This window comes from Butyrivibrio sp. XBB1001 (assembly GCF_000424505.1).
Taxonomy (GTDB): Bacteria; Bacillota; Clostridia; order Lachnospirales; family Lachnospiraceae; genus Butyrivibrio.
The window spans coordinates 105534-163204 of record NZ_KE384201.1; the positions used below are offsets into that span (position 1 = coordinate 105534).

The 57671-nt window shown below is 40.1% G+C and carries 44 protein-coding genes, 1 pseudogene and 1 riboswitch (2 of these 46 cut by a window edge); of the genes and pseudogenes, 4 read left to right on the plus strand and 41 right to left on the minus strand.

The window, feature by feature from the left end:
• The 3 genes from G631_RS19610 to G631_RS0116460 all read right to left on the minus strand — a co-directional run.
• Positions 1 to 96 carry the beginning of an adenylyltransferase/cytidyltransferase family protein gene (locus G631_RS19610; RefSeq protein ID WP_026490368.1) on the minus strand. Its footprint begins 417 nt before the window's first position, so the window shows 96 of its 513 coding nt (coding positions 1–96); the start codon lies at positions 94 to 96; the stop codon falls past the left edge of the window.
• Positions 97 to 160: 64 nt separating this feature from the next.
• Positions 161 to 685, minus strand: coding sequence for a cysteine hydrolase family protein (locus G631_RS0116455; RefSeq protein ID WP_026490369.1), 525 nt, complete (start codon positions 683 to 685; stop codon positions 161 to 163).
• A complete protein-coding gene (locus G631_RS0116460) occupies positions 670 to 1497 on the minus strand; it encodes an NUDIX hydrolase (RefSeq protein ID WP_026490370.1) in 828 nt (275 codons plus the stop codon). Before G631_RS0116460 ends, G631_RS0116455 begins: the two co-directional genes overlap by 16 nt.
• Positions 1498 to 1877: 380 nt before the next feature.
• Here G631_RS0116460 and G631_RS0116465 point away from each other — a divergent pair, with 380 nt between their 5' ends.
• Positions 1878 to 3002: a cation diffusion facilitator family transporter gene (locus G631_RS0116465; protein WP_026490371.1), complete on the plus strand. Its 1125-nt coding sequence runs from the start codon at positions 1878 to 1880 to the stop codon at positions 3000 to 3002.
• Positions 3003 to 3103: 101 nt separating this feature from the next.
• On the opposite strand, the gene G631_RS0116470 is transcribed toward G631_RS0116465, so the two are convergent.
• From G631_RS0116470 to G631_RS0116485, 4 genes are all read right to left on the minus strand, one after another.
• Entirely contained in the window at positions 3104 to 3580 is a 477-nt protein-coding gene (locus G631_RS0116470; protein ID WP_026490372.1) for a methylglyoxal synthase, read from the minus strand.
• Positions 3581 to 4005: 425 nt separating this feature from the next.
• A complete protein-coding gene (gene leuS, locus G631_RS0116475) occupies positions 4006 to 6435 on the minus strand; it encodes a leucine--tRNA ligase (protein WP_026490373.1) in 2430 nt (809 codons plus the stop codon).
• A gap of 169 nt (positions 6436 to 6604) precedes the next feature.
• A complete protein-coding gene (locus G631_RS0116480) occupies positions 6605 to 8728 on the minus strand; it encodes a DUF2264 domain-containing protein (protein WP_026490374.1) in 2124 nt (707 codons plus the stop codon).
• Positions 8729 to 8786: 58 nt separating this feature from the next.
• The gene (locus G631_RS0116485) at positions 8787 to 9968 is read right to left on the minus strand and encodes a glycoside hydrolase family 88 protein (protein ID WP_026490375.1); all 1182 of its coding nucleotides are present in this window, start codon (positions 9966 to 9968) and stop codon (positions 8787 to 8789) included.
• A gap of 215 nt (positions 9969 to 10183) precedes the next feature.
• On the opposite strand from G631_RS0116485, the gene G631_RS20465 reads away from it, so the two are divergent.
• On the plus strand, positions 10184 to 12748 hold the full coding sequence (locus tag G631_RS20465; protein ID WP_051197337.1) for a bifunctional diguanylate cyclase/phosphodiesterase: 2565 nt from the start codon (positions 10184 to 10186) through the stop codon (positions 12746 to 12748).
• 10 nt (positions 12749 to 12758) lie between these two features.
• Here G631_RS20465 and G631_RS0116495 read toward each other — a convergent pair whose 3' ends face one another.
• The 14 genes from G631_RS0116495 to G631_RS0116560 all read right to left on the minus strand — a co-directional run bounded on the left by G631_RS0116495 (position 12759) and on the right by G631_RS0116560 (position 32474).
• Positions 12759 to 14918, minus strand: coding sequence for a heparinase II/III domain-containing protein (locus G631_RS0116495; protein WP_051197338.1), 2160 nt, complete (start codon positions 14916 to 14918; stop codon positions 12759 to 12761).
• A gap of 183 nt (positions 14919 to 15101) precedes the next feature.
• Entirely contained in the window at positions 15102 to 15893 is a 792-nt protein-coding gene (locus G631_RS0116500) for a carbohydrate-binding protein (RefSeq protein WP_026490377.1), read from the minus strand.
• 34 nt (positions 15894 to 15927) lie between these two features.
• Entirely contained in the window at positions 15928 to 16977 is a 1050-nt protein-coding gene (locus tag G631_RS0116505; protein ID WP_026490378.1) for a tetratricopeptide repeat protein, read from the minus strand.
• A 13-nt stretch (positions 16978 to 16990) separates the two neighbouring features.
• On the minus strand, positions 16991 to 17368 hold the full coding sequence (locus G631_RS0116510; protein WP_026490379.1) for a RidA family protein: 378 nt from the start codon (positions 17366 to 17368) through the stop codon (positions 16991 to 16993).
• 80 nt (positions 17369 to 17448) lie between these two features.
• Entirely contained in the window at positions 17449 to 17688 is a 240-nt protein-coding gene (locus G631_RS0116515; RefSeq protein WP_026490380.1) for a hypothetical protein, read from the minus strand.
• Positions 17689 to 17793: 105 nt separating this feature from the next.
• On the minus strand, positions 17794 to 18831 hold the full coding sequence (locus tag G631_RS0116520) for a GDSL-type esterase/lipase family protein (protein ID WP_026490381.1): 1038 nt from the start codon (positions 18829 to 18831) through the stop codon (positions 17794 to 17796).
• A gap of 60 nt (positions 18832 to 18891) precedes the next feature.
• Complete coding sequence (locus G631_RS0116525; protein ID WP_196803895.1) at positions 18892 to 20292, minus strand: MBOAT family O-acyltransferase; 1401 nt, start codon at positions 20290 to 20292, stop codon at positions 18892 to 18894.
• Positions 20293 to 20438: 146 nt separating this feature from the next.
• Complete coding sequence (locus tag G631_RS0116530; protein WP_026490383.1) at positions 20439 to 21857, minus strand: tetratricopeptide repeat protein; 1419 nt, start codon at positions 21855 to 21857, stop codon at positions 20439 to 20441.
• A 2-nt stretch (positions 21858 to 21859) separates the two neighbouring features.
• On the minus strand, positions 21860 to 22024 hold the full coding sequence (locus G631_RS21250) for a hypothetical protein (protein WP_013281541.1): 165 nt from the start codon (positions 22022 to 22024) through the stop codon (positions 21860 to 21862).
• Between the two features lie 80 nt (positions 22025 to 22104).
• Positions 22105 to 23535, minus strand: a complete 1431-nt coding sequence (locus tag G631_RS19625; protein ID WP_081671393.1) for a bifunctional folylpolyglutamate synthase/dihydrofolate synthase — start codon at positions 23533 to 23535, stop codon at positions 22105 to 22107.
• A 289-nt stretch (positions 23536 to 23824) separates the two neighbouring features.
• On the minus strand, positions 23825 to 26497 hold the full coding sequence (locus G631_RS0116545; RefSeq protein WP_026490384.1) for a valine--tRNA ligase: 2673 nt from the start codon (positions 26495 to 26497) through the stop codon (positions 23825 to 23827).
• A gap of 676 nt (positions 26498 to 27173) precedes the next feature.
• Positions 27174 to 28817 carry a GGDEF domain-containing protein gene (locus tag G631_RS0116550; RefSeq protein ID WP_026490385.1) on the minus strand — a complete coding sequence of 548 codons (1644 nt, stop codon included), beginning with the start codon at positions 28815 to 28817 and terminating at the stop codon, positions 27174 to 27176.
• 520 nt (positions 28818 to 29337) lie between these two features.
• A complete protein-coding gene (locus tag G631_RS0116555) occupies positions 29338 to 31857 on the minus strand; it encodes an ATP-dependent DNA helicase (RefSeq protein ID WP_026490386.1) in 2520 nt (839 codons plus the stop codon).
• 377 nt (positions 31858 to 32234) lie between these two features.
• Positions 32235 to 32474: an HPr family phosphocarrier protein gene (locus tag G631_RS0116560; protein ID WP_035789970.1), complete on the minus strand. Its 240-nt coding sequence runs from the start codon at positions 32472 to 32474 to the stop codon at positions 32235 to 32237.
• A gap of 282 nt (positions 32475 to 32756) precedes the next feature.
• Between G631_RS0116560 and asnA the strand changes: the two genes are divergently transcribed.
• Positions 32757 to 33767 carry an aspartate--ammonia ligase gene (gene asnA, locus G631_RS0116565; protein ID WP_026490388.1) on the plus strand — a complete coding sequence of 337 codons (1011 nt, stop codon included), beginning with the start codon at positions 32757 to 32759 and terminating at the stop codon, positions 33765 to 33767.
• A gap of 415 nt (positions 33768 to 34182) precedes the next feature.
• On the plus strand, positions 34183 to 35511 hold the full coding sequence (gene hflX / locus G631_RS0116570) for a GTPase HflX (RefSeq protein WP_155833954.1): 1329 nt from the start codon (positions 34183 to 34185) through the stop codon (positions 35509 to 35511).
• 88 nt (positions 35512 to 35599) lie between these two features.
• On the opposite strand, the gene thiT is transcribed toward hflX, so the two are convergent.
• From thiT to wecB, 20 genes and pseudogenes are all read right to left on the minus strand, one after another.
• Positions 35600 to 36307 carry an energy-coupled thiamine transporter ThiT gene (gene thiT / locus G631_RS0116575; RefSeq protein WP_026490390.1) on the minus strand — a complete coding sequence of 236 codons (708 nt, stop codon included), beginning with the start codon at positions 36305 to 36307 and terminating at the stop codon, positions 35600 to 35602.
• Between the two features lie 174 nt (positions 36308 to 36481).
• Positions 36482 to 36584, minus strand: a riboswitch (TPP riboswitch).
• A 102-nt stretch (positions 36585 to 36686) separates the two neighbouring features.
• Complete coding sequence (locus G631_RS0116580) at positions 36687 to 36977, minus strand: helix-turn-helix domain-containing protein (RefSeq protein ID WP_026490391.1); 291 nt, start codon at positions 36975 to 36977, stop codon at positions 36687 to 36689.
• A 45-nt stretch (positions 36978 to 37022) separates the two neighbouring features.
• Positions 37023 to 37421, minus strand: a complete 399-nt coding sequence (locus tag G631_RS0116585; protein WP_026490392.1) for a type II toxin-antitoxin system HicB family antitoxin — start codon at positions 37419 to 37421, stop codon at positions 37023 to 37025.
• A 755-nt stretch (positions 37422 to 38176) separates the two neighbouring features.
• The gene (locus G631_RS0116590; RefSeq protein WP_026490393.1) at positions 38177 to 38815 is read right to left on the minus strand and encodes a helix-turn-helix domain-containing protein; all 639 of its coding nucleotides are present in this window, start codon (positions 38813 to 38815) and stop codon (positions 38177 to 38179) included.
• Positions 38796 to 39461: a DUF3990 domain-containing protein gene (locus tag G631_RS0116595; protein ID WP_026490394.1), complete on the minus strand. Its 666-nt coding sequence runs from the start codon at positions 39459 to 39461 to the stop codon at positions 38796 to 38798. The genes G631_RS0116590 and G631_RS0116595 overlap by 20 nt, the downstream gene beginning before the upstream one ends.
• A 145-nt stretch (positions 39462 to 39606) precedes the next feature.
• Positions 39607 to 41694, minus strand: coding sequence for an HAD hydrolase-like protein (locus G631_RS0116600; protein WP_026490395.1), 2088 nt, complete (start codon positions 41692 to 41694; stop codon positions 39607 to 39609).
• 104 nt (positions 41695 to 41798) lie between these two features.
• Positions 41799 to 42746 carry a hypothetical protein gene (locus G631_RS0116605; RefSeq protein WP_026490396.1) on the minus strand — a complete coding sequence of 316 codons (948 nt, stop codon included), beginning with the start codon at positions 42744 to 42746 and terminating at the stop codon, positions 41799 to 41801.
• Positions 42747 to 43002: 256 nt separating this feature from the next.
• Positions 43003 to 44430 (minus strand): glycosyltransferase family 4 protein, encoded by a 1428-nt coding sequence (locus G631_RS0116610; RefSeq protein ID WP_026490397.1) that lies wholly within the window; start codon positions 44428 to 44430, stop codon positions 43003 to 43005.
• 846 nt (positions 44431 to 45276) lie between these two features.
• A complete protein-coding gene (locus G631_RS0116620; RefSeq protein ID WP_026490398.1) occupies positions 45277 to 46188 on the minus strand; it encodes a hypothetical protein in 912 nt (303 codons plus the stop codon).
• Positions 46161 to 47489 carry a glycosyltransferase family 2 protein gene (locus G631_RS20470; protein ID WP_051197341.1) on the minus strand — a complete coding sequence of 443 codons (1329 nt, stop codon included), beginning with the start codon at positions 47487 to 47489 and terminating at the stop codon, positions 46161 to 46163. The genes G631_RS0116620 and G631_RS20470 overlap by 28 nt, the downstream gene beginning before the upstream one ends.
• The gene (locus G631_RS20795; RefSeq protein WP_196803896.1) at positions 47490 to 48596 is read right to left on the minus strand and encodes a glycosyltransferase family 32 protein; all 1107 of its coding nucleotides are present in this window, start codon (positions 48594 to 48596) and stop codon (positions 47490 to 47492) included. It lies immediately after the preceding gene.
• 17 nt (positions 48597 to 48613) lie between these two features.
• The gene (locus G631_RS20475; protein ID WP_051197342.1) at positions 48614 to 49630 is read right to left on the minus strand and encodes a TylF/MycF/NovP-related O-methyltransferase; all 1017 of its coding nucleotides are present in this window, start codon (positions 49628 to 49630) and stop codon (positions 48614 to 48616) included.
• Positions 49631 to 49642: 12 nt separating this feature from the next.
• Positions 49643 to 50803, minus strand: a complete 1161-nt coding sequence (locus G631_RS20480) for a glycosyltransferase family 2 protein (RefSeq protein WP_051197343.1) — start codon at positions 50801 to 50803, stop codon at positions 49643 to 49645.
• Between the two features lie 45 nt (positions 50804 to 50848).
• Positions 50849 to 51931 carry a radical SAM protein gene (locus G631_RS0116645; protein WP_026490400.1) on the minus strand — a complete coding sequence of 361 codons (1083 nt, stop codon included), beginning with the start codon at positions 51929 to 51931 and terminating at the stop codon, positions 50849 to 50851.
• Positions 51932 to 51970: 39 nt separating this feature from the next.
• Positions 51971 to 53506: a glycoside hydrolase family 99-like domain-containing protein gene (locus G631_RS19645; protein WP_051197344.1), complete on the minus strand. Its 1536-nt coding sequence runs from the start codon at positions 53504 to 53506 to the stop codon at positions 51971 to 51973.
• 103 nt (positions 53507 to 53609) lie between these two features.
• Positions 53610 to 53786, minus strand: coding sequence for a hypothetical protein (locus G631_RS21045; RefSeq protein ID WP_155833955.1), 177 nt, complete (start codon positions 53784 to 53786; stop codon positions 53610 to 53612).
• The gene (locus G631_RS0116660) at positions 53779 to 54363 is read right to left on the minus strand and encodes a hypothetical protein (protein WP_026490401.1); all 585 of its coding nucleotides are present in this window, start codon (positions 54361 to 54363) and stop codon (positions 53779 to 53781) included. The genes G631_RS21045 and G631_RS0116660 overlap by 8 nt, the downstream gene beginning before the upstream one ends.
• A gap of 362 nt (positions 54364 to 54725) precedes the next feature.
• Positions 54726 to 55529: pseudogene (locus tag G631_RS21445) on the minus strand (glycosyltransferase WbsX family protein).
• A 68-nt stretch (positions 55530 to 55597) separates the two neighbouring features.
• The gene (locus tag G631_RS0116670; protein WP_026490402.1) at positions 55598 to 56767 is read right to left on the minus strand and encodes a glycosyltransferase family 2 protein; all 1170 of its coding nucleotides are present in this window, start codon (positions 56765 to 56767) and stop codon (positions 55598 to 55600) included.
• A gap of 61 nt (positions 56768 to 56828) precedes the next feature.
• Positions 56829 to 57671, minus strand: partial view of a non-hydrolyzing UDP-N-acetylglucosamine 2-epimerase gene (wecB, locus tag G631_RS0116675; protein WP_026490403.1) — the 3' portion only. Its footprint extends 264 nt past the window's final position; the window shows 843 of its 1107 coding nt (coding positions 265–1107); its start codon lies off the right edge, out of view; its stop codon occupies positions 56829 to 56831.

Sequence of the window (57671 nt, forward strand, 5' to 3'; positions counted from 1 at the left end):
AATTACCTTGTCCATCTCTTTCTTGGCTATATTTATGACATCCATGTGTCCCAAATGCATTGGAGCAAAGGTTCCAAAAACCAGGCCAATCTTCATAGCATTTTATCCTTCCCTCTATATCAGCACCTAATCACTGATAATCATTTATCTGGTACAACTATCAGGCTACCTGAACCTGGCAGCTCTTCATTGTAACAAGAGCGGCATCATGAGCTGCAGGTGTAACTCCTGCGCAGCACTTAGAATCTACAGATACTGGAATTTCTCTGCTAAGAGCCTTGATAAGAAGCGCATTACTTACTACGCAGATATCAGTGCAAACGCCGATAAGTTCAACTTCAAGTTCCCCATTTCTCTTCTCTGCCTCAGCCTTGATATACTCAGCAAGCTCTGTGCTGCCAAATGTAGGCTTATCGAATATCTTCTTGCCCTCTGCGAACTCTGCAAGTTCAGGAATGATCTGCCATCCGTCTGTTCCCTCATAGCAGTGAGGAACTGGAAGATTTCTGCCTTCCTGTGTCTCCATGTAGTTCTCATGGTGTGTATCTCTAGTGAAAACCACAGTCCCCTCGAAATTTTTAACCTTCTCAACTACTGCAGGAACAATTGCCTGTGCCTCTGCACTTCCCAAAGATCCTGTAACGAAATCCTTCTGCATATCTACTACAACTAGTATTTTATCCATAACCCTTCTCCTCCTATATATGAATATGTATCTGCAGGTCTTCCTCTACCTACTGAAGTGGAACCTGTCTTCTTTATAAGGCCGTGCTCCATGTAAGTATTCATCTGATACTTGGTAAAATTACCTCTGTTGATCTCCTGTCCTGTCACAGCCTGATAGATTTCTCTAAGTGTTGCCGCTGTGAACTTGCCTGAATCCTTGAGGAATTTAAAGATAATGTCGGTGTAATCAATCTTGGCCCTAAGCCTGTCTACACCTATTCTCAGCATCTTGTCATGGTCAAAACCAAGATTTGTGCTGATGAATTCTGTTACAAAGTCATCACTTCCTGACTGTACTTGTTCCGACATAGCCTCCTGGCTATAGTCTGCATTCCTGACATGGTTCTCAGTAGTCATATCTGACACATTTAAAGGCTGTACCTGACATAACTTGTAGCTGCCAACGTTGGAGCCACATATGGTAAACCACTTCATCCAGGGAACCTTCACCTCTTCAGGATCTGGAATTATCCCCAAATAAGCTATAGAAATAACTCTCTCCCTGGGGTCTCTGTTAATATCTGAAAAAGTCTGGAGCTGTTCAGTGTATATCTGTTTCTGAAGTCCAAGCTTGTTGGATAGAAGCCTTTCCACTGCGCCCTCTGCTGACTCATTCTCTCTTACAAAGGAGCCTGGAAGCGAATACATGTCCCTAAACGGTTCTTCATCTCTCATTGTCAGGCATATGGCCAGCTGATCATCAATCACAGAGAATAGTAAAAGATCTACTGTCACGTATGGGTGCTTGTATTTAGATAAAGAACTTGCCACGCTGTCATCCCCCTTTCCATCTATGATCAACCTAGACGTAATCTAATGTTCTATCTGCCTGGTTGTTTTTTTGTTTCATTTTTATATTTATTATTATATGCATCAATTTCCATATGTCAATATATTTTGTTTCATTTTTATATTTATTATTTATATCATTCACTCTCTATTCTTTTCTTTGCTCTTTTCTTTACTCTTTCCTTTGCTCTTTTTTGCTCCTTCTTTACTCTTTTCTACCTTATTTTCCGTATTTTAATAGTATTTAATTAGTCCCAGTTCCTTATTCATGATAGAATAGTAATCAAGCAAGTAGTGCACAACTAAATCTTTACAACAAATATAAAACATCTCACTTACAATAAATAATAAGGAGCAAATATATGTCAGAAAGAACACAAGTAGCAAGCCGCGGAAGAGTCATCATAAGAACCAGTATCATTGGCATCATAGTAAACATCTTCCTTGCAGGCTTTAAGGCCCTGGTAGGTATTGTCACAGGTTCCATCGCTATCATCCTTGATGCAGTCAATAATCTAAGTGATGCCCTTTCATCAGTCATTACAATCCTGGGCACCGCGCTGGCTGGCAAAGCCCCAGATAAAAAGCATCCCTTAGGCTACGGAAGAATCGAATACATGAGCGCCATAGTGATTTCTATGATCGTTCTCTACGCCGGAATAACTTCCTTTGTGGAGTCCGTAAAAGCCATCCTTCACCCGGAAACAGCAGATTACTCCGCTACCGCACTTATCATCGTGGCTGTTGGTGTAGTTGTGAAGATTGCTCTTAGCCAGTTCTTTATAAATACAGGGAAAAAGGTATCTTCCGAATCCCTGGTAGCATCTGGCACCGAGGCAAGATTTGATGCCATTATCTCTGTGGCCACTCTTGTAGCAGCTTTTATCTATATATTCTTTGGTTTATCCCTTGAATCATGGCTTGCAGCTATTATATCTCTAGTCCTCATAAAATCAGGCTTCGAGATGCTCCGTGATACCATAAGCCAGATCCTGGGCCAGCGAATTGACTCGACCACCTCCAAGGCAGTCAAGAAAACCATTCTGTCTGTAGATGGAGTTCAAGGGGCATATGATCTTATCTTTAGCGACTATGGTCCTGACAGGGTACTTGCTTCCGTGCATATTGAAATCCCTGACACTTTCACTGCTGACAAGATTGATTCCATAACAAGAGAAATTACTTCCCGCGTATATAACGAGCACAATGTTTCCATCATTTCCGTTGGTGTCTATTCAGTAAACACCAAGGATGAGAAAATTGCTGCGCTTCGAGGTTCAATTTCCAAAACAGTCTCTCAGCACAATGAAGTTCTGCAGATGCATGGATTCTTTGTGGACTTCCAGAAAAAAGAGATACGATTCGATCTGGTTATGGACTTTGTTCCTAACAGAAATGACATTTATAAAGAAGTTGTAAAAGAAATCCAGGCTCAGCACCCAGACTTTAGAATCTATGCAAACATGGACGTAAGCTACAGCGACTGAAACAATCATAATTCATGTCAGCAGCTTTGCAAAAAATAAAAAGAACTTACATTTTCTAAGTATCACCCAGGAAATGTAAGTTCTTTTTATTGTTGTTTCAATCACTTATTAGGCAGTGTATGTGCTCTCTGCTCTATATTCTGCTGGAAGTTTATAACATCATGGTTATATTCTTCATCCATAAGACTTGAACGAATAAGGAAATCAGCTGTTGCCTTGTTATTGGCAAATGGAATGTCATAAACCTGAACTATTCTCATAAGTGCCTTAACATCAGGATCATGAGGAGCTGCAGTAAGAGGGTCAGAAAAGAAAATAACAAAATCTATCTTTCCTTCCACTATCTTGGCGCCAATCTGCTGGTCTCCACCAAGAGGGCCTGAGTTGTAGCCTCTTACTGGAAGATCTGTGGCATCAGCTATCATTCTCGCTGTTGTTCCTGTTCCGCACAGGAAGTGCTTTTTAAGAATTTCCGTATTTTCCTTACACCAGGCTATAAGCTCAGCCTTTTTCCCATCATGGGCAATAAGTGCAATATTTTTCTTTTTAGGTATAGTAAGTGTAATCTTATCTGTCATTGTTTCTTCCTTTATTTCTTTATTCCTACCACCGCTAGTGTATCTTTTTTCTTTTGTATCATTATCATCACTTGCCAGAATAGAAGCATCTGTCTTTTCATCCCACTGGCTCATAAGCGACATATAATATAGTATTGCCTTTGATAAACACATTACAGTATCCATGACTTCATTTCCTCTACCATCATAAAAACTCCTACTCAAAACAATAATTTTATAAATTGTGATTGTTTTTGAAGCTCAACTAGTATATCTATCAGGAAATGATTTGTCAACGAATCGTTTTCTTTTTAACAATATAGAAATAGGACCAAACAGTAGCATCACTGCTGGTCCTATAACTTTTTACATGAATTTATGAAATATAATTCACAATTAATAATGTAGTAATCACACGAGTAGCAGCGTATATTAAAGAGCTTTGATTATTTCACTACAATATTTACGATACGTCCTGGAACGTAGATTTCTTTTACAATAGTCTTACCTTCAAGCTTGTCAGCAATAAGCTCCTTGCCCTTGGCAATTACTTCATCCTTAGGATCTTCCTTGCCAATGTTCAGAGTAGCCTTAACCTTGCCGTTTACCTGAACAGCGATTTCTACTGTATCTTCTACGATCTTGGACTCATCAAAAGTTGGCCATGGCTCGTAAGCAATTGTGTTGTCGTGGCCAAGGATCTGCCAGATTTCTTCTCCAACGTGTGGACAGATACATGAGAGCATCTTGATGAAGTTCTCAGCATACTCTCTTGGGCAGCTTCCTTCCTTGTATACAGCATTTACAAAGATCATCATCTGGGCGATGGCTGTGTTAAAGCCAAGTGCCTCGAAGTCACTTGTAACCTTCTTGACTGTCTGATGGTAAACCTTCTCAAGGTTAGCCTTCTTGTCATCAGAAATGTTTGATGGCTCAGTAAAGAATGTATATACACGGTTGATGAACTTTCTGGCACCAGTTACAGCAGCGCCATTCCATGGCTTGGAAACCTCAAGAGGTCCCATGAACATCTCATAGAGTCTAAGTGTATCAGCACCATAATCACGAACGATATCACTTGGGTTAACTACGAATTCAGGGAAACGCTTACCCATCTTGATTCCGTTCTCACCCAGGATCATACCCTGGTGAACAAGCTTCTTAAATGGCTCTTTTACTGGAGAGAGACCATTGTTATAAAGGAATCTGTTCCAAATACGTGAGTATAACAGATGTCCTACTGCGTGCTCAGGGCCACCAACGTAGAGGTCAACTGGCATCCAGTGCTTTAAAAGTTCCTGATTAGCAAACTCTTTGTCGTTATCAGGATCGATATATCTCATATAGTACCAGGAAGAACCTGCCGAACCAGGCATTGTAGAAGTTTCTCTTGTGCCCTTAAGTCCGTTCTTGTCATAAGCCTTCCACTCTGTAGCATTCTCAAGAGGAGCCTTGCCGCCGTGTCCCTTGTAATCCTCAAGCTCAGGAAGAACAACAGGAAGCTCTGAATCATCAAGGAATACTATGCTGCCGTCCTCTTTGTAAATACAAGGAACTGGCTCGCCCCAGTAACGCTGTCTAGCAAAGATCCACTCACGGAAGTGATAGTTGACCTTTTCTCTTGCAACGCCCATATCAACAAGCTTCTTGGTAATAGCCTTCTTGGCCTCTTCAACTGTCATTCCGTTGAATTCCTCAGAATTCTCAAGGATGCAGCCCTTTCCAAGATAATCCTGCTTCTCAAAAGCATGCTCAGAAACATCAACTGTTCCCTCTGTATTGTTGATAACCTGAATAAGAGGAAGGTTGTGAACCTGTGCATACTCAAAGTCTCTCTGGTCATGTGTAGGAACAGCCATAACAGCACCTGAACCATAGCTTGCAAGTACGAAATCACCGATAAATACAGGTACTTCCTTGCCATTTACAGGGTTGATAGCATAAATTCCCTTAAGAGGGCATCCAGACTTAGTCTTGTTAAGATCAGTACGGTCAAGATCGTTCTTCTTGAGAGTCTCATCGATATAAGCCTGAACTTCTTCCTTATTCTCAACGCGGTCCATAAGGCCCTTGACTACATCTCCGTCTGGAGCAAGAACCATGAAGGTAATACCATAGATTGTCTCGATACATGTGGTGAAAATAGAGAATTCTCCGCCACCTACAATCTTGAAATCAACCTCTACACCAGTTGACTTACCAATCCAGTTACGCTGGATCTCCTTGGTTGACTCTGGCCAGTCAATCTCATTAAGGCCATCAAGAAGTTCCTCAGCAAAAGCCTGCTGATCGATAACCCACTGTTTCATCATCTTCTTGACTACAGGATATCCACCACGCTCAGACTTGCCGTCGATAACCTCGTCATTTGAAAGAACAGTTCCAAGCTCCTCACACCAGTTAACAGGCATATCGATATGCTTGGCATAGCCTGCCTCATAGAGCTTTTTAAAGATCCACTGTGTCCACTTATAGAACTTAGGGTCACTAGTTGCGATCATCTTGGACCAGTCATAGTCAAAGCCAAGCTCACGAAGCTGGCCTGAAAATGTCTCAATATTCTTCTCTGTAAATCCCGCAGGATGATTACCTGTTGTAACCGCATACTGCTCTGCAGGAAGTCCGAATGAATCGTATCCCATTGGGTGCAGAACGTTGTAGCCCTGCATACGCTTCATACGTGACATTATATCTGTAGCTGTGTAGCCTTCCGGATGACCGGCATGAAGGCCTACTCCTGATGGATATGGGAACATATCCAATGCATAATATTTAGGCTTGCTGAAATCCCAGACATCTGTCTTGAAAGTTTCGTTCTCCTTCCAGTACTCCTGCCACTTTTTTTCAATAGCATGATGATTGTAAACTTCTGCCATACTGTGCTCCTTCTAACATAACTTCTATGTGTATATGATTCCCATCATATTCTCACTAAATTTATATGATATACGAATTGATTCGTTTCTATAAAGTTCTAGCAATTCTATATCATCATATATATCTCAAAATTCTATCACAATGATTTCCATTTTTCAAAGAAAGAAATCACAATAGTAATTTCGCTTCTATTCCGTAGAAATCAATGACTTTCTTATCCCCATTCTTTAATACAATTGTCACAGGGCCATAGCCACCGCACTTCTGAGGATCGGTATAAAGTATCTCTTTTACCGGGAACAGCTCATCCTCTGTAAAGTCAGTAAGGTCTTCCTTGGTGATTGTCTGTGAGATAAGGAAGTAAGGCTCATAGCCGTACTGCTTATTTCTCCTGGTCTCCGCAAAAAGGACTATCGAATTCTTACTATCCGGGTTGGTATCGCTACTCTTGATAAGCTTAATATCACTCCAGCCATCCATGATCGTGAAGGCAAGCTGCTTGTCCTTACCAGTGTGGTCGTGTCCCTTTAGGATCACAGCCTTGTAGCCGTCTTTTTCCCTGACTGAAATTTCTGTTCCGTTATCAGGAAAGCCAAAAGAACCAAGAGTAAGGCTAATGGGCCTTCTGAACATTCTGATCTTATCTGCCCTAAAGATTCCGTAAGGAACCGCAAAGTCCGCAAGGTCAATTGCTGTGCGCCAGTGAGTCTCTGTCTGAGTCTCGTACTCCCAGAACTGGCGGCGATAGAGGACATTTCCCTTTTCTCCATGCCAGAATGTGGCGTTTGGAGTGATTGAAGGCATCTCAGATGAGCCATCAGCCTGATTTTCCTCATCAAGATAGCAAAGAGAATACTGCTGGGACTCTATCTGCATTTTGGCCTCTGTCAGGGTAAGCTCTCCATCAGCACCAACGCAGAAAGTTTCTCCATGAGGTGCAGACTCCCATGGGAATTTAGAATTAAACACAAGCTTTCCGTAGTTCCAGATACCGTGGCTGTCAGACTTATTTTTTACCATCTTACCTGAGCGCAGCTCTGTAATGCCATTTGCTCCGTGGTTAGCAAAGCAAAGAGCTGGTCCGTCAAGGGTTGTGACCTTTGTTTCACGCTCTCCAAGTTTCTCCCAGGTGCCATTATTTTCTTTTGCCGTCCAGAAGGGGTGATCCTTGGGAAGGTGCAGGCACAAAAGAGCTTTTGCAAGCCACATTGGAGACTCAGCGCAGGAATAGCCCTGAACCAGCGGGATAAACGGGCCGTAAAAGCCCAGGGTAGGAACCCCATTCCACAAAAAATCATCTCTTTGAAGGAACTGCAAAAGGGATCCAGAGCAGATGCGCCTTGCAAGTCCTGGATCTATAGCAGGATTCTTCATAAGAAGGTTGCCGTCAAAAGAGCTGGTGGCTGCGTTTCTATAGATGCCACTTCTGCCCCACATGTTTGTAAAGCCGTCCCTGTCAAAGAAATCCGGATAGGTTTCCATTAGCTTATTTGAATTTTCCTCGAATTTCCGGGCAATATAAGGTTCTTTTTCATAACCATACCAATTGTTCCAGATAGCGGTATACATGTTGAAAGCCCAGCAGGAGTAGTAGTCAAAGGACTGACCATCTCTGTACCAGCCATCTCCAACATAGTAGTGAAGGATGTTCTGGGCGTGGTCTCGCATGATATCCTCATCGATTGGATAGCCATTCATATATAAAAAGGCCATGTCCAGCATGTTAAATAGACGCCAGTTCTGCGGAACAGTATTGGAATGGGCAAAGTCAGTTAAAAATGCTGCAATCCTGTCCTGCTCCTCTTTGGTGTAGGTATCCCAAATTTCTTCATGACTTAGCCACAGGCAGATAACGAGAGCTGCAGTCTCTACAGTCTGCTGATAACAGGCTGTGGGATTATTGCTCTTATCAAGATTTCTCATATCAGAGTAGTTTAATACATAATTGTCCACACCAGGAGTCACTGCGTAGAGGACCTGCTTTTTGTAATAGTCGCGGATGTTAATCCCGTTCAGCACAAGGTCCGGCTCAATGTGGATAAGTGGTGCAGATATGAAAAAAGATCTGCAAAGGCCTTCAAATACTTCTGCCTTTTTGCGCCACATCGGAGCATCCTTTGAAGGATAAGTAACCTCCGTCTCGTATCTTGGCATAACAACAGGATCTTCTATATCCTTTATGTTTCCAAATATTCCGCCCAAAAGATACTCTGCTGCCTCAATCCAGCTCTGGCGGTCAAGCCCTGTATAGGGGCTAAGTTCAAAATCTGTATGTTTAGGCTTAAAAACCATTTCTATTCCCCCTGATCACAATAATTTTGAATATAAATGAATTGCACAATAAGTCTTCTTAGAAGATCTCAAGCGCATCCCCGGAAAGCTTCATAAGAGCCTCGATGTAGTAATAGTCACCATAGTTTATGGCAAATTCATGCCTTGCATCGTGGTAGGCTGCAGTGCACTTTTCCACAATATTGTCCTTGTCTGTAGTGTAGTCGCAGCGCTTTTCATGAAGAGTTTTTAGAAGTTTTATAGCTGCTGCCTGGTATCTGTCAGCATTCTCCTTGGATATGCCAGCCTCTGCGAAATCCTCCAAACCTTCCAATAGTCCTGCAAGTTCGATAAGTCCGCTGGCTGTAATAGCAGAAGCTGTAGAATCCTCGTAGTAAGGGTCAGCTGGCTGCCTATAGTCTACAGGAACCAGGTACTCAGGGTACTTGCTATCAAGCTCAGACAGTACATAGTCAGCCACCTTCATTGCAGTTTCAAGATATCTCTTTTCCCCTGTATATTTGTAACTAAGAGCAAAACCGTAAAGAGCCCAGCTCTGGCCTCTTGTCCAGGAAGAGCCTTCTGCATAGCCCTGTCCAGCATAGTCTCTAAGGAAAGCTCCTGACTCAGGGTCAAAACCCACAATATGCCTTACTGAGCCATCCTCTCTTATAAAGCTCTTCATGGCTGTGTCAGCGTGAGCAACAGCTATAGCCTTAAACCTGGGGTCCTTAAGTTCATTAGAAGCCCAGTATAAAAGAGGCAGATTCATCATGCAGTCTATGATAGCCCAGCCTGTGGTATCTCTATCATCTCCCCAGTCATTCCAGGCACGAATAAAGTTGCCATTTAAGTTAAAGCGGCCTGCAAGGCTTGCTGCTGCCAAAAGAGCTCTGTTTTTGGACTCCGGGTTATGCTCCATCTTGTACCTGACTACAGATGTTGGAAGCCACCTAAAGCCTGCATCGTGGTCCATTCCGTTATAATTCATAAAGGCACGGTCCATCTTGTTTTCTGTGCCAATTGCTTCATTTCTAAATAGTTCTTTTCCTGTAAGCTTGTAGAGCTGCCACATCTCACCGCCCCAAAAGCCATTTGTCCACCAACAGATATCCTTATCAGAAGATCTGTCATCAAATCTTCCATTTTCATCAGTGGAATATGGGATTTTACCCACATTTTGCTCTGTTACTGTCTCCATCTTGGCAGCAATTTTGGAAAGAGCTTCATCTACCCACTTTTTGTCTTCTGTACTAATCATTTTGCCTTTACCCCCGAAATAAAAGTTTCCATTTGTACAACTATAAATACTACTATCTTTTCCAAGTAATTAGTATGGTTTCCCCCTTATTTTTTTAACTTTTTATAAAAAAAATATAAGAAATCTGGTTACAGTGTTTTACCCCCCCCGATTCATGATAAAATAGTAACGGTAAATCGTTTTACAAAGGCCTGGATACATGCGGAGGTCACTACTTGAACAACACCTTTACTAACAAGCAGGAATTCGAGCAGTATTTCCTATATAATCTGGACAGAGCCATAGACGAAGGCTGGATAAAAGCGTACCATCATCCTCTTATCCGCGCGGCAAGTGGCTTTATTTCTGATGAAGAAGCCTTTGCAAGATGGGAAGACCCTGAACTTGGTATCTTCGTTCCTAATGATTTTATTCCAGTTCTGGAAAGAGAGAATCTAACGTACAAGCTTGATCTTTATATGGTAGAAAGAGTCCTTAGCAAGATGAAAGGACAGGACGAGCACGGTATTTTTGTCGTTCCGGAATCCGTTAATCTTGGCAGATCCGATTTTTATTCCTGCGATATGGTTCAGGAAATCATTGACAGGATAGATAAATCCGGTCTTTCAAGGGGTAAACTATCTGTGGAGCTCTCAGAAAAGACCATAGATTCTGATGTGGATTTCTTTAAAGGTATAGTTGAGCGATTCCAGAAAGCCGGCATAAAAGTCTGGATGGACAATTACGGAAGCGGCTACTCTTCACTTCTTATCCTTTTAAAAATTAAGTTTAACCTTCTTAAGGTTGATAAAGCCTTTGTAGATACTATTATCGACAAAGAGGCTAGCGTAAGCGGCCGAATAATTCTTACAGAGCTTATAAAGACTGCAATGTCCCTTGGTATGGATACCGTTGCAGAAGGCGTAGAGACTAAAGAGCAGGTGGATTTTTTAACCGAGATTGGCTGTACAAAGCTTCAGGGCTTCTTTTACACAAAGCCATTGTCTCTTGCAGATATCATAAAAAGAAATGAAAAAGGATTTTCGATCAGCTTTGAAAATCCAGATGAATCCGACTACTTTGAGCAACTTGGAAAGGTTAATCTCTATGACCTTTCAATATCCAGAAACGATGACGATTCGCTGGATAACTATTTTGATACCATGCCTATGGCCATCTTATCTTTTTCCAAAACCAAGGCAAAGTATGTAAGGGCGAATTACAGTTATAAAAAGTTCATAGAAACAAGGCTTCATCCCTATAGCGATCTTATAGAATATGACTATGATTCTATAACACCAGGACCTGGCTACTACTCTTTTAACTGCATGAGACAGTGCGCTCGGGACGGCAAGCGCCTTATAATAGATGACCTCTTTGGAGATGGCTGTAATGTGCAGCTTTTTATCAGGAGAGTTGCTGTAAATCCTATAACAGAAGAAGCCGCTATAGCTATGGTAATTCTCTCTGTCAGCGACACAGACGAAAATGACAACCTTAACTTTAACTATATCGCCAGGGCCCTTTCCTCAGACTATCTAAATCTATATTTTGTAAATATGGATACAGATGAATTCACTGAATACGCAACGAACGGTGATAATCATGATATGACTGTGATTCAGAATGGCACAGATTATTTCAACCTGACCAGAGACACCTTTGATTTCCCTGTCACAGACGAGGACAAGCCAGCACTTCTTGAAGCCTTCACAAAAGAAAGAATAACACAGGAAATTGCCAAACATGGCGTTTTCTCTGTTGTTACAAGAATTCATCAGGGTGATGATATTATCTATGTTAGCGTAAAGGCTGTGGAAGTCCGCGGAAATGGCAACTATATCATCGTTGGAACCAGAAATGTAGATGATGAGATGAAGGCAAGAGATGCCATTAGTCTTGCCAAGGAGCAGAACATTATTTACTCACGTATTGGCGCTCTTACGGGTAATCTTATTTATATTTACACTGTTGATCTTGAGACATTAGCTTACACCAGATATAGCCCTCTTAATATTATTTCAGATATGGATATGCCTCCAGAGGGAGATGACTTTTTTAATAAAGTCATTGAAAGAATTCCTTATGGCATTTATGAAGAAGACGTTGACGCATTCCTTACTGCTTTTTCAAAAGAAAAAGTATTAAACAAGATTCGAACACAGGGCGTTTTTGAAAACAGGCACAGGCTCAAAACGCAAGGAAAGGCTATCTATGTAAACACCCGTGCCGTTCTTCTAGTAGAAGACGGCAAGGAAAAGCTTATTTTTGGTATCGTTAATATAGACGAGCGAGTAAGGAAAGAAAAGGAATATGAAGAGCACATCTTTGCAGTAGAGAACAAGGCCAGCATTGATGAGCTTACAGGCGTCAAGAACAAGCATGCCTACGCGGATGTGGAACACAAGATGGATGCTCTGATCTCTCAAAAGAAAAAGACAACCTTTGCAGTTGCTGTCTTTGATATAAACGATTTAAAACAGGTTAACGATCTCTACGGTCATCAGGCTGGAGATAAATACATAAAGGATGGCTGTGCTATCATCTGTAACACCTTTAAGCACAGCCCGGTATTTAGAATTGGCGGCGATGAATTTGCCGTAGTGATCCAGGGTAGTGATTACAAAAACATCGATTCCATCATGCAGGATTTCCATGTATCAAATCTGCAGAGAAAAAATGATGGTGATGTAGTAATTGCCGCTGGAACATCAAAGTTTGATAGCGACGAAAGTGTAGCCAGAGTCTTTGAACGGGCTGATGCTCAAATGTATGAAAACAAAAAGGCTCTTAAGGCCTAGTACATCTGTTTTATTCAATCTTTATATCAAGATCACACTCTGCACTGACACCTTCACTATCACAGACTAGTAATGTCCTGTACACATTGTGATGCCATGCTATAGAAAGCCTTTCATCAGCTATCTCATATTCCTTTATAAGTGCCTTAGTAACAGGGCCTTTAACAGTGATATTTCCAAGATCACCCACAGAAATGTTGGTGATCTTTTCTTTTGCTTCGGAAGTTTCTATTGTGTTTTCTATTGAAGATGGCATAATTTTCGGCTTCTCATATGTCATAAGGCTAAGAGTAAAGGGTAATCCGCCCTTATAAGTATCTTTTACGGTTACGCCTTCTCCCTTTACAAGGGATACTTCCCTTGTGTAAATAAAGTTGGATGTTCCATAGGCCCCTGAAATGTCCATTTTAAGGGAGCTGACAGCTTTTTTATCTTCTGCTGTATTATTGGTGCACAAAATACAGGAAACATCTGATGCAGCAAACTCTGCGCCATCTCTTTGCATGATGATCTGCGGATTATGGGCATCTGCAGCTGAGTCCATACCAAGCGTATCGGCAATATTATCTGCGCTACTTGCGCCTCCATTTTGGGCACTCGTAGCCGCAAAGTCCAGGAATGTTGGCAGATTGTGGAACTGAGACTGCATGGTCCAGAGCTCGTAACGGCTATCTGAGAAGGTCTTTTTAGTATAAGTCCCAACACCCAGGTCTATTAAGAAGGGCCTTCCGTTTTTGTAGATGGTAAAAGAGCCAACGTCATTATGATTGTGACTATCTCCATTATTTCCAGCCTTGGCAGCCAGAGTATAAATCTTATCTCTTGCAACCATAAGCCCCATGCTATCAAACCAGGAATCCTCCGGAAGTCCTGAACTTACTGGATAATCCATCATTTCGTCATAGGCAAAGGCCTGCATAACATGGTAAAAGAGATTTATCTCGCTGCTAAGTAGCTTCTCATCATCTGAGCCTTCTCTAAAGTCAGCAGCAGCAAAGCTTGCAAGGACTTCGTCACCACATCTTTTTCCAAACAAGAACTCTCTTGCCGACCTTCTTCCTGCAAGTGGACTGCAATCAGCAAAGTTTACGTAATAGCCCTTTCCAACATACATCTTCACAATGAAGTTTGCTATGTTGCGGATTTTCTCCTCGGAGAAAATCTCTGAGAAGCAATGGGCATAGTTTTCGTTTGTGTCAGATTGATCTGCATTATGTAATTCATTCTGCTCGTCATGTAAAAGAACTTGTCCGTTTTTGTCAACTTCTGCATATTTCAATTCATCTTTTATGCTTGTTGCTCCATCAATAAGCTCCAGGCACCCAAAAAGGCATAGTCCTGCATGTGAATAATACTGGGCTCCCTCGTTGCAGCCTCCATCTGTGCCATATTCATCAAGGAAATAATCCACAGAAACAGCGGCTTTTTCAAGAAAAGTCATAAGGCTGGCTGTGTTTCCATCCTCTGTTTTAAGATTTCTCTTTTCAAAGTAACCTTCTGTCCTTGTAAGAGCGCAGATAAGGATGTTCTGAACAATCCACGGCGTCCAGTTACACATAGTCTGCTCGCCGTCTCCCATCCACCAGAAAAACTGTCCAAGATAAGGCTTAAAGATTCTCTCATCAAGCCTCTGATTAACATATATGCTGATATGAGGGCTTACCTTCTCAAAGGCTGGACGCAGCAGATATTCCGTAAAGGCTATCTCTGCTCCACTTTCAGCCTGGAAAAGATCTATGATCTGCCTTGATACATCTGGAAGGGTCTCCTGTCTGCCATCTCTTTCATAGCTTGTGTGAGGCGGCAGGCACCAGGTGGTCTCTTCCAAAATAAGGTAAAGTCCATCCAGAATATCATCAAGGAAGCGTCCCTTGTTCTCGACGCACTCTGCCATTACAAGCTTATTTAGTTTTCTTCTCCTTGGAAAATACTGATCCTCGAAACGGACCCTGTTGCCAGATTTACTAAATTCCAGAAAGTCAGAAATCAAAAGCTGCGTCCAAGGTTCTTCCTCAGCCTCTTCCCCAGCCTTTATCAGTTTATTTTTTAGATTCTCAGAAAGGCCATCCCAGGCCTTCCTGTCAGAGATATCAGGGTATCTGTCATAATTCCCTGCCCCAAAGATTTCCTTCAAATAATCTCTCGTCAAATGACTGCGCTGCCCTGTCATATAATCTCCTCTATTCATACCTTTACGTATTTCCGCTGCTAGCCAATTCTATGAGCGGGCATAAATACTTGTTTTCGTCTGCGTCGTAATTCATTAAAGATGAGACTGAATTATCTCCTAGTACGAGAACTGCGCATTTATGCCCATCTCATATAAACTGGCCAGCAACTAAAATATTACATTTCAATTACGAACCGTTCCGTATACTTCAATTTGAGTTAATGCTGGGAATGGACTTGGATCATCTGCTTTAATGAGATTTCCTAATTTAAGCCACTTAATACCTTCCTTCTTGATTTCGAAGACATGAGGCTCCGCGGATTTCTTGTCCATTGTTACTTTCTGACTTGTTCCGTCAGAAAATGTGAACTGTGCTTCTGTCCAGTAGTTATCATGAGGAAAATCTGCTCTTGTGTAGAGTTCGATCCTGTCAAAATCAACTTCTGTGCCAAAATCCAGGGTAAACTCTGCATCATCCTGCCTGTTGATGCCCCAGGATTCATAGGGCCACTCGCCGTGGGAGGAAGTAGCTATGCAGCCATCAATTGCGTTTCTGGCTGCAAAGACCGCTTCGCCTCTTGTCTCCACATTGGCACTGGCGTGAGGATACACTCCTGAGACCTCATGCTGGTCAAAGGGATTCAATGCAAGGTTTCTATAGCTGTAAATTTCGTAGTCCTTGGCTTTTCTGATAGAGATGTAGTGTCTGTTTCCAAAAAAAGCCAGGGGATTATAGCTTGTCTTTTTCTCATAAAAAGGAACAGGAAAGGTAACTGATTCCTGTTCTATAAGTACCAGGGATGGGTCAATGGCAGCATCTACCTTGACCACATAGTAGTTTCCAGGCGTCATACCGGAAAACTCTATGATATCCCCTTTTCTGTATTCACCGTCCCAAGTAAGGACCAGGTTGTCGTTTGCAGAAGCCTCTGCCTTGTTGACGTGGTCCCACTCATTATATACTTCTATTTTCATACCCTCTCCAATTTGCGCTACTAATTTAGCTCTTTTACCTAGTTGAAAGAAATATATTCTCTCTTAATGCCTTGTCGTCATCCGGGTAATCAGCCAGGTAAGTCTCCATAAGGGACTTAGCCATGGCAAACTCGCCAAGATACTCATAGGCAGTGATCTCATTGAGTCTAAGAGACTGGTTCACACCCTTATCATCAACTGCAATGCCTGACTCAAATGAAGAAATTGCTCCATTGTAGTCCCCCTGCTTTATCTGACACATTCCAAGCTGATTATATACAACTGCACTTGCCGGATTCTCAGCAAGATATGTCTTATAAACGCTCATGGCATAGTTGTAATCGCCCTGCTTTTCCCCAGTTTGTCCCAGCAAAAGAACTACTGGCTCTTTTTCCTGGTCACGCTCGTTTCTGGCTGCCTCCAGGTAGTTCTGGGCATCAGCATTATTGCCAAGATAGTAGGACATCTGGCCCTTCTCATAATTGGACATAAAAGAACTGCCATTATCAAGAGCTGTCTGAAGGATGTTCCTGGCTTCCTCATCATAGCCATACTCAGCAAGGGATTTGTAGATCAATATGATCTTAGAATAGTCCTTGGAGTTTAGAGAAATAGCCTTGGAAAAATCTGAATAGGCAGCATCATGATTGCCGGAAGCAAGTTCGCACACGCCTCTTAGATAATAGGCATCACTGTCCCTGCTACGAAGCCCCAAGATAGCGTCGTAAACTTCCTTGGCCTTGTTGTATTCTCCAAGGCGGTAGTAGGCCTCTGCCAGGTAAAAGTTGGTGTCAAAGTCCATGTCATCAACAATTCCCTCATCTGCGGCAAGAGATGCCAAAAGTTCCTCAGCTGCCTCCTCATATCTTCCGGTCTCAAGGTAAATAATGCCTCGACCTCTGTGGATCAGGCATTCGTCCTCTTCCTTGGCCTCTGCGGCAGCAAAGCTCTCAAGAGCGCTATTATAATCATGACTTTCTATATACGCAAAACCCGAATCGATATTATGTCTGCCGGCAAGGCTCCCGCAGCCCGCCATCATCAAAGAGGCAGCCATAATAGCTACAACAACTTTTTTCTTCATACCCTGTTACCTTTTAGTTTCCTAAATAAGCAACGACCTCAACCTCACAGAGCACGTCTCTTGGAAGCTGTTTAACTGCTACGCAGCTTCTAGCTGGCTTGCCAACAAAATATTTCTCATAAACTGCATTGAAGGCTCCGAAGTCAGCCATCTCAGCAAGGAAGCAGGTTGTCTTTACAACATGCTCGTAGTCTGTGCCTGCTGCTCTTAAGATCTCGCCAATATTTCTGCAGACTCTGTCTGCCTGATCTGCAATTGTTATATCTTCAATCTCTCCACTTTCAGGGTTGATTGGAATCTGTCCTGAAGCATAAAGAAAATCTCCTGCCTTGATAGCCTGTGAATAAGGTCCGATTGCTGCTGGTGCTGATTTTGTTGAAATGTACTCCATTGTGTTTCCCTCCTGATGATGTAATTATTTCCCCTTGGATTCTCCTAAGCCCTTATTACCACGCTATATTTCAGTACTCATCAAGTATCCTGCCCAAATACCGCAGTAACGTAGAATCCACGAGCATTTTCCTCTACCTTTGTAACTACTCCCTCTCTCTCGAGCATTCTCTCCCTGAAAGGGTAGTTTCCTGACATAGCAAGGGATGGGTCTATTGTGTAGTAATAGTTACTGGGAAGAACACCCTCTGTAACTGTAACCTTGTCTCCTTCCTTGAGAAGTCCAGGTCTTTCCATCTTAAAAGTCATCTCTCTTGCCACTTAAAATCACCTTCAATTCTAACACTAATTATATTTGAAATCATTGATTCTTTGTAACCTTTTGCAGTAACTATTTATCCTGCAAATTTCACATTTTATCCGGAATCAGTCCCTGACAATCCCGTGTCCAAGAAGGAACTGATACCATCTATCGTAGGATGAGGCCTTTAGATGAACGTCGTCAAAAGACAGCTCTTTTAACAAATTACCATTCTCATCGTCCACGGCTTCGTTCATGTCCATGTAGAACACAGTCTTATTGTCCGCCAAAAGAGAAAGTGCCTCATTTCGCTTATTTATATTGTCATTTGTAAAGTACTTGTCGTGGTCGCTCTTATTGGCTGTAACATGCATGATGCCCTGAATATAGATTATGGCATCAGGCTGAAGCTCGCGTATCCTTGCGATAACTTTGCCATATTCCTCAGCAAAGGACTCGGGTGTTCCTGTACCAATCTCGTTAAGTCCCAGCATAATGTAGATCTTGCCGAACTGTCTCTCCGAAAGGGCCTTGGCAATGGACGTCTTGGAGTCACCATCTTTTACAAACTCTTTATCCATAACGCCGTAGATAGTAAGAGAAACCTTGGCATAGAAGGTAGCTCTTGAATCGAGAGGCTCGCAGTATTCAGAAAGACCAACAGTTCTGGAATCTCCTATGAAAAGAGCATCCGTAAAATACTCTTCATCTACAGGCTGGAACTCATATGTCTTATCAGCGTCGTTGCCAGAAACTGAGTTTCCTGAGATGCTATTTCCGGAAATACTGTTCCCTGAGATGCTGTTTCCAGAGATGTCCATAAGTCCTGTCTGATTGCCATCTGTAGTAGATAGATCATCAGCGCTTTGCGCTGCATCAGCACCATCGCCACTTCCTAAAGTGGAAGCCCCATCTGGATTCTGGTTATCAGCACCGTCCATATTTCCTGCATCTGCAAGGTATTGATCTCCCAGATTGCTCCATGGATATATCCCATCAGTAAGCCCCTTAAATACCAGTACAAAATGAGGAATGGTTGCAGGATCTACCTCATCTTTATACTCAGCATAAGTGGTGTCCTCTAAAGCGTAGGAGGCAGCCGTTAATGCTATTGTCACTACCACAATCCCTATAAGGATTGGGCAAGTTTTCAGTAACTTCATCTATTCACACTTTCATATCAACTTTACACAAAACATTTGCAAATTCTTTTCTGACAAAAATCAGAATTTGAAATACAAAAAGGGATTTCCTGCCGCATTGGACAAGCTATATATACATGCCCAGAACAGTACCAGTAATCCGATTGTAAATACCGGATTCTTTCTATGTTTTTCAAAGAATCTATAAACCTGCGGAATCAATAGAACAAGGCCAAAGCCAAGGATAATTCCGTAAATCTCAATATTTTTTATAAAATCCCCCTGATTGACAGAAACGCCTTCTCCCCAGAATGGGAAAAGTCTCATAAAGTAGTCAAGGAGCATATTTCCGTTTGATATAGCAAACACTACCCAGGTAAGCGGAATCAGCACTAAAACGTTGATCCTGCCAAAGATAGCGTTTATAAACTTTGGACACTTTGAAAGAATAAAGCGTTCGCAGAGGATGATCACAAAAATTGAAAGTCCCCAGATAATAAAGTTTAAAGTAACTCCGTGCCAAAAGCCGGTTATGAGCCAGACTGTCAGAAGGTTAAGGACTGTTCTAAAGTTTCCTTTTCTGCTGCCTCCCATTGGGAAATAGATGTAATCTCTAAACCAGGAGCCAAGCGTTGCGTGCCATCTTCTGTAAAACTCAGAAACAGTCTTAGAAGAGTAGGGCTGATCAAAGTTTGTTATAAAAGGAAATCCAAGCATTACGCCAATTCCGGCAGCCATAAGAGAATATCCCCAGAAATCAAAGTAAAGCTGCATTGAGTAACAAACTGCTCCAAGCCAGGCCAGCGGTGTTGAAATACTCTCATAGCCTATAGTTCCAATATCATTCCACAGCATTGCAAGGTGATCAGCAAGAAGCACCTTAAGCCCCAGGCCTAGTACAAAGAATCTAAGGCCATCTTCAATATGGGAAAAAATTGTGGATAATATTGCATGCTTATTTTCAAGCTTATCCATTCCTTCCTTGGTATCAAGGTCAAGAACATCATCTTTTTCTTTTCCCTCATCATCCACAGAAGTTTCTGCCTGCTGATCCTGAGATTGTTCCTGAGCAAAGTTTTCCTCTGCATCAGAGACGTTTTCCACAAGGAATGGATTCTTGGCGTAATCCTCATATCTCATGATGGGTCCGGATACAATCTGAGGGAACATAGTAAAATAGGCAGCTACATCCACAAAGCCTGCATCTGCCGAAACCTTCCCTCTATAATTGTCAATTTGGAACGATATCATCTTGAAGGTGAAAAAGCTGACTCCAATAGGAATAAGAGTGCTATCCACAAACTGACCAAGGAGCTTAAACTCAACCAGCATAAGAACATCAAGACAAATAGCAAAGCCAAGGAGGAATTTTCTACCGCCACCCTTTAAAGCTCTGCTAAATAAGAAGTTTATGATAACTGCTCCCAACAGTACCGGGAACATTTTAAGATCACCAACTGCATAGAACAAAAGACTTCCCAAAAGGAGAGTCACCTTTCTGTATTTGCAGGGTGTTAAATAAAACGCCACTATAAACACAGGTAAAAACCTGAAAATAAAGGTCAAGTCTGAAAAATTAATCATTGTATATTACTTTCTTTTAATCTATAAACAAGGAACTTCCGCTCTCAGCCAGCATTATTAATCTCAGCAAGCTTGGTCTGAGCTGCCTGGGCACTCTGAGTGCCAGGGAAATTTTCAATCACTTCTCCATAAATAGTCTTGGCATTATCCTTGTCGCCACTCTCATAGTAAGAGTTTCCAAGATAATACAAGGTGTTTACGTTGGTATTATCGTACTGATAAGCCTTAGACAGACTCTTTATGGCAGTTTCATAATCTGCGCCCTTATATGCCTCATACCCTGCATTGTAATAAGAAGTAGCAAGCTTGGGTCCCACAAGAGACATGAGGGAATCGTAGAGAGTTGTAAACTCTGGTGAAACATCGTCACTTATTGCATTCAGATCAAGACCAGCCATAGCCTCAGCCATGGAGTCTATATCTGATGGATCAGTGAGATAAATATTGGTAGCCTTCATAAGGCTGTTCATGGCAGCTGATGTAGAATCAACGCCCTCGTAATCTGTAACTTTGGTCTGAAGATCAGTGATCTGACTCTCGAGATTTTTTATCTGCTGCTCGTACTGGCCTATCTGTGCAGACTTAGCATCAGACTCCTCGCTTATCTCAGTAATCTTACTCTGGTTGGCACTATTGATGCTCTGAATACGCTGTGGCAATATCAAAAAGCAAGCCGCAGCAAGTCCCAAAACTGCGCCAAGGACAATCCCCCAAATAGAGCCGGTTCTGGTTATAGCCGACTTTTTAACAGGCTGAATGATCATCTCATTGCCACTGTTATATCTGATAACATCATCACTATCTGATGAAGCAATATCAGAAACAAGTTTGCCACTCTCTCCCGGAAGGAGCATAGAATCAGCTTCCTTGAGATAACGCTTGGCCATAACATTGCCTGTATCTATCTTGAGTGCCTTCTGAGCCTCTATCTTGGCCCTGTCATAGTTGCCACCCTTAAGATATAAAAGGGCAAGCAAAAGATGCGCTTTTATAAATCCGGGATTTAAAGAAAGCACCTTTTTAAGCTGGATAACTGCCAGATCAAGTCCATCCTGGCGGCAGTAATTCAGAGCTATATTAAATTTCTTGATTGTTTGGTTGATTGTCTCTAGCTGTGATGGACTATTGCGGACAAAATCCATGTACTTGTCTGCAAGATTGTCCTCAGCCTTAAGATTCTTGCTGATAACCCATTCAGAAAGCGCAGCAACAACTTCTCCAGTCTCATAGTAAATAAGGCCGAGAAGGTTTCTGGCATCAATATTGTTCTTATCAAGTTTAAGGCTCTGTCTGAGAGCACTGATAGCCCCAGTCATATCCCTTACACTAGCTTTCTCCAAGCCCTCATTGTAGAACTTGTTTGAAAGACTAACTATCTTTTTGTATGTAACGACATTTGTCCCACATCCTGGGCAAACATCGCTTTTTTTATCAAGTTCAGCCCCGCAACGATAGCACTTCATTGTTACTTAGTCCTCTTCTGATTGTCAAAATCACCCTTAGCTTCCTTTAAAAGCTTGACCAAAACATCTGACATATCGTCAAGATCCTGGTTATAGATGATGTCCTCTGCATCCTCAATCTCGAGACTTGGCCTGAATTTTTTCAGTTCCTCTTCAAAATTAATCATCTTTTTCCCCTCAGATGTAATTCTCTATATTAAATAATATCATGATTACTGCATTTGCAACATTTTAATTATATATTCTGTTAGAGCATTCCTTTTATCTGGCCTGCAAGATATAGGGATCCTGCTGCAAAAATCAAGTCTCCAGACTTCCTGATAGTGATGATATCAGTGATAGCATCACGCACATTGCTGTAATACTTGACCGGAACTCCGATTATTCCTAGTTCTTCCTTGGCATCCTCAAAGGCAGCTTTTAAGTCTGAGACAGACACTGACCTTGAAGTCTCAAGGACTGATACAAATATATTGTCAAACTGATGGCTCTCAAGAATCTTTGCCACAATATCGCGATACTGCTTGTCATCTACTATGCCAAAGAGCATGAGCTTTCTGCCATCACAGGTTATCTCATTGCAGGAATCAAGGAATGCAGAAATGCCATCAATATTATGAGCTCCATCCACAAAAACTCCAGGACGAACTTCTTCCATTCTGCCTTCCCACTTGGCACTAAGTAAGCCTTCTCTTATATCAAGCTCAGAAATGTCTGCTCCCTGATCTCTTAAAACTTCAAGGGCAGCCACCGCCGTTGCAGCATTTTCTGTCTGATAAACAGCTCTGGTACAAAGCTCTAAGTCGACATATTTATCATATAAGCTATTTAGTGAAAAAGCAACGTGTTTGTTGCCGTTGTCATCCTCCAAACACCTTATATCTTCTATATTTCTGTTCTCTACAACTATTACTCTTGTATCTATTTCAAGAGCCTTTTTCTTTATGACTTCAGTAGTCTCTTTTCTCTTATCAAAAAGAACTACAGGCACTCCCTTTTTGATGATGCCTGCCTTCTCACCGGCAATCTCCTCAAGAGTATTGCCAAGATACTGCATGTGGTCGTATCCAATTTCGGTTATAACTGATAAAAGAGGCTTCTCCACTGAGTTTGTGGCATCAAGCCTTCCGCCAAGCCCTGTTTCAAGTACAAGGTAGTCAACAGGATACACATCGTAAAGAAGCATAGCCATGAAAAAGAGGAATTCAAAGTATGTGGGGAAGTAATTGATATCAGAACCCACTACTTCTGCATCTGCTTCTGTATTTGAAGAGTCGCTTGCTCCCGCATACTCCATGATCCTACGGAGTAATTCCACAAATATCTCCGCAAAGAGTCCATCACTGATCTGCTTGCCATCCACCTGAAACCTCTCTGTGATCTTCACAAGATGTGGAGAGGTGAACATTCCCACTTCATAGCCTGCCTTCATCAGAACAGATGAAATGTAGCAGCATACCGACCCTTTACCGTTGGTACCTGCCACATGGATTATCTTCATATTCTCTTCGGGATTTCCAAGAAACTTTAGGAAATCTCTTGTATCTTCAATAGTGTGCTTGGTAGTAAAGCTCGGTATAGAGTTAAGAAATTCCTCGCATTCCCTAAGTGTGAGCTGTCCTCCGCCATCCACTACATTTATTATCTTTTTTACTTCTTCTGAAATTATGTTTTCCATCCCAACTTCGCTGCTTATATTAAATCTCTTCTTCTCTTACTGCTATTATATCTTCTAACAAGAATTCTCTATTAACTATATATTGCCCTTAGCGGTTACATAACCACAGAAATCTTTATGTTGTTACCCCTTTGGGCTTTTTTTGCCTTATTTTTCAAGGAAAATTTCCAGCAAACATCAAAAAAACAATATTTGTTACCCGTAAAAGTCACTTCTACGGGTAACAAATACTAGAATCATTACTTCCCGAGGACAATAGCAAAAATGTGCCCACAAGAATCTAATATCTTTACTTAGAAAGCTGTGCAAGTCTTTCTTTTATCTGGTCATAAGTCTGCTGGTACTTGAGCTGTTTCTCTTTTTCCTCAGCAATCTTCTCTGCTGGAGCCTTAGAAAGGAACTTCTCATTGCTGAGCATGTTCTGGCTTCTCTTAAGCTCGCCCTCAAGTTTAGCCTGTTCTTTCTTAAGTCTCTCGATCTCTGCTGAAATATCAACAAGATCTGAGAAAGGAATGTAAACTGTAGCTTCTGCAAGAACTACTGAAACTGCGTCATCTGCAATTCCTGTCTTGTCCTTCTGGCAGAAAGACTCAGAAGCATAAGCAAGTGATTCAAAGAAGAGCTTACCAGTTCTGAAGATGTCAAGAACTTCGTCCTTGTCACTAACTACATAAACTGCAGCCTTTCTTGAAGGAGCAACGTTCATCTGTGTACGAACGTTACGGATTCCTCTAACTGCCTCTTTGATTGTCTCAATGGCCTTCTCTTCAGAAGCAAAGTTCCACTCAGCCTTGTACTCAGGCCACTTGGAGATCATGATGGATTCTTCCTCATCCTGCATTGTGCAGAAGATTTCCTCTGTGATAAATGGCATGTAAGGGTGAAGGAGCTTAAGGGCATTAAGAAGTACTGTCTGAAGTGTCCAAAGAGCTGCCTCGTGAGATGCTGCGTCGTCTGAATTGTAGAGACGAGGCTTAACCATCTCGATATACCAGTCACAGAACTCATCCCAGATAAAGTCATAAACCTTCTGAACAGCAATACCAAGTTCGTAGTGCTCCATGTTTTCTGTAACTTCTTTTACTGTATTATTGAGCTTAGAAAGGATCCACTTATCAACTGGCTCAAGTGCTGCTGGCATAGGCTGGTTGATAGCGCTCTTAGCATCCTCTGCCATGTTCATCATGATAAATCTTGATGCATTCCAAACCTTATTAGCAAAGTTACGGCTGTTCTCAACTCTTTCATTATAGAAACGCATATCGTTACCAGGTGCATTACCTGTGATAAGAGTAAGTCTAAGAGCATCAGCACCGTAGTTCTCGATGATATCAAGAGGATCGATACCATTTCCAAGGGACTTAGACATCTTTCTACCCTGTGAATCTCTTACAAGGCCATGGAAAAGAACTGTGTGGAATGGATATGTTCCCATGTTCTCATAGCTTGAGAAGATCATTCTGATTACCCAGAAGAAGATAATGTCATATCCTGTTACCAGTACATCTGTAGGGAAGAAGTACTTAAGCTCCTTGGTGTCATGTGGCCAGCCAAGGGTCTCGAATGGCCAAAGTGCTGATGAGAACCATGTATCAAGTGTATCAGGATCCTGAGTAAAGTGAGTCTTGCCGCACTTAGGGCAAACTGTAGGAGCTGATTTAGCAACTATTGTCTCGCCGCACTCATCGCAGTAATATGCTGGGATTCTGTGTCCCCACCAGAGCTGTCTTGATATACACCAATCACGGATGTTATCTGTCCAGTTGAAGTATGTCTTTTCCATTCTAGGTGGAATGAGCTTGATCTCGCCGTCCTTAACTGCCTTAACTGCTGGCTTAATGAGCTCGTCCATCTTAACAAACCACTGTGCCTTGATCATAGGCTCAACTGTTGTATGGCAACGATCGTGTGTACCTACGTTGTGAGAATAGTCCTCGATTTCAACAAGAAGTCCCATCTCATCAAGCTCTTTTACAATGGCTTCTCTTGCAGCATAGCGGTCCATTCCCTCGAACTTGCCACCATTTGCATTGATAGTAGCATCATCGTTGAGGATATTGATCTCTTCAAGGTTGTGGCGCTTTCCTACTTCGAAGTCGTTAGGGTCGTGACCTGGAGTGATCTTAACTACGCCAGTACCAAATTCCATATCTACATAAGAGTCCTCAACAATTGGAAGTTCTCTATTTACTATAGGTAAAAGAACTTTCTTGCCCTTGAAGCTCTTGTATCTGTCATCGTCTGGGTTTACAGCAACAGCTGTATCGCCGAGCATTGTCTCAGGACGTGTTGTGGCAAACTCGATAAACTCAGTCTTGGAAACAGAGCCATCCTCGTTGATGATAGGGTACTTGATGTGCCATAAATGACCAGCCTGCTCTTCGTACTCAACCTCAGCATCAGAAATAGATGTCTTACAAACAGGACACCAGTTTACGATACGGCTTCCCTTATAAATATAGCCTTTTTCATGCATCTTGCAGAAAACTTCAGTAACAGCTTCGTTACAGCCTTCATCCATTGTGAAGCGCTCTCTGTCCCAATCGCAGGAAGAGCCCATCTTCTTGAGCTGCTGAATGATTGTTCCGCCGTACTCTTTTTTCCACTCCCATGCTCTCTCCAGGAATTTCTCACGACCAAGGTCTCTCTTGTCGATTCCCTCTTTCTTGAGGGTATCGATGATCTTAACCTCTGTTGCGATAGAAGCATGGTCTGTTCCTGGCTGCCAAAGTGCGTTGTAGCCCTGCATTCTCTTGAAACGGATCAGGATATCCTGCATTGTGTTATCAAGAGCATGTCCCATGTGGAGCTTACCTGTGATGTTTGGCGGTGGGATCACGATAGTAAAAGGTTTCTTGTTTTCATCAACTTCAGCATGGAAGTACTTTTTCTCTTCCCAGTTGGCATAGAGACGACTCTCAATGTCTTTGGGATCATAAGTTTTTGCGAGTTCTTTCTTCATGACTTGTCTCCTTCATAATTTCTTCTAAGGTTGCTTACGAGTTGTATTGTAGCTTCCGCTTCACTAAACTCGATAAAACCTCGTTAAGTGTCCGGAAGCAGTGCTATACACGAAAAAACCCTTAGCAGCCTTCTTGGACTGCTAAGGGCGTAATATCATTAAATATACGCGGTACCACCTTAGTTCACGGAAAAATTCCGCCTCAGTAAGCATCTGGAGCAATTGTATGCGTAAGGCAAGTACTCTGCTCTGGGATTCTCACTAGACTCGTAAAAACCTCGTCAAGTGTTCACCCATGGCTCGTACTAGCCTCGGTCAAGGACACTTCCACTCTCGCTACGCTCGATGGAAGACGTTCGGATTAAGCTCGATAATACCTCGCTAAATCCTCTCAGCCCTCGGCAAGTACTCTGCTCAAATGCTCTATCCTGTAACGTGGATAAAACGGGGACACTTATGGGATCAGTACTACCGACTCCGTTCTGGGTGCCCGGTTCAAAAGCTACCTTCCATATCCTCACTGTCAGCGCCCTCTCACCGAATGACTAGTCAGAATAAAACCAGCCAGACAGGCACTTTCTCTTTAGGCAGGATTAAATATGTACTCCTCTTTCTCATAACCTTTAATGTTTAATTATGAATAACTATATAAGTAAAAAAAATTTGTGTCAAGTATTTAATCCACAATCGCATAGGTAGCCTCAGCCAGGGAGGATTCTGAGATAACAGCGCTGTGCAAAAGGGCTATCTCGCCTTTCTTGGATTTCTTAACATCATAGAGAGCGTTGTCGGCAGCATACATGTAATCCCAGAGCTTACTGGTCTCCTGAGGGACAGAGTTGCGGATTCCCTGGGAAATACTGACTTTCTTGTCGCCGATATATTTTTTTATCTCATCTGGAATGTCGGCAACCTTTTCCCTGAGGCCTCTTGCGCACTCCAGGATCCTGTCATCCTTCATGTTCTCGTATATGATTACAAATTCATCGCCGCCATATCTAAAGCCGTGGATTCCACTTCTGCTATCGCACAACTGCTTGATTGCACCTGCGATATGCTTAAGGCACAGATCCCCCACCTGATGGCCGTAAGTATCGTTAAATGCCTTAAAGTTATCCACATCGAGAAGTTCCACTGCCAGATGCCTGCCCCTGCCATAAGCCTTTTCAAAGGCGTGATCTGCAAACTGGTTAAGGCCGTATCTGTTTCCAAGGCCTGTAAGTTCGTCTGTCTGGGCCTTTTTCTGGAGCATGTTATTTTCTTTTTCTATTCTGGCAAGCTTTTCCCTCATTCTTGCAAAGAACTTGTAGCTTTCCATTTTCTCTTTTTCAAATTCCTGAGTATATCTAAAGAAGTCCTCAAGGGCCGCCTGTCTGGCCTTATTGTCATTGGTCATCTGATATATTTCGCAGCGAAGCCTTGCGTGGTTTAAACGAATATTCGAAATATTAATATCACCAAGTGATCCTTCCGTATATCTGGCAATCCTGATAGCATCCTCTACCATGCCAATACTCAGATAGAACCTGGCTGTATTAAATACATCCTCCATATCATCCAAAGAGAAGTTGTTATTCCGTATCATTTCATTAAGAGCGTTGAAACATTTGTCAAACCCCTCTTTATCCCCAAGAAAATGGCAAGCTCTCATCTTAGTATCGAGAACTGGAATGCTTCCCATTATCTCCTCATTGAAATTCGGGGACTGGGACAGCTTTCTTATAGACTCAAGGCACTTTAAAACTGAATCTCTTTTCCCAAGTTTAATGTAGCAGCCTATCTGCATCAGGTGGCAAAAGAGAATGTTGCGGTAATAGAGGCTTTCCCTGCGATTGCGCCTTATGTGCTTATAAGCGGAACGAACATAGGAAAGGGCAGATTTCATATCATCGCAGGTGTAGTATATGTGGCCGATGTTAAATTCCATAAATCCCGGAATAGCGCTATCTGGCAGATCCTCGCAGTATTTTATCCCGCGCATAAAGAAATCAAGGGCCATTTCACTATTTCCATGGTTTAAGGAATCGATGCCCAAAAGGTTGTAGCATCTGGCAAGATGCTCCTTGTCGCCCTCAGCCTGAAGATATTCAATTGCCTTTAGGAGATTTTGGTTGAACTTGCGATAGTTGGTGCTCAAAAGATAATACGCATCCGCAAGATAATAATAGGCATACCCCACCAGATTGTTATCATCCAGCCTCTTGGCAGCCCTGACAAGACGATTGCAAATACCAATATAGCTACCAGACATAGATGATCTGGCAAGCATCAGTTCACTGTTTAATGTCTGAATCTCATTGTTGTAATCTTTGATATTCATATATTATCCCCGCCCACAACAAAACAGTGTCAACAATTAAACATTCATCCGTTTATAAGTGTATTTTATATTTTACAACATTTTTTCTTTTATATGCAATAAATTTTAGGTCCAGTAGCCATGCTATTTCAAGTGTGAAACATGCATGGTTACTAGGTTTTCTTGATTTTTATGACATAGGTGTCGCCGTATGATATGGTTTACATATATCTGTTGACTTTCCTGGTCATATGATTATTTTTGCTCGTTTATTAGTTTATTTTTGCACCTATCGCAAAACCGCCAATTTACTGGGCTTCGTAAATTTGTTCACCAACATATCCCCAATTTCCACAGAGTTATCCACATGACAATGATGTCATTTATTTATAACTTTTACATCATTTATGCAAAAATACGTATTATTGTTCGAACAATTGATACAATTCGAGAATTTTTGTGGTTTACATAAATTATAGTAATTTTGTTTTATGTCAACCATTTCCATCCTCTTTTTTGTTTTTTGGAAAAAATATTCCTTTTAGTCACCTTTTCTTTCAGACCAGAACTGAAGAATCTCGTTTTTGACTGTTTTAGTCGTGACCGTTTTGTAACCCTTCCACTCCCTCGGGAAAAGAGATTTATAACTTGCTTGCGTGAAACGATTGTCCAAAAGAGTTACAACTCCCCTATCGTCCTCCGTTCTTATTACGCGGCCTGCTGCCTGAAGTACCTTGTTCATACCTGGAAATCTGTAAGCATAATCAAAGCCATCGTAGCCCTTTGTCTCAAAATATTCCCTCAGTACCTCTCTTTCATTGCATACAAGAGGGATACCTGTCCCTACTACCACTACACCGATAAGGCTATCGTATTTAAGGTCTATGCCTTCACTAAATATTCCGCCCATGACGCAAAAGCCAATAACATTCTTATCTTCCACAACTTCCAGATCCATGTGGATAACTTTTGAAAGATCCATGTTATTTCCTGTGGAAAACCTTTCAAGGAAAGCTTCTCTGGCTTCTTCGCTCATGTAATCTCTTTGAACTAGAATCTCTGTGTCCTCTTCATCTAAAAATTCTTCCTCATAAATCTCAAGAACATCTTCAAGAAACTGGTGTGAAGGAAAGAATATAAGATAGTTTCCACTTCTTGCCCTCACTACGCTGTCTATATAGCTTGCAATATTGTAGTACTGCTGGGGACTTCTCTCAGAATACTTGCTGGTAACGTCAACTCCCAGGTATACACCAAGGCTCGACGGGTCAAATACGGACTTGGCATAGATTTCAAAGTCTTCCTCTGTGCCTCCGAGAAGCTTTTTGTAGTACTGGATAGGAAGGAGCGTTGCGGAAAAGAGAATAGAAGACCTGCCTCTTGCCATACATTCCGCTAAATTTCTGGAAGGATCTGCGCAAAATAGTCTCACTAAAAAGCTTCCATCCTCTGAAAACTCGCTAAACATCTCATAATGGTCATCCACAAGATCATATATTGTAAGAAACCTTGAGACATCAAAATAAAACTCCAGAATCTCATCTCTACAAGGCCCCTCTGAATGGTCTTCAAGATATTCTGAAATTATGCCCGCCAGCCTGTTTAGCGGATTTATAAGACTATCTATTGTAGAAAGTTTGCTACAGCCATCGCAGGCTCTTTTCATCTCCAGCATGGCTTTGTTGCATTTTTCCAGGTGTCCCGCTATCTGCGGATGGAACTCTTTTATTGTGTTCTTAAGCTCCAAAAAGCTCTCTTTTCTAAGGAATGCACTATACATGTCTCTGCCGCGATCAAGCAGATTATGAGTCTCATCCACCAAGAATACATAGTCATTTTTCCTGCCTTCTGCAAAAAATCTTCTCAGATAAACAAAGGGATCAAAGACATAGTTGTAATCACAGATAACGCCATCAGCCCAAAGACTCATATCAAGCGACATTTCAAAGGGGCATACCTGGTGCTTTTCGGCATACTCTGTTATCTTTCCCCTGTCAAAAGAGTCTTCGTTTGTCAGAAGATCAAAAATAGCGTCATTTACCCTGTCAAAATGGCCCTTTGCATAAGGGCAGGCCTCAGGATTACAGTTTCTCTCTTTTTCATCCAGAAAACATATCTTGTCCTTGGCGGTTATGGTCACAGTCTTGAACCTGAGATTCTGTCCAGATCTGAGGGTATCAAAAGCCTCCTCTGCTACGGTTCTTGTGATTGTCTTGGCTGTAAGATAAAAGAGCTTTGAAGCCTTGCCCTCTCCGATTGCCTTAACTGTGGGGAAAACCGTGGTTATAGTCTTACCTGTTCCAGTTGGTGCCTCTAAAAACAGCTTTTTTCCGTGGATAATTGTTCTATATACGCCTGCCGCCAGATCTTTTTGCCCGTCTCTATAAGGAAAAGGAAACTGAACAGCCTTTATGGATAATGTGCGCGAAAGTCCCCATTCATACTCAAAATCGGACCACTTGAGATATCTTTTAATAAGATCATCAAACCAGGTTGTGATTTCCTCGTAGGTGTACGAGAAATCGAAATATTTCATTTCCTCAGTATCTATGTTGCAATAGCTCATGCGGACCTTGATTCCAGGGCAATGGACCTGCCTTGAGTAGATTGCGGCATAAACTTTAGCCTGAGCCAGATGCACATCAATGGGCTCTTTCATCTTGGAAAGGTCTCTGTAGGTGCCCTTTATTTCGTCAATCAGAGGGAGTGTACAATTCTGGATGGACCTAAGGGACGGAGTCATAGGACCATCCTGAGCGTTACTAGAACTTGTCAGGACAAAGCTCGCCTGTGGATCGTAGGCATCCTCCTGCCCGTAATACTTGTCCAGAATACCGTCAGCTCTGCCTTCTATAACGAGGTCGTAGTTTTCTGTGCTGTGGACGTATTTAAGTGGTACCTCTGCGTGGTAGTCGGGCCCCATGCTCTTTTGAATCATGCGGTGAATCCTGCCGCCTTCCTGCATGGCATCTGTAGGAGCCTGATGAATTCTGTTATCTATGCTGCCGCTCCTTAGGATAAACTCTACAAGGCCGCGGACGGAAAGTGTTATTTCTAACATGTTTTCTCCTGGGTGGATATTTTGCCAATTCCTAATTTATTAGGTTCCTGCGGACATATTACTCTTTTGTCCACAGGAATTCATAGATTTTTGCCATTTTATGTCAAAAATCTATGAAAACAAGCCATCTAAAGGCAGCTTCGCTGCAGGGCTTGTTTTCCTCTTGTATCATTTTCTTACGAAACCCGCAGCTAGTGCGGGTTTCTATTTGAAGTCACCAAAATCTATAGTATATTGTACCATCTGGTGGCCAATCAAAAAACAATCAAGCCTGCAATAAAGAAAAAAGAGGATAAGACATCGGTAAAGATATCTCATCCTCTTAAATCATAATGTATGTTGAACAATTCAAATAATAAAGAAAAAAAGCTAATTTATCAGCCAGCGATTGCAAGACCATTAAGGTACTGCTCGAACTGCTGGTTATTTCCCTGATACTCAACTGTAAGAGTCTTGGTAAGATCAAGGCCAAATACTCCTAAAATAGACTTCGCATCAACTACATATCTGTTGTAATATATATCCACGTCAAAATCACACTTAGTAGCTTCCTTGACAAAGTCCTCAACCTGTGTAGGCTTCAACATAATGTGCTTCTTAATAACATTTCCTATCATAAAAACCTCCTTGGGATCCATCCATTTATCCCAGAAACCGTTAACATACTTTGTAACGGAACAATAAAAACATTTAAATACTTCTGTGTAATATACACTACGAGTTTGTATATGTAAATAGGAAATTGTGACGAAACTGTGACGAAATCACGAATTTTTTGTAACCCCTTACAGAAGCGCATGAATACTGGATAAACAAAACCCTTGCAATCTAGAATACACCGTTTTAATATGTAATAAGTTAACCAAAAAATATGAATTTGGAATTGGAGCATATTAATTATGGAGAATCTCAAAATCCCTAAGAAGTATGAATCCGCTCTGGATCTTCATGATACTCAGATCGGAATCAAGACTGTAAAAGACTTTTTTCAGGGCATGCTGGCAACAAGGCTGAACCTCCTTCGAGTTACAGCGCCTTTATTTGTTACACCCGAGTCAGGTCTTAATGATAACCTAAATGGTGTGGAAAGACCTGTTTCTTTTGACATTCTTAATGAAAATGAAAGGCCAGCCGAGGTTGTTCACTCTCTTGCCAAGTGGAAGAGATTTGCACTGAAAAAATATGGATTTGGCGTTGGTGAAGGTCTTTATACTGATATGAATGCTATCAGACGTGATGAGATTCCTGATAACATCCACTCAATCTTCGTTGATCAGTGGGATTGGGAGAAGGTTATCGAAAAGAAGGACCGTAATCTTGACTTCTTGAAGGCCACAGTTCGTGATGTTTACAAGGTTCTTCGCAAGACCGAGAAGTTCATGTCTATCCAATATGATTATATAGAAGAAATCTTGCCCGATGAGATTTTCTTCATTACTACTCAGGAACTTGAGGATATGTTCCCAGACAACACTCCTAAGGAGCGTGAATACTACATTGCCAAGGCTAAGGGCGCTGTATGCATCATGCAGATTGGTGACGATCTTGCTTCTGGCGACAAACACGACGGACGTGCTCCAGACTATGACGATTGGCAGCTGAATGCTGATATTATTGTTTACTATCCTATTCTTGATATTGCTCTTGAGCTTTCCAGCATGGGAATAAGGGTTGATGAGAAATCTCTTTTGTCACAGCTTGAAAAGGCCGGCTGCACAGAGAGAGCTAATCTCCCATTCCAGAAGGCTATTTTAGAAAAGGATCTTCCGTACACAATTGGTGGTGGTATCGGACAGTCCAGAATATGTATGTTCTTCCTTAGGAAGGCACATATTGGAGAGGTTCAGTGCTCAATCTGGCCAGAAGAAATGGTGACTGAGTGCGATAAAAATGGAATTAAATTGCTGTAATATATAATTTTCGAACAAAACGGCGTATTCTGTGGTGATAATCGTCAGATAAATATTTTTTGCTCCTGTTAAGCTGGACACTTCGATGAGCCCAGAGCATCAATTTCATCGTGCAGAGGCACTCGAAATTGATTGGTCTCATCTACGTAGCTTAAAAAGTCGCAAAATAATATTCATCTATCCTCTTACTACCGCAGAATACGCCGTTTTGCCGATAGTGTATAAATACCGATTATATTGTATTATATTTGCCGATAGTGAATATATAACGTTTATGATGTGTTATCTTTGCTGATAGTGCGTAGATAACGTTTATGATGTTTTATTTTTGCTGATAGTGCGTAGATACCAGTTGGTTTGTGCATTGCTAATATTTTTAAAATGAGATAAGTCTTTGAAGAAAAGGAGGAATGGTTTGAAGAATACACTCCATCAGATAATTGAAGATACGCCGCAGGTTAAGGCGGTGATTGTTGGGCTTAACACTAATAAGTCAGAGGATGAGTTTGAAAGGTCCATGAATGAGTTAAGAGAGCTGACTAAGGCTCTTGATATCAAAGTAGCCTGCACTACAACTCAGAATCTTCCAAGCCCAGACCGCAGCACCTATGTGGGAAGTGGTAAGGTCGAAGAAATAAAAGGCGCAATTGAGATGTTTGACGCTAGCATCGTAATTTTTAATGATGACATCTCTCCTATGCAGATCAGAAATCTGGAGAAGGTACTAGACACCGAAGTTATCGACAGAACTGGACTTATCCTGCAAATCTTTGCCCAGAGGGCCAAGACAAGGGAGTCTCGTCTTCAGGTCGAATATGCCCAGCTTCAGTACATGCTACCAAGGCTTGTGGGAATGAGAAGCTCTCTTTCAAGGCAGGGCGGAGGAAGCGGAAGGCTCTCCAATAAGGGTTCAGGTGAGAAGCAGCTTGAGCTTGACAGAAGACGTATCGAGCACAGAATGGCTGAGCTTCGAAGAGAGCTAGAAGCTGTGGAAAAAGAGCGTGAGACTCAACGCGGCAAGCGTATAGATTCGGGAATTCCCAAGATATCTCTTGTAGGATACACAAATGCCGGCAAATCCACGATCATGAATAATCTTCTTCGCCTCTATGGCGGCGAAGCCTTTGAAGATAAGCAGGTTTTGGAAAAAGACATGCTGTTTGCAACTCTGGATACTTCTGTCAGAAAGATAGCAGCTCCCGGGAAGAGACCCTTTCTTTTGACAGATACCGTAGGTTTTATAAGTGAGCTCCCTCACTCTCTGGTCAAAGCCTTCCGTTCAACCCTGGAAGAAGCCAAGTACGCCGACATTATTCTAGAGATCATTGATTTTGCTGATCCTGAATATCGTTTTCACATGGATGTGACGAGAGAAACTCTGGCAGAAATAGGCGCCGGAGACATCCCAGTTATCTATGTTTTCAACAAATCAGATCTTGTGCAGGATGAGCAGCGGGATAATGATCAGCTTGTTATGGATGTTCCAAGGGCTGTGGATGACAGGGCCTACATCTGCGGCAAGGATCAGGGCAGCCTTGATACTCTTATCGATCTTATAGAGGAAAAGCTTGGCGCAGACGATACTCTGTGCGATATGCTCCTGCCCTACTCAGAGGGTGGTCTTCTTAATATGCTAAATGAAGCCGGCAAGGTTAAGGCCAGTGAATACCTGCCAGAAGGCGTTAAGGTCAGCGCCATGCTAAGCGCCAAGGAATACGCCAGGTTTGCAGAATATATTATGTAATTAAAAAAAAGATTTGTTACCCCTAATTTGGTGAAAAAGGGTAACAAATCTTTTTTCTTCATCAAATATTGGATTTATTTCTCAAAAATCAGGCATTTGCAGCCTGATGCTCTTTTCTCACACTCTTTTCAAGAGCTTCTGCCTTGATTCTGTGGAGAGCTACGCGAACTGCAGGAATTGCCATAACTGCAATTGTAAGAATGGCCTCTGCTCCGATGTAGGAAGCATTATAGGTAAGTGAATAACCAAGTGCTGATGAACCCTCTGGAGCGTAATCAGCAAAAAAGATCACACCTGACAAAACAGAGAAGACATATCTTCCGAAAATTCCTGCAAAGTAACCTTTGAGCATTCCAACCTTGCTATTGTGGAAAAATCCAGCAAGACCAAGTGCGCCGAATGCAAGGATGTAATCGCACAGAAGCTGTGGAACGCTGATGATATATGGATCTGCGATCATCTGAAGAAGTCCATAAGCAAATGCTGCAGACAAGCTGACTCTTGGGCCATACAGATAACCAATATATGTTACAAAAAACATGCTAAATACAGTAAGTGAACCGCCCATTGGAAGCTTGAAAAGCTTGATGTTTGAAAGAACAAAAGCAAGAGCAAGGCAAAGAGCTGACACTGTGATCTGCTTGACACTCATCTTGCCTTTTCCATCTGAATTCTTGAAAAAGCTGATAGTTGCAAAAGCTATAAGTGCAAGAACTACAACAAGTGCATATCCTCCCTTGGTGATATTGTAGTAAACATCTCCATCTTCAATTACTTTTTCTAAAAATAATCCCATTAAAAAATCCTCCCTAGATTTATCCGCATCCAGGGAGGAATCTTATATTCCCTCTAAGTTGTTCTGAGCAAATGCACCTTTCGTGAATCTCTCCAGCTTTGAAAGTGTGATTCCTAACTCTCAGATTCATCTCAGTGATCACACCTAAAATCCTGTAATCAAGTAATTTACAATTATCAGAACATGTAGCTTCCCTACGCCGGCATTATCCGGGTCAGGTAATAAGGGTTAGACGCTCGTAGCGTTCAATCTCAGCATAGCTCCCCTAGCGGCTTTATTTTATTCTATTACATTAAACTCTTATGTGCAGGGAATGTCAAGTGAGTGAATAATAACTTGGCCATAGCTAAATAAATTCAGATACATGTTTCTTTACATATCATTTTTTCTTGATTGTTAAAGTATATCCGATAGAATCAAGATACTTTATCACTGTGCCTATAGTCACACTTGCCCCATTTTCTATTCTACTGATTGCCTGCTGTGATAGTCCGGACAAACGGCTCACATCCTTTTGTGTGAGAGCTTGCGCCTTACGGGCATTGATCATTTCCTGCTTAAATGCCATTTCTGTTAAAAAAAGCTCATGCTGTTTTTTCAACTCTGCGTCACTTGATATTATTTCATCAACAATCTCTTTTTCCTGTTCATAACTACTCTTTACCAACATAACATTCACCTTACATAAGCCCTTCTCGTTTAGCTCTTTGACACATTAGTACAAACGCAATCGCTCCTTCAAAGCATCCTGTAATGTTTGAGAGAAGTTGATTCCTGCAGCAGTTGCGGCATCATTAAGCCATGCTGGAACAGATAAAGTCTTTTTTACAGCCATATTGTTCAAAGTATGTCTATATGCCACTGTATCCACGCTGATCAAAGATGAAAACTCACCCCTCTTCATTTTCAAAGATAAAATGTTAGATGGCACAGGAATCTCGCGCTTATTATCTTCATAGTGAACTAGCATAATTGCCAAAGCATCATTAGCCATTCTTAAAGCATCCGCCAAATCATCTCCCGAAGAAAAACACCCATCCACATCTGGAAATCGGACTGAAAAACCATTTTCTCCTTCTGGAGTAAAAATTGCTGGAAATATATATTTTGCCATTGTTGTTCCTCCTCGTCTTTATAAAAGTCCTGCTGCCCTAAGAATACTTTTGTGTCTTAATATATAACAATTTGTTTTTCTTTTTATTTTTCTGACTATCTCAGATACAGTTGCCATATTACTCCTTAATAGTATACGTAATTAATACGTATGTCAATTTACTTAATATTCTTTAAGACAATTCACCAACCTATAGGGATCAAAGACATGCGTCTAGTTGTTCAGAAATAGCGCACTTAAAGAAAGGCACAGATAAGCCACATCTCGTGACAAGCGCGCAAAAGTAGTTCCCGCTACTTAACTCGCTGCCGTCATCAATGGCACGTGCAAGGACTCTCAAGGATAATCCCTATAGGTCAAGTGTTTGAAGATACTAATCATGCAAGAATTCTTGTTCAAGGAAGTTCCAGCGAATTAGACACGCTGTCTGCATAATTAGTTGCTTAGAATAAAGCTGAAGTTTTAAAATTTTAATATCTCAAAACCACTTGCGTTAGAATATCAGCAAATAATAATTCTGTAAATAGTTTTTTGACAACATTAATAAAATCGCAAGGAAATCTTAAGAAAATCGCAAGAATTTGACGGCATACGGTGGTTTTGCAGACTGTATTACATAATAGTCTTGCAATTAAAGCTTTTTCATGACAATTTTGTTGAACATAAAACCGGTGAAAAACTCAATGCAAATGACATCCCGTTTATTCATGTGCTCCTAAAAAGAATCACATTCCTTGCTGTAATAATAAAACTAATCATCTGATCAGCGTCTCCATAGAGCATCCTAGAGCCTTGGAAAGCTGGTATAAGGTCGCGCCTTGTGTCTTGTGGATATCTCTCTGCCCCTGCTCAAAGAGCTGTATCTGCCTAAGTGGCACGCCTGATTTTTCAGCCAGAGCTTTCTGGGATAATTCCGCATACGTCCTAAGGCGCTTAAGAGCACTCTCTTCTCCACTGGTCTTGCACTTCTCATCCATGATTTCAACAAATAAAGAAATATCAGCCTCATGAAGCGTGTCGTACATGCCATACAGCATATCTACAGGCACACGCTCATCAATTGATTTGAAACTCATTCCAGAAATCCACTGGTAATATGCAAGTGCCCATCCAATCCAGTACTCCCTGGACTTATCAAGATACATCACATCTTCCATTTCTATGTGCCTGTCTGAACTTCTCTCGATAACTTCCCTAGCAACTTCGCAGCCATTTTTACCAGCAACATATGTGGGATTTCCAATTTCAAACTGGCTATTCATGCCACTTACCATAAACATGTCATAGAACGCCCGTAGCGTTAGTCCAATAGTATTGACCGCATAGTCAAACATATCTCCCATAACACGTTGTGCCAGGGGCAAGTACATTTCATCATAAGCGCAGCATTTCATCAGGCACACCTCCCCTCATTATGTCCAGAATATATATTTCATCCATCAACCTGGAAGTAGGCCTCAGCTCCTGATACTGGCTTCTGGCCTTTTTATCTCTGCTTATCATTTTATTAAAATACAGGTCACACTCAGCTTTCTCGTAACTTACAAATCTAATGCTGTCAAAGGCTCTTTTGCTCTTAAGGACAATATGATCATTAAGCTCTCCAAGCCTCATTGCTCTGCTCAATTTCTGTAGAGAGATAGTTCCCATAATAAAATCCTGAACAAATGAAAAATAGGAATCATCTGCGCGATACCCTTTTATCACGTCAAATCCAGAAATATCCACAAGATAATTTTCCTGTAGAAAAATCTTGGCTTCCTCCGCTATGCTCTTCCTCTGCCAATAGCCTCGGTATTTGGTCAAAAGAGCTAGCCAATTCAGAATATTGTAATCCTCATTCAGATTACAAAAAGATAAGCCTTCCGTTTCAAGTTCATAGCAATTAGAGAATCCGTCAGCATTCCGTTTACATGCCCATTCCTTGGACAATTCCTTGTCCTCAGTACAGTAAAAACCCTTCCCATAATCATTACCTGCGTTGCCAGCACCATAGACAGGATTATATATAATATTCTCAGAACCGTGATATAAAACCATAATAACCTCGTGCATAAAAAATATCGCTGAAGAGATACTTTTATTATATCTCTACAGCGATACATTTTCAAACTATTATTACATTACAGCCTCAATATCATTCATTTACTCTTTACTAGTAACCAATATATCCGCCAAATAGTATTCACAGTACATCCTTAATATCAGTCATGCGGCCAAAAAATGGGTCTTCAATTACCAGGCTCATGAAATCCTTATCAAGGATTTTGACTTTGCCGATCAGTGCCAGGAGCACTTCGTCTAATTTCTTGTTGGTATAATGGAGCATCTGGTCAAGTCCCAGAATCTGAGTGTAATCCTTGTAGAAGTCCAAGACGCCCTGCTGAGCCCTAAGAACACACTCTATGGCCTCTGGGCTTCTTGTCTCCTTATCATAGAAAGGCTCTCCATTTCCATAAAACTCCTGCAAACTAGGCTCTGGAGATGAAAGGATAGTCTCAAGTATATAATAGCTATTAAAAATTTCGCTTGAAGCTCTTTCTTTTTCCGTATAAAAGGGCATTATCTCAAGTCCTTTATCTGCCATGAACTCTGGCTCCAACTGAAGGAAATAATAGCCCTTAAGATTTGCAGTCAGAATATTCCCAAGAAATAATTGAGTAGTACCCTTTGCCACAAAGTCAAAAACTGCCACATCTCCGCTACGTGGAACTCCAACTTCATCTGAATACTGTTGGTAGACAGCTCGCAATTTCCCAGCTCTTTTTAAAATGAGACTATTTTTCTCACAAGTGCTCAAGCCTTTAGCTTCGTCAAGCTTTATCCCATATCTGACTTCCAGCTCTTTTACCGGATCTCCGAAATACCTCATGCTACTAACGTAATCTATGTCTTCGGCATTTCTAACGCCAGCCCGTATTGCTGCAGTCCGGGAAGTCAGGAAATAAATGCATTTGTAGCCAAATGGGTCCTGAGTATCTTTGTACATCCTATGCAAAAGAAATCCATCCCTTGCGCACAAAAGGACAGCCGCAATACTTTCTTTCTCTGTTTCTGTTTTTAGCCACAAAGCAAAGTCAGTGATCATGTTCCCGCAAAAGAGATAGCCAATCTCCCAGGCATCGCTTACAGCCAGCAATTGACTATCTTTTTCCCAGGCAAAGGGATTTGAAAAGAAAGTATTGATAAAGAGACCAACTTTAATTCTGTCAGATAGATTGACGACATAAGGCTCGCAACCCAGGCCACCTAAAGCCTCGTATATTTCCATCCCACTTAGCAGCTTAAAGGCCTTGATTCCGCTTCTTTCTGCGTTTTGGACATCAGCATATTCATCATCTCCGATGTGAAGGAGATTATTGCTCTTAGCTTTTTCTTTTAACACGTCAAACAAGCCCTGATTCTTGGCGTAACCATATTGAGAAGAAATAAGAATATCCTCAAAGCCAGTAATCTCCAGCGCTTCCAGCAATGTCTTTATCTTTTCCTCATTGTAGTAGCAGTCAGATGTAATGAAGACCTTTTTGCCATGAGAAATGCAGTAATCAACTATCTCAGCCATTCCCTGTCTGGCATTCATCAGAGAATGATCCACCTTCCACTCAAGCTCTGAAAGCTCATAGGCAGGAGAATCTGAATTCAAAGCATCTTTAAGCTGATTGATCAATTCCTGTGGCTCGTAGGCAAGAAGGTGTTCATATATCTCTTTCAGCTTTGGTGCCTTTGTCACAGAAAGCTCTTTTTCTGCAAAAAGACGTTTCCTTGCAAAATCTTTAATAGCGATGCCTTCACGCCTTAATTGTCTATCCACCAGTTCAAAAACATCAGTATAGCTCATGGTTTTTCTGGAAACTAAGGTGTCAAAAAGGTCAAAGCTCACAGCATCGGAAGCATCTATCGCAGCAATCAATTCATTTCGACCAAGTGCGTGTATATTCTTATAATCGTATATAACTTTATTTTCAACAAGAAGGTCATTTCCCCTTACATCAAACACGGCTATGCCACTCTGGATGCAGGATTCACGGATTCTTTTTGCAATAACCTTGCAAGAACCAGGCCTGGCGATAACTATGACCACCTCAACTCCATGGTTTATAGCCTCATCCAAAGGCATGACCTGAAATCCATACAGCTCTCCATCCTGCCTGAAGCCATCTAACAGGCACAAAATATCAAGCCCATTCCCATTTTCAGAAATGAACCTCTCAGTCTCAGTGCTGAGGCCGTATAGAGCTATTTTCTTTTCCTTAAGATTTGTTAGATCAAGCATTCCAAGGTAGCTCCTAACAACAAATATTATATATTTCCAGTTTTATATAATAATAGAAAAACTCCTGGTGCAACAGTCTATACTCTACACCAGGAGCTTCAATATTACTTATTTAAACTTTTCTTTAATTCTTCCAATTCTTTTCTCAGTTTATCGTTTTCTTCCTGTAATTCCCTACGATGAGCTTCTCCTTCTGCTCTTCCCTCAATTCTGCCTTTATCAAGACCTTTATGATATATTCTAACCTCAGGAATATCTAACGTTTTTCCGCCCATAACAACACCTACCTTCTTATGGATATTTTTATGATTAGAAGTTAACTTATCGGCCACCTCATGAGTTAATCTTATGATAGCACCATAGGAAAAAGCTGACAAGTTGCCCCTCTTCAGCTCCTCATCTAATCTTCCATAAATATCATCATACACTTCAAAAAGTGCATCCAACTTTTCCTGATCATTATCAATGAGCTGTAACTGACGTTCGTACTTAAAAATGTAGAATGGCAATAACATGTATAACTTACTATCAAATATGTCGTCCAAGTCATAATCAGCAATCTTTATAATCTGGACTTGGTATGAAATTTGCTCTCCACTTGGCATTTCAATTTCAACTACAGCTCTTTTAGGAGCGTCGCTGGACTCTCTAAGCAAAAGTATCCCCGTATTAGGGAATTTCATATGGATCTTATGAAGTCCTCTTTCTGCACTATCCAAAGCAATCTGAGAATCGTATTCAAAAATTCTGACTAGTATAGAGCCATCATATCTTTTACTCTCACATTCAATATGATAGCGCTTAGTTACATTTTCAAATATTATCTCCAGGCTTGAATCTGTAATTCTTTTTACGCCTGTCTTGTCCTTTTTCTCAACAATGTGTTCATTTCTAAGTCTTTTTATCACGGCAGTTTCATCATAGTTTTCCCCAAACATATGATTGATAACAGGAACAAGAAGGTCATTGCACTCACCTTCCATAGTCCTGAATGCGTTATCATAAATGCTGCCAGAATTACATCTTTCTCTCTTTCGTTTCTTTCTCCTCATTTTTCCTCCTGTGCATAATTAGTTGTGACTTAACCATGCATAGAACAGACAAATGACATAAAGAACTTAAGATAATAACTCAAGAAAAATAATTGTCAAAATAACTAAACTCACTCATCATGGGAAAGCTTGGCGAAATGCCGCGATTGCTACACATGAAAAAATCACAGGAGTGAGTTTAACACATCAGATTCCTAGTGTAAAGTATGAAGTTATCAATGTGCATTTTAGCATTCCAAATAAATATATACGTATTTCAAGCCTTTATATTCAAGCATGCCCGAACATACCCCAAAAGTGTATTTTCAAATACTTCCGTAGTGAAATGCTCCTCATATATATTTCTAGCACATGCTCCAATTTCTTTTAAATTATCCTGATGTTCTACGCACCATTTAATCTTTTCAGCCAGTTTTTCAGAAGATTCACTTGAAAAAATAAAACCATCAATTCCATTATGTATGTACGCCGCTGTGCCAGTAGCATCAGATACAAGGCATGGAACCTTATGCATCATGGCCTCTGCGCAAACTGTGGGCATCGGATCCTCTCGTGACGGGCAGATCAGCACATCCGTGTTTTCAAGTATGTTATTTATCTCATCCCGTCCTACAGTCCCAACAAAGTTCACATTTGAATAGGGCTCCGCCCTGCGACAAAGCTTCTCCGCAAAAAGAGATTCATCCTGCCCCACAAGCTTAAAAGAACACTTTGAAAGAGTATCTTCACCCAATTGCTCTATCGCATCCAGAAGAATATCCTGGCCCTTTCTCCACTCAATATAACCTATAGTTGTAAAAAGAACTCCCGGCTGCTTTTCTTTACTCTTATTAGCCTCCAACAGGTCAGCGTTAGTCTGTGTCGAATCAGCAACTGCATATAAAAGCTCAGAAATATCCGCACTTGGAACACGGCTTTGAAACGCTCTATTTGGAACACTTCCCACAGATAAAAGCTTGATATTGGACCTGTTGATGTTTTCAAGGACGCCTTTCCTAATACCCTGATAGAAAAATGCCGAATCATGAAGCCACCAGATGATTGGGATATCTTCCGCAGTCTTCTTTAAAAAAGTATGATAATTTATAGTGTTACATATTACCAAGTCAAAATCGCTTATCCATCCTATCTGATTCATGGGCAACAACTGAAGTCTGCTATCCACAATGACATCTATGCCTTCTTCTGTCAGGTTCTCTCTGAGTCTACCATCAATCATTGATCCAAACGTAACTCTATATCCGTTTCCCTGCAGCACCTTGGCTGCATTAAACAGCGCCAGCGCTGGCCCTCCTAGATTAAGATCATGTGATAGTAAAAGAACTGACTGCGTCGCCTCAGGGCCCTGCTGCCTCTTAACTTTATATATAGCTTTTTTGTCCTCTTTGTAGTCGTAGCCTGACTCTGTAAACAACTTGTATAAATCGTAAAAGTGAAAAATCTTCTCCTCAGAAACTCCTAACTCTCGAAGCTGCGCCTTCATCTCCAGATAGTAAAAACTAAGAATCACAACAGCATCAAAGTTAAACTCCTGTATCTTTTCAGGGCCAACTATAGGCCACCCATCTATGTAAGTTCCCTGCTTTTTGACATTATTATCAAGAACAGCCACAACGTCCTGCTCATGAAAGAAATGGTGGTATCTGTTGTAATAATCTCCTGTGCCAAAAAGAACGAACTTCAATTTGCCTCTCCTTGTATAAAAAGAAAAACTCCTGATGCTTGATAATTTCATATCCTACATCAGGAGTTACCAGCCTAAAAATCACAATGATTTGTTCTCAGCAGTCTTCAAATCCATATAAATTGCCTCAACATCATAGTCAGGGGCATACCTTGAAGCAACTGAGCGCATAGTGTTGGATTATCAAAGATAAGCTTCGCTTTTTTCATTCTGCATATACATATGCCTCCTTCATTTATCTATAACTCCAAAATTCTTGTGAAACGGCATATGCAAGAACTGCTCAGCCTTTCCAGATTGGAATTGAAACTGTAAAAGAAATTTACAGCTGTCTGAGCATATCATAATGCGAATAAATTTGCAAGAACGTCATAATCTTCTGATGTAAACTATGAAATTATCAATGTGCATATGTATTAAAACAGGCAAACAAACTATAATGTATAAATGTTGTTAAATCCTTGTTCCATCAATATTCTTCTAATTTCCCCATGATACTTAGGTATAGTGCATATAAGCACTCCTATATTTTCAACAGGCTTTACATCATATACTGTTCCCAGTACCGGAACGCCATAAAACTCACTCCAATGTAAGTCCGGATGAGGGCTTACCAGGTGTCGAAATAACCAATTTTGCGGTAAATGAAAACTACATCAATAATCATCCTAGCAGAAAAGGAATCGGTACAAATATTTTTAAATACTACATTCTGCCAAAATATGACAGGGGCTGCATCTTTATGTATCAGGTATTATGATTATTCACAACTGCACTGTTCATTTAATATGGACGGTGCAGTTTTATGCAACCACCTTTTCTAACTAGTACAAATCACATAAATATTTACTTTCCTCCATATTCATCAGTAGTGATTAATTTTTCATAACAATCAAAAACAAACTTAATATCACAATCATTAAATTCCATCTTTGAAAGCGCATCCCTATCACACACGTACTTTAGTCCATTAAACGGATACTGAACATACCAGACCTTCTGGTTACATGCCAGAGCCGCAGCAACTCTGTGTGCTCCATTGATTAAACTTCCCGTACTAGCTACCGGAAGAAATCCATCTTTTCGAAATCCGTCTCTATTCATAGAATCAACAAGGCGACAAAAACTATCTTTAAAAACTCCAATACCTCTTTTCCCTGAATACTCAGAAAAATAAGCTGATATATAGTTTTCTGTAGGCTCTTTTGCTCCACATCCAGCCATAATAAACTTTGTATAAAGCTGCTCTCCCTTGCCACCAGTTTCACCGTTTAATATCTCTAAGGCATATAAGTAGCGAATAATAATATCTAGTCTATCCTCATTTACAAACATCACGGAATCAGCTAAAACAGCATTTTCCATTTCGGCTGCAATATCCCTGTCTTCATACCCATATACAATATTCTCATGTATTGTGTAATCATCATTCCACAGTATTTTTTCTTCAGATACTCCTAGTTCTACAAGGTCATCATGGATGGAGTTATATACAGATTCAGCCTCTGCAGTAACTACAATAAAATCATATTCAACATTTTTTATCATTTCAGGTGATTCTACTGGAAGATTTAGTTTTCTAAACCATTCATATTGTCGATCAACCCACAATGCCACTTCTGCATACTCAGAAGTCTTAAGCTGTCTATAAAAATCATAGCCAACTTCACCAGCACCATAAATTACTAATCGGCATCCCTTGGGAACTTTTGAAAAAGGAAACAAAAATCTCATAATTGTTTTTCTGGCATTTTCCAAAGTATCTTTTCCTTAGAAATACCATTCTCCTCTAATCGTTTTCTGATTTCCGATAAAAACCTGTTATGTTCCACTCCTATAACAACGTAGTCAATATTTTCATTTTTTAAGATCTCAGGCGACTGTACTGGAAATCCTATATCTCCAAATTTATTATCCACCCAAGATATCATTTTCACCGAATCCATACTTTGCAATTGTTGAAAATAGCACTTTCCCACCATTCCTGCGCCGTACAAAGCAACTCTACTATGTTTCCTATTCAGAATCTGTCTTATCCCATATGGAAGTAAATATACAGTTTTTGTAAGTACTCCCCTGTCCTTATACTTCTTCTCCTTAATAAACAAAAACTCTGGTAACTCGTTTTCACATATCTCTTTTTTAAGGATTTTCCAATTCTCATCCTCTATATATTTATCATTCTCTTCTGCAAGACCAATTCGAGAGAATCCATCACTATGCAACACGTCATAGACCTGTGCGAAGCTCTCGTAAGTATTAAACCAACCAGTTCTTTCAAATATATTCTTAATTGCAAAATTCAAATATATGTCCTTTTTGGCTAATAACACCTCTTTACTCTTAATTCTATTCCAAATGGCCTCTAATACTATTATCGTATCAAGCGGGCTATTATCATGTCTTCGCATTGAACTATTGGGATTTTCACTTCTATAATGAACTAAAACTTCATCTAAAAAAGATATCTTAGAAGCGCAAAAAAGCGCAAAGAAAGTAAAATACATGCTAAAAGCCGTAACGCGTTCATCCTGATGGCGAATATTGTTCGTAGCTAAATAAGCATGTCTATACAACTTATTCCAAACAGTAGTTGTCGTGTAATGAAATGGATTTCCGTCATATGATTCATATCCGCTCTGCAAAAGCCAGGGTGCAGGACGTTTTTCTTTTGTCGCATAGTGAAATTCATCGGCCGCAAATATCAGAACATCGCTCCCACTACTTTCGATTGAAGAAACTGCCTTTTCTAATAATGTTCTTTCAAATCTGTCATCCGCATCCAAAAAGAGAATATACTCACCGCAAGCCTGATCATACCCAGCATTCCGAGCTGCCCCGCCTCCTTTATTATTCTGAGATATGAGTCTGATACGACAGTCATTTTTGCAATAATTCTCCAATATTCTCTGACTATCATCTGTAGAGCCATCGTTCACGCAAATAATCTCGAAATTATCATAAGTCTGATTTAGCAGATCATTTAACGACTCCTCAAGATAATTAGCAGCATTGTAAACAGGTATTATTATTGACACCCTCTTACTAGTTTGCTCCATTTAAATCATCTCCATGGTTTGTAGAAGTTCTTCAGCTCTACGTTTACTCTCCCTATCCTTATCAGTAAACCAACTAGCAGCGTACTGATGAATAGAAAAAGAATTCTTAGTAATATACTGTCTTCCTGTGTGATTACTCTGCACTGTCAGATAATTCATAGGAAGTATCGTCATTCCATCAACCGTTTGCATGTGCCCGTTGCATTTTAGTCCATGTCTTTTTAAAACTTCTGTCTGATAAGTAGGTGAAGCAATTGTATTAAGGGTTCCATCCTCATTTACAAAGCTAAGATTCTCATACGCTTCATACATTTCCTTAAGTATTTGGAATCCTTTTCTCGCCCCAAAGCCAACGCCCAATGCCACCTTTGCATTATCCTCAAATCCAGCATACGCTTCTAAAAATAACAGTTCATCCAATGCTTTCAACAGCTTAACATCAGTATCAAGATAAATACCGCCTTGCTCATAAATCACCTTCAATCTGAAATAATCTGGAACAAAACCATATCTACCTTGCTCATATGCTTCCTTGACATATTTGCACTCATCAAGATTACAGTTTTCTTCACCCCAACGTATTATTTCATAATCAGGGCAGCATTTATGCCAAGTTTCAATATTCTTTTTGTAATCATCCGGAATTTCTTTTCCACCAAACCAAAAATAATGAATAACTCTCGGAATTTGCTCAGTATCATGTTTACCGAGTATTTCATCGCAATCCTCTATAGTTATCAGCTCTTTTTCATAGTTTTCTTTTCTCATCAAAAGAAAGCTAAACACTATCACGTCATCAGGAACACACTCTTCCAATATCTTTAGGATTTCCAGAAAGGCTCCGGACGTAATCAGAATGACTGCTTCAGGACTACTGGACAATGCCTCTTTCAATCCAGTGACTATATAGTTATTTCCATACACTTCTCGCACCATGCCACACTTGTCAGTACTACTATCAACCAGCTGGATTGAGCTACATAATTCAGACAAATTTGTAAAGACTTCGCTCATCTCATCTAGCATCTTGCCTACACCGTAGCATATAAGATTTTTGCCCTTGATATACTCTAAGAACCTTTCATAATGCGAATTATATAGTTTCATTTTCGCCACTCCGCTTATCATTTCATCACAATAAGTGTTCCTGCTCTATCTGCAATTGGTACGCATTTTAAATCAAATCTATTGTCTTTTTCGTACCTTCTGACCGCTATCTCAACACCTTCCAACGAAGCCGTATGATAATCATGTATAAAAATAGCCCCGCCTTCACTTAACCGTGGATAAAAGAACTTTAAACCCTGATATGTTGATTCCTCAAAGTCGACATCAAGAGATACAAATGCAAATTTCTCTTCATAAACTTTCTCAGGAATGGAGCTTGGGAAAAAACCCTTGCAAATCACACCTTTTTTAGGATAAGGAAGAGCACTCATTACTGCGTCCTCTCCGCTTATCTTGTGTGCTTCTATAAAAGATTCATCACAATAACCGTTCTCAATTTCTCTCCTGGCTTCTTCATCATTAAATCCTTCAAACGTATCAAACAAGTAAATCTGCCTGTCTGGAAAAATATCATTAATCAGCGCTGAAAAGACTCCTCTGAACACTCCAAGTTCAGCCACCGCTCCCTCTATATTCTTTCTTCTAATCTCCTTGGCAACAAACTCAAAAGTGCGAAATCTAAAATACTCATCCAAGTATTCAGAACCACAAAACATTCCGGTTCCTACACGTATAGCCTCGTCCACTTTGTCATATTCATTTCGCTTCGTTATAACATATTTTCCAAAAGAGAGATTTTCATAAAGTTTTCCATCGACATCTTTTAGTCTCTCAAATGCTTCCTTGCAAAGAGTCTCTGCATTGTTGTCTGTTAATACAATTTTTTCCCATGGAATACGTAAATTGAAACATTGTTTAAGTATCTCTATATATGCCTTGCTACATATAACAAGATAATCAGCACTTAACAACCTTTCAGCGATTTCATCTGGATGTAATATTTTCATCCCCTTATATTCAGTTTTACTCAAATCGCTGTCTGCAAAGAACAGGATTTCACAATTTCCAAAACATCCGTTATTAAGATAGTACTCTGTTCTGCCACCTGTACCCCACAATATTATTTTACGCATATCCGTTCTCCATCAGAATTTGACACAATCAATTGCCCACACAATTTTTTCTCGCTCAATACCAATAGAACTCAGCTCATTTATTACTGCCTCAGCAATACTTCCGTTTTCAATTGCTATTACAACATAGTCAAAATCAAAATCGGTAATCTGCCAAGGTTTGGCTATCTTAAACTCTTCAATATTACCTTCAACGTTCTTATCTATCCATGCGACTATTCTGTACGCAGGATTTTTCTTTAATTGAGAAAGATACATTTTCCCTATCTTACCTGCTCCATACAATATAATCCTGCTGTTATATGGAACACTCGAATAAGGGAAAAAATAATACCTTCTTGGTATTTCTTCACCATAAGCCCGCAATCGTAAATTCACACTATAGGCATAAAAATAATCTATTTGCCTCTTAATATCTTCATAATCATCAAACTCTGCCAACAAATGCTCATACAGCTCATATAATTTTTGGGCATAATCTTGCTTTTTAAAGTATGGCGCCACCTGAGAATCAGCTCGTTGTCTATGATAATAGGCTCCTCTTTCAATAAAGATTGCTGAATTAACCTCCTTCATAAGAGGGTATAGAATCGCCACATCCTGACCATAATTACCAGTCAAATAACTTGATTTTTCTACATATTTCTTCAGCAAATCTTTCTTAAAAATCTTGTTGCATAAAGACGGGTCCAACCCAAATCTACTATCTGGAACACTCCAAATCATCGTTGGAAATATTTCATTCAATATTCGTTCACGAGAATATTCACCAGAAAAATACGTTTCCTCTTTGTACACATTTTCATCTGAGAAATACCTGAAAATAGGATAAACAATTACGTCTGGTTCTCTACACAATAATTCACTAATGCTATCGTAAGTTCCTGCTTCAATCCAATCATCCGAATCCACTATAGTAATATATGTACCTTTAGACTGTTCAATGCCGTAAGAGATAGCAGACATAACTCCACCATTAGGCTTATGAAAAGTCTTAACGTTGTCGTGGTCATTTGCATATTCATCGCATATTGCGCCTGATCCATCATCTGATCCATCATCAATAAGCAATAAATTCACTATTATATTTTTGTTTGATAAGATACTATCGAAGCATTTCTTCAGGTATGGTGCATTATTATATACCGGAATAATTACATCTAAAGAATTCATTTCACCCCTTCGAACGATATTAAATGGTTTCCATTTGAGAAATTATCATATAGCAAAATCTTCGCATTTAACGTTTTTGCTACATACCCCCCACTCGATCATATTCTTTACACAATGGCTGCAAAGAGGAACTTCTTTCTTTAACGCATCTAGCAATTCTTTGCCTGACGGGCAATCTCTTAATAACATGATTCCCTCATTAGGTAATTGTGTTCCAAACTTTTCATTGAAGGCGTCAATATACATTAAAGTTGGACATCTGGCAATTTTTCCATTCCACAATGTAATACATCCGTCAGAAATACAAAGTCTCTCACTTGTTTTAGCTACACAAAGTGAAAGAGGCTTATTAAACTTCTCCTTCGTTGTAAAAGATCTTATTTCATATACTATTCCAAATCCATCCAACTTATCGCAGATAGCATCAATAATCCTATGTGTGGGTTCATATTCCGATATACTTACTTTTACTTTGTTATCCGCTATACTCTGTAAAACAGCATCTGATGAATTAGGAATCAAGAGGCCATTAGTCACAATTACAATATCAGTTTCAGGCAAAATAGTTCTTGTTTCTCTAACATATTCTCCAAGTTGCGGATTCAAAAATGGCTCTCCACCTAGCAAATTGAATTGTACTGGGTGAATTCCCTTTTTCTTGAAGGTTCTAATATCCTCGATTCTTGCTGAATAATCCGGAATCTCTTTTTCAAATATAGGTGAAAAATGAGCACAGCCAATGCAATTAAGATTACATGCATCCATAACATGCATTTCCATATGCTCTATCATATTTTCTTGCCAGGCTGAGCAGCTTATACATTGCTCATAAAAAAAATCTTTACCAAAATATCTCTTTTTCTCCTTAAACCACCAGATGTCTTTGAATCCCTTTTCTTTGAGTTCAAGAAATACTTCTTGTGCAATATTAAAACAGTTAATTGCTATGATAATAGTCACTTCACGGTCTTTAACATCCTCAAGTCTAACGATTGGTACACCGTGGCAATTGCCTTCTTTGGATTTATCAATATAATATTTTGGTGTTACATTCGAATTCTTATAAAGGCTTAGAATCTCATATAATTCTTCACCTTTTTTACCAGCTCCATAAACGAATACACTCATCCCATCACCTGACCAATATTTCTTTCCAATCAGAAAACATCACAATTGTATCAAGTCCCTGGCACCTACTATTTCACCAGCAAAGTTTTCTTTTATAAGCCTTTCCTTTATCTGTTCAAAATTTGAAACCGCTGTAATGATGATGCCGTCAACAGCTTCTAGTTGTTCTTTATGCGCTATTATTCTGACTTCTGTTCTTGCGTTGCAACTTGAACTATTTTCAACAATATATGACGGTTTATACCCATCCTTACTCAGAGCACCAAATAGCTCTTTTCCAAGCACACCGTATCCATATATTGCAAAACTTTTCCATCCCCTGTGAGATATGAAAGATGATAGTCTTCCGCCATTTGAAGTATACTCAAGCCACTTGCTCAAAATGTCTATGTTCACATTAGCACGCTGATACTTATCAAATAGTTTTCTATATTCTTCATAGGCTCCTTGTAATAAGCTATCTGAACTGTTTTCATCCTGGCTTTCAAATTCTAGCTTTGCCTTTGATACTTCCTCTAGATATCCATATCCATCAGCGCAATCTGGTTCGAGATGCATCCCCTCTCCCCATTCGTTCCAAGCATTTACAAATACAATATTGCTTCCATATGAGGCGCTCTTTTTCATAAGGCCAAGCATCGTTTTTCCGAACAATTCAGGTGTGCTATTCTCAATCACCACACCATTCTTCCCTTTCCTTGGTGTAGTATCAAAACCGGTTATACCACAGAAGTACGGCTGAATCTTGTATTCACTCTGAATATTAAGCATGTCTTCACAAAAAAGATCGTATCTTATCCTCTTTGGTGTTTCACCGTTACTAGCGCTTCCAATCCCCAATCTCGTCATGGTTCTTGCCGGTTGCCTGAATAATTGACCGTCTATTATTCCCTCAAGATTACTTCTACATTCTCCCCCTATAACATAAATTCCAGGAAAGCCATATTCATGCGACATATCTTGCCATAGCTCTATCATTTCACGAATGCAGGCAATATCATCCACTCTGTAAATAACAATAAGTGGCTTTCCATCAACCTTTATGTACCTGTCATCCACAAAAAACTGTGCAAGATATTTAAAATGCGCCTTCCATTCCAATGGTCCGCCGTAATCCTGAAGTAATAGTACCCCATCGTCATCTGCGTTACTATTACTTTCAGCTGTATCAACCCATGAATTGGCATTTTTACTTATGTTGCTCCAAGATCTCGCCCAAGATTCATTAGCCCAACAAAAACAAAAAGACATATCAATATCTTTCCACTTAAGCAAATTCTGCTCTGGTTTTTCCAGAATTCTCCTTCCATCTTCAAACCAATAATGATACATGCAGATTCCATCGACACCATACTGATGCATTAAATCTGCCTGCCACACCATTGTATTCTTTTCTAATAAATCATAATAATTCTCGTTTAGTGGAATATGGGGCTGATAATGCCCGTCGAAAAGAGGCTTAGCGTTTCTTGCGCTAACCCAATCAGTAAATCCCTCACCCCACCAGGCATCATTTTCAGGAATTCTATGAAATTGTGGAAGATACATTGCTAGTACTTTAGGAGAACTATTCATTTGTTATCCCTCAATATCACTAATACTCTATTCGTTTATTATTCCAAATAAAAAACTCCTGATACAGTCGTCTACTGCATCAGAAGTTTCAGTAATCATACTATTAATAATCTAGAAGACACTTAATTGTCCGCTTAACAGGCTTCTTCTCTTGAGGATGATCTTTCATCTCTTCATAAAGTCTCTGAAGTTCTCTCTCTATCTCTTCCTGTGACATCTGCATGTATTTATCTGAAATGCCATGAGAATCATCTTCAAAATATTCTTTTTCTTCAATCATCCAGTGTCACCTCCTTATAATGTATATCGAAAAATTGTTCACAATACTTAATCGCAAGCGTTCTCGCTTCATCCTCATTATATCCACTCTGACGGTACATAGCAACTTTTAGTTCAAAATAGTCCTCGCTAATAGAAGTTTCACTAGAATAAACATAAACTCTTCCATTATGTCCAACAACTATCCCAAGCATATAACCATGCTTAAAATTTGAATTAAAGTCTGCTGCACTTGGAGGTAGTCCAGACGGATGCGAATGTATTGTTATAAGTCCTTCATACTCCTTAATCACCCTTCTGACGCTGTCGGAATAAGATATCTTCTCCTCAACCTTACTATCCGTTATTTCAGCTACAACTGTGCACGTTTCAGGATCAATCCAATACATATCTTCAAAAGTAGAACCTGATCTATGCAACAACATCTTTTTTGACAGTTGATAAAACAATCGATTCAATTCTTTAGACTCTGTAAGTTTATCAAACTTATTTCTGTATTCGCCGCTGGATATATAAGTCTTATCAACCGTTGTCTTCTTATTACGTCCCGCTCGTTGCTCTTCTTTCTCTTCTTGCATTCACACATGCTCCTTCCTCAAAATATAAAACCAAATTCATTGAAAATAAGCATATGCAGAACGCATAGCCTTTCCAGATTGGAATTGATACTGCTGTAAACGCAGCCAAAGTACAATAACACAATCGGAAAGATATTGCAAGAATATAGAAAACACCTGATGCAAATTATGGAGTTATCAAGGAGCTCTTTTATACTACTCTTATCTCTATTATAAACCGTTTTATCTTAATACCATATACTAATTAACTAAATTCTGTCTAAGCAAAGAATCTGACTGTTTTTTATTATTATTCACTCTTCGTTTTCTGCGATTCCAAGCTTCTTTGGCTTCTGCATAATCCTTGTAATGAAATAGCTTTATTATGGCTTGTAAAACTCTGCGTAATCAAATGTAGTATGCTTTTCTCCACCATAAACAACTTTTCTGAATGGGAACACATCTTTCCTCTTATCTTCTGGAAATGTTCTCAAAGTCGCAAATGGCTCAAAATCATAAATTGCATCAATTCCATTTGATAATCTCTCTGGATGGTTATCCCCTCTATTGGCTGCAATATAATATAATCCATCTTCAAAGCCATTCTCTTTTGCAAGTTGATTCCAAAGACAAATCATCTCCCCAAGACATCCAATGTCCTCAGCACAATAAAATCCAAATACTGGTTTTCCATCCAGCTTTACATACTCTTTTCGATTAAAAAAGTTCAGAAGATAGTAAAAATGTTTTTCCCACTCACTTTCATCACCATAATTCTGATCAATCAATATATTTTTACTTCCTCTTTGTCCATCCCAGCGTCTCGTCCACGGTTCATTTGCCCAACAAAAGAAAAACTCCGCGGGTATTTCTTCTTCATCCAAAAGTCTTTCCACCGGTTTTTCAAGCAATTTTTAACCATCTTGAAACCAATAGTGATAAAAGCAAAAACCTGATAATCCATATTCTCTTGCCAACTGCATCTGCTTTGGCAATTCTAACGGATTCGACAAATCGTAGTACTCATTGTTTAATGATGTTAGAGGCTGACAAAGCCCCTCAAATAAAGGTTTCGCCTTTCTAACATTAGTCCACTCAGTAAAGCCCTCTCCCCACCATGCATCATTCTCAGGAATCCTATGAAATTGTGGAAGATACATAGCTAGTATTTTGGGGGAATTATCCATTCGCTCAGATTCCTTTTATGCTAATCGTCGCAATAAATTAATCACAGGAACGACACTAATTATATATCTTACATTATTCTCTTTGGCTGTTCCCATATTATTTGATTTTCAGGAAAACTCTTTGTTAATTCGCGCTTTATTTCATCAGCTACGTTTTTATTCATAATCGCTATTACTATTTTGTCAAATTTAGTTTCTGACAAACTATCTACTGGCATGGGAGCTATACCACAACAGGTTCTCTTTTCTTTATACTTCTTATCTACCCATACTGAAATTGAGACAATTCCACTTCTAATGACATCACTGACGTATGATTCTCCCACATCTCCGGCACCATAAACAGCAATAGCCATACCTCTTTCAAGCAATTCATAGGGAAAATGATATCTAATTGGAGTTATATGAAAACCATATTGCTTACTAAAAAGATATTCCAAAAAAACCCTCATATAATTGTCTACCTGCTCAGACATCATATGCGATACACCTAAGTTTTCAAAGATTTTTCGTATTTTTATATTAAACTTCTCAAGTTCTTCATATTTTTGGTTGACATTACTTCGAACGCAAGAATTATCATGAATCATATAATGATAATATGATGTATTCGTAATAAATAATTTTTCACATATAAATATGGCAGGATACGAAATCATAGCATCTTCGCCCAGCGATACTCCACCCATATCATCATTTGCTATTTCAAAATATATATCCCTTCTCATAATTTTGCAGCATAATGAAGGATCAAAACGCCTATCATTTATTCTTGCATCATGCATCATATTAGGAACTATTACATTTATAATTTTATCCTTTGCATATAATCCATCATCATATAAATGCTTTATTTCTCTTGGGTTTATGTCACCTTCCATGACATACGACCATGCAATCATATCCAATTTATATTCATCTACTATTTGAATTAACTTGTCATATGCATCATCCTCAATCCAGTCATCTGAATCTATAAATGTAACATATTCGCTGTTAGTCGCCTTAACTCCTATATACCGCGTTTCAGCTATTCCTGAATGACTCTTATGAATTATTTGAACATTTTCATCTTTTCCCAACAATTCTTCGGCTAATTCCAAGGATCCATCAGTGGAGCCATCATCTACAAAAACTAATTCATAATCCAGATTGCCTTGCCTTTTCAAACTATCAGCGCACCTTTTCAGGTACTCTCTCGAATTATACATTGGTATAACCACCGCTAATTTATGCATACTTGTATTGTCTCCAAATTTTTAAAAAACAAATAAGCTCAAAAATGCTCGTAAAAATTCATTATTCCTCTACCATACGCTTCCGAAGTATATCCACTATCATCTCTCCTGCATTGCCATTCCCGTACACAGTGCTTCTTTTTCTCATAAATTGATAATCATCGTCATTATCAAGCAGATTATAAACTGCCTTCTCAACCTGTATATTGTCTGTTCCAACAACTTTTAATGTTCCTGCTTTTACTCCCTCAGGTCTTTCTGTAAAGTCTCTAAGCACTAAAGTAGGTATTCCTAAAAAAGTAGCTTCCTCTTGAACTCCTCCACTATCTGTCATTATCAAGTAGGCTCTAGACATCAAGTTATGAAAATCTACAACAGATAGTGGGTCAACTAACTTAATATTTCTCACATCATTGAAGCACTCTTCTGCAAAAGCAATGATCTGAGGATTTCTATGAACCGGATAAACAATCTTGATTTCAGACCTATTAGATACTATGCTCCTTAAAGCACCAAATGCCGATTCTAAAGATTTTCCTAGATTCTCTCGTCTATGCATCGTAAAAAGAATAAGTTTCGAGTCTCCAATCCAATCAGTTATCTCATTAGCATAATCTTCTTTTAATGTATACTTGAAAGCATCTATTCCCGTATTCCCAGTTATATATATGTTTTCAGCTTGTTTTCCTTCTTTTATTAGGTTATTTTGTGCTTCCTCTGTAGGCGCAAATAATATATCTGAAATACTATCTATGCTTTGTCTATTAAACTCTTCAGGATAAGGATTAAACGAATTATATGTTCTTAATCCAGCTTCTACATGAACTACTCTAATCCTTTTGTAAAAACATGCCAGCGCAGTCGCATATGCGGTTGTAGTATCTCCATGGACTATTACAAATTT

Bases quoted from the DNA above. Each gene is read 5' to 3' on its own strand.
- G631_RS0116530 (WP_026490383.1), bottom strand. From the start codon at position 21,857: ATGAAGTGCTATCGTTGCGGGGCTGAACTTGATAAAAAAAGCGATGTT.
- thiT (WP_026490390.1), bottom strand. From the start codon at position 36,307: ATGGGATTATTTTTAGAAAAAGTAATTGAAGATGGAGATGTTTACTAC.
- G631_RS0116520 (WP_026490381.1), bottom strand. From the start codon at position 18,831: ATGAAGTTACTGAAAACTTGCCCAATCCTTATAGGGATTGTGGTAGTG.
- G631_RS0116595 (WP_026490394.1), bottom strand. From the start codon at position 39,461: ATGGTTTTATATCACGGTTCTGAGAATATTATATATAATCCTGTCTAT.
- G631_RS21045 (WP_155833955.1), bottom strand. From the start codon at position 53,786: ATGATTGAAGAAAAAGAATATTTTGAAGATGATTCTCATGGCATTTCA.
- G631_RS20480 (WP_051197343.1), bottom strand. From the start codon at position 50,803: ATGAATTCTTTAGATGTAATTATTCCGGTATATAATAATGCACCATAC.
- G631_RS20795 (WP_196803896.1), bottom strand. From the start codon at position 48,596: ATGAAACTATATAATTCGCATTATGAAAGGTTCTTAGAGTATATCAAG.
- G631_RS20470 (WP_051197341.1), bottom strand. From the start codon at position 47,489: ATGGAGCAAACTAGTAAGAGGGTGTCAATAATAATACCTGTTTACAAT.
- G631_RS0116590 (WP_026490393.1), bottom strand. From the start codon at position 38,815: ATGAAATGCTGCGCTTATGATGAAATGTACTTGCCCCTGGCACAACGT.
- G631_RS19645 (WP_051197344.1), bottom strand. From the start codon at position 53,506: ATGAATAGTTCTCCTAAAGTACTAGCAATGTATCTTCCACAATTTCAT.
- G631_RS0116455 (WP_026490369.1), bottom strand. From the start codon at position 685: ATGGATAAAATACTAGTTGTAGTAGATATGCAGAAGGATTTCGTTACA.
- leuS (WP_026490373.1), bottom strand. From the start codon at position 6,435: ATGGCAGAAGTTTACAATCATCATGCTATTGAAAAAAAGTGGCAGGAG.
- G631_RS0116510 (WP_026490379.1), bottom strand. From the start codon at position 17,368: ATGGAGTACATTTCAACAAAATCAGCACCAGCAGCAATCGGACCTTAT.
- G631_RS0116545 (WP_026490384.1), bottom strand. From the start codon at position 26,497: ATGAAGAAAGAACTCGCAAAAACTTATGATCCCAAAGACATTGAGAGT.
- G631_RS0116670 (WP_026490402.1), bottom strand. From the start codon at position 56,767: ATGCATAAATTAGCGGTGGTTATACCAATGTATAATTCGAGAGAGTAC.
- G631_RS0116580 (WP_026490391.1), bottom strand. From the start codon at position 36,977: ATGTTGGTAAAGAGTAGTTATGAACAGGAAAAAGAGATTGTTGATGAA.
- G631_RS0116495 (WP_051197338.1), bottom strand. From the start codon at position 14,918: ATGACAGGGCAGCGCAGTCATTTGACGAGAGATTATTTGAAGGAAATC.
- asnA (WP_026490388.1), top strand. From the start codon at position 32,757: ATGGAGAATCTCAAAATCCCTAAGAAGTATGAATCCGCTCTGGATCTT.
- G631_RS0116480 (WP_026490374.1), bottom strand. From the start codon at position 8,728: ATGGTTTTTAAGCCTAAACATACAGATTTTGAACTTAGCCCCTATACA.
- G631_RS0116585 (WP_026490392.1), bottom strand. From the start codon at position 37,421: ATGGCAAAATATATATTTCCAGCAATTTTTACTCCAGAAGGAGAAAAT.
- G631_RS0116550 (WP_026490385.1), bottom strand. From the start codon at position 28,817: ATGAATATCAAAGATTACAACAATGAGATTCAGACATTAAACAGTGAA.
- G631_RS0116645 (WP_026490400.1), bottom strand. From the start codon at position 51,931: ATGAGTGTATTCGTTTATGGAGCTGGTAAAAAAGGTGAAGAATTATAT.
- G631_RS21250 (WP_013281541.1), bottom strand. From the start codon at position 22,024: ATGATTAATTTTGAAGAGGAACTGAAAAAATTCAGGCCAAGTCTCGAG.
- G631_RS0116465 (WP_026490371.1), top strand. From the start codon at position 1,878: ATGTCAGAAAGAACACAAGTAGCAAGCCGCGGAAGAGTCATCATAAGA.
- G631_RS0116500 (WP_026490377.1), bottom strand. From the start codon at position 15,893: ATGAAAATAGAAGTATATAATGAGTGGGACCACGTCAACAAGGCAGAG.
- G631_RS0116555 (WP_026490386.1), bottom strand. From the start codon at position 31,857: ATGTTAGAAATAACACTTTCCGTCCGCGGCCTTGTAGAGTTTATCCTA.
- G631_RS0116660 (WP_026490401.1), bottom strand. From the start codon at position 54,363: ATGCAAGAAGAGAAAGAAGAGCAACGAGCGGGACGTAATAAGAAGACA.
- G631_RS20475 (WP_051197342.1), bottom strand. From the start codon at position 49,630: ATGCGTAAAATAATATTGTGGGGTACAGGTGGCAGAACAGAGTACTAT.
- G631_RS0116505 (WP_026490378.1), bottom strand. From the start codon at position 16,977: ATGAAGAAAAAAGTTGTTGTAGCTATTATGGCTGCCTCTTTGATGATG.
- G631_RS0116485 (WP_026490375.1), bottom strand. From the start codon at position 9,968: ATGATTAGTACAGAAGACAAAAAGTGGGTAGATGAAGCTCTTTCCAAA.
- G631_RS0116605 (WP_026490396.1), bottom strand. From the start codon at position 42,746: ATGAGGAGAAAGAAACGAAAGAGAGAAAGATGTAATTCTGGCAGCATT.
- G631_RS0116470 (WP_026490372.1), bottom strand. From the start codon at position 3,580: ATGACAGATAAGATTACACTTACTATACCTAAAAAGAAAAATATTGCA.
- G631_RS19625 (WP_081671393.1), bottom strand. From the start codon at position 23,535: ATGGAAAACATAATTTCAGAAGAAGTAAAAAAGATAATAAATGTAGTG.
- G631_RS0116560 (WP_035789970.1), bottom strand. From the start codon at position 32,474: ATGATAGGAAATGTTATTAAGAAGCACATTATGTTGAAGCCTACACAG.
- G631_RS0116600 (WP_026490395.1), bottom strand. From the start codon at position 41,694: ATGCTTGATCTAACAAATCTTAAGGAAAAGAAAATAGCTCTATACGGC.